At 42.7% G+C, this 57,671-nt stretch carries 51 protein-coding genes (2 of these 51 cut by a window edge); 19 read left to right on the top strand and 32 right to left on the bottom strand.

The annotated features are described in order from the left end of the window. A protein-coding gene (locus N7974_RS05160; protein ID WP_262964576.1) for a circularly permuted type 2 ATP-grasp protein crosses the window boundary here: on the top strand, positions 1 to 309 show its 3' portion. 1,143 nt of this gene lie to the left of the window's left edge; the window shows 309 of its 1,452 coding nt (coding positions 1,144-1,452); the start codon falls outside the window, past its left edge; it ends in the stop codon at positions 307 to 309. Then, positions 309 to 1,247 carry an alpha-E domain-containing protein gene (locus N7974_RS05155; RefSeq protein WP_262964575.1) on the top strand — a complete coding sequence of 313 codons (939 nt, stop codon included), beginning with the start codon at positions 309 to 311 and terminating at the stop codon, positions 1,245 to 1,247. The genes N7974_RS05160 and N7974_RS05155 overlap by 1 nt, the downstream gene beginning before the upstream one ends. A gap of 348 nt (positions 1,248 to 1,595) precedes the next feature. Here N7974_RS05155 and N7974_RS05150 read toward each other — a convergent pair whose 3' ends face one another. The 9 genes from N7974_RS05150 to N7974_RS05110 all read right to left on the bottom strand — a co-directional run bounded on the left by N7974_RS05150 (position 1,596) and on the right by N7974_RS05110 (position 14,656). Further along, a complete protein-coding gene (locus N7974_RS05150) occupies positions 1,596 to 2,054 on the bottom strand; it encodes a hypothetical protein (protein WP_262964574.1) in 459 nt (152 codons plus the stop codon). Positions 2,055 to 2,144: 90 nt separating this feature from the next. Further along, a complete protein-coding gene (locus N7974_RS05145; RefSeq protein ID WP_262964573.1) occupies positions 2,145 to 2,900 on the bottom strand; it encodes a peptidase in 756 nt (251 codons plus the stop codon). Positions 2,901 to 2,916: 16 nt separating this feature from the next. Next, on the bottom strand, positions 2,917 to 3,723 hold the full coding sequence (locus N7974_RS05140; RefSeq protein ID WP_262964572.1) for a transglutaminase family protein: 807 nt from the start codon (positions 3,721 to 3,723) through the stop codon (positions 2,917 to 2,919). A gap of 126 nt (positions 3,724 to 3,849) precedes the next feature. Next, a complete protein-coding gene (locus N7974_RS05135; RefSeq protein ID WP_262964571.1) occupies positions 3,850 to 4,545 on the bottom strand; it encodes a P-loop NTPase family protein in 696 nt (231 codons plus the stop codon). A gap of 150 nt (positions 4,546 to 4,695) precedes the next feature. Next, entirely contained in the window at positions 4,696 to 5,631 is a 936-nt protein-coding gene (locus tag N7974_RS05130; RefSeq protein ID WP_262964570.1) for a transglutaminase family protein, read from the bottom strand. Then, positions 5,628 to 8,198: a circularly permuted type 2 ATP-grasp protein gene (locus N7974_RS05125; protein WP_262964569.1), complete on the bottom strand. Its 2,571-nt coding sequence runs from the start codon at positions 8,196 to 8,198 to the stop codon at positions 5,628 to 5,630. Before N7974_RS05125 ends, N7974_RS05130 begins: the two co-directional genes overlap by 4 nt. 250 nt (positions 8,199 to 8,448) lie before the next feature. Next, entirely contained in the window at positions 8,449 to 9,753 is a 1,305-nt protein-coding gene (locus N7974_RS05120) for a citrate synthase (RefSeq protein ID WP_262964568.1), read from the bottom strand. Positions 9,754 to 9,935: 182 nt separating this feature from the next. Next, positions 9,936 to 13,334: a transglutaminase family protein gene (locus tag N7974_RS05115; RefSeq protein WP_262964567.1), complete on the bottom strand. Its 3,399-nt coding sequence runs from the start codon at positions 13,332 to 13,334 to the stop codon at positions 9,936 to 9,938. 275 nt (positions 13,335 to 13,609) lie between these two features. Next, on the bottom strand, positions 13,610 to 14,656 hold the full coding sequence (locus tag N7974_RS05110) for a hypothetical protein (RefSeq protein ID WP_262964566.1): 1,047 nt from the start codon (positions 14,654 to 14,656) through the stop codon (positions 13,610 to 13,612). 110 nt (positions 14,657 to 14,766) lie between these two features. On the opposite strand from N7974_RS05110, the gene N7974_RS05105 reads away from it, so the two are divergent. The 8 genes from N7974_RS05105 (at position 14,767) to N7974_RS05070 (ending at position 23,036) form a co-directional block, all read left to right on the top strand. Then, complete coding sequence (locus tag N7974_RS05105) at positions 14,767 to 15,180, top strand: HIT domain-containing protein (protein ID WP_262964565.1); 414 nt, start codon at positions 14,767 to 14,769, stop codon at positions 15,178 to 15,180. Positions 15,181 to 15,352: 172 nt separating this feature from the next. Further along, positions 15,353 to 16,345, top strand: coding sequence for a tRNA dihydrouridine(20/20a) synthase DusA (gene dusA, locus N7974_RS05100; protein ID WP_262964564.1), 993 nt, complete (start codon positions 15,353 to 15,355; stop codon positions 16,343 to 16,345). 125 nt (positions 16,346 to 16,470) lie between these two features. After that, the gene (folE, locus tag N7974_RS05095) at positions 16,471 to 17,013 is read left to right on the top strand and encodes a GTP cyclohydrolase I FolE (RefSeq protein ID WP_243218387.1); all 543 of its coding nucleotides are present in this window, start codon (positions 16,471 to 16,473) and stop codon (positions 17,011 to 17,013) included. A 1-nt stretch (position 17,014) separates the two neighbouring features. Then, positions 17,015 to 17,989: a ferrochelatase gene (hemH, locus tag N7974_RS05090; protein WP_394813051.1), complete on the top strand. Its 975-nt coding sequence runs from the start codon at positions 17,015 to 17,017 to the stop codon at positions 17,987 to 17,989. A gap of 63 nt (positions 17,990 to 18,052) precedes the next feature. Next, complete coding sequence (locus N7974_RS05085) at positions 18,053 to 19,648, top strand: MutS-related protein (RefSeq protein WP_262964562.1); 1,596 nt, start codon at positions 18,053 to 18,055, stop codon at positions 19,646 to 19,648. After that, entirely contained in the window at positions 19,645 to 20,847 is a 1,203-nt protein-coding gene (purT, locus tag N7974_RS05080; RefSeq protein WP_262964561.1) for a formate-dependent phosphoribosylglycinamide formyltransferase, read from the top strand. Before N7974_RS05085 ends, purT begins: the two co-directional genes overlap by 4 nt. 8 nt (positions 20,848 to 20,855) lie before the next feature. Continuing rightward, the gene (locus N7974_RS05075) at positions 20,856 to 21,443 is read left to right on the top strand and encodes a lytic transglycosylase domain-containing protein (protein WP_262964560.1); all 588 of its coding nucleotides are present in this window, start codon (positions 20,856 to 20,858) and stop codon (positions 21,441 to 21,443) included. 24 nt (positions 21,444 to 21,467) lie between these two features. Continuing rightward, entirely contained in the window at positions 21,468 to 23,036 is a 1,569-nt protein-coding gene (locus N7974_RS05070; protein WP_262964559.1) for a SpoIIE family protein phosphatase, read from the top strand. Positions 23,037 to 23,079: 43 nt separating this feature from the next. Here N7974_RS05070 and N7974_RS05065 read toward each other — a convergent pair whose 3' ends face one another. The 3 genes from N7974_RS05065 to N7974_RS05055 all read right to left on the bottom strand — a co-directional run bounded on the left by N7974_RS05065 (position 23,080) and on the right by N7974_RS05055 (position 25,797). After that, positions 23,080 to 24,129, bottom strand: a complete 1,050-nt coding sequence (locus tag N7974_RS05065) for an acyltransferase family protein (RefSeq protein WP_262964558.1) — start codon at positions 24,127 to 24,129, stop codon at positions 23,080 to 23,082. A gap of 41 nt (positions 24,130 to 24,170) precedes the next feature. Next, positions 24,171 to 24,311, bottom strand: a complete 141-nt coding sequence (locus N7974_RS05060) for a hypothetical protein (RefSeq protein ID WP_262964557.1) — start codon at positions 24,309 to 24,311, stop codon at positions 24,171 to 24,173. A gap of 532 nt (positions 24,312 to 24,843) precedes the next feature. After that, a complete protein-coding gene (locus N7974_RS05055; protein ID WP_262964556.1) occupies positions 24,844 to 25,797 on the bottom strand; it encodes a hypothetical protein in 954 nt (317 codons plus the stop codon). A gap of 223 nt (positions 25,798 to 26,020) precedes the next feature. Here N7974_RS05055 and N7974_RS05050 point away from each other — a divergent pair, with 223 nt between their 5' ends. Next, positions 26,021 to 27,511 carry a sensor histidine kinase gene (locus tag N7974_RS05050; RefSeq protein ID WP_262964555.1) on the top strand — a complete coding sequence of 497 codons (1,491 nt, stop codon included), beginning with the start codon at positions 26,021 to 26,023 and terminating at the stop codon, positions 27,509 to 27,511. Further along, complete coding sequence (locus N7974_RS05045) at positions 27,498 to 28,868, top strand: sigma-54-dependent transcriptional regulator (protein ID WP_262964554.1); 1,371 nt, start codon at positions 27,498 to 27,500, stop codon at positions 28,866 to 28,868. The genes N7974_RS05050 and N7974_RS05045 overlap by 14 nt, the downstream gene beginning before the upstream one ends. A gap of 121 nt (positions 28,869 to 28,989) precedes the next feature. Here N7974_RS05045 and N7974_RS05040 read toward each other — a convergent pair whose 3' ends face one another. Next, a complete protein-coding gene (locus N7974_RS05040; RefSeq protein ID WP_262964553.1) occupies positions 28,990 to 29,607 on the bottom strand; it encodes a nuclear transport factor 2 family protein in 618 nt (205 codons plus the stop codon). A 257-nt stretch (positions 29,608 to 29,864) separates the two neighbouring features. Beyond that, on the bottom strand, positions 29,865 to 31,238 hold the full coding sequence (locus N7974_RS05035) for a L,D-transpeptidase (protein ID WP_262964552.1): 1,374 nt from the start codon (positions 31,236 to 31,238) through the stop codon (positions 29,865 to 29,867). Positions 31,239 to 31,962: 724 nt separating this feature from the next. Here N7974_RS05035 and N7974_RS05030 point away from each other — a divergent pair. Next, positions 31,963 to 32,754 (top strand): L,D-transpeptidase family protein, encoded by a 792-nt coding sequence (locus N7974_RS05030; RefSeq protein WP_262964551.1) that lies wholly within the window; start codon positions 31,963 to 31,965, stop codon positions 32,752 to 32,754. Between the two features lie 200 nt (positions 32,755 to 32,954). Here N7974_RS05030 and N7974_RS05025 read toward each other — a convergent pair whose 3' ends face one another. The 5 genes from N7974_RS05025 to N7974_RS05005 form a co-directional block, all read right to left on the bottom strand. Next, a complete protein-coding gene (locus N7974_RS05025; protein WP_262964550.1) occupies positions 32,955 to 33,584 on the bottom strand; it encodes a hypothetical protein in 630 nt (209 codons plus the stop codon). Positions 33,585 to 33,704: 120 nt separating this feature from the next. After that, positions 33,705 to 37,064: an NAD-glutamate dehydrogenase gene (locus tag N7974_RS05020; protein WP_262964549.1), complete on the bottom strand. Its 3,360-nt coding sequence runs from the start codon at positions 37,062 to 37,064 to the stop codon at positions 33,705 to 33,707. A 56-nt stretch (positions 37,065 to 37,120) separates the two neighbouring features. Further along, positions 37,121 to 37,543 (bottom strand): ATP-binding protein, encoded by a 423-nt coding sequence (locus tag N7974_RS05015; protein ID WP_262964548.1) that lies wholly within the window; start codon positions 37,541 to 37,543, stop codon positions 37,121 to 37,123. Positions 37,544 to 37,552: 9 nt separating this feature from the next. After that, a complete protein-coding gene (locus N7974_RS05010; protein WP_262964547.1) occupies positions 37,553 to 37,891 on the bottom strand; it encodes an STAS domain-containing protein in 339 nt (112 codons plus the stop codon). A 59-nt stretch (positions 37,892 to 37,950) separates the two neighbouring features. Next, positions 37,951 to 38,217 carry a DUF2024 family protein gene (locus tag N7974_RS05005; protein WP_262964546.1) on the bottom strand — a complete coding sequence of 89 codons (267 nt, stop codon included), beginning with the start codon at positions 38,215 to 38,217 and terminating at the stop codon, positions 37,951 to 37,953. A gap of 214 nt (positions 38,218 to 38,431) precedes the next feature. On the opposite strand from N7974_RS05005, the gene N7974_RS05000 reads away from it, so the two are divergent. Continuing rightward, the gene (locus N7974_RS05000) at positions 38,432 to 38,992 is read left to right on the top strand and encodes a MarR family winged helix-turn-helix transcriptional regulator (RefSeq protein ID WP_262964602.1); all 561 of its coding nucleotides are present in this window, start codon (positions 38,432 to 38,434) and stop codon (positions 38,990 to 38,992) included. A 131-nt stretch (positions 38,993 to 39,123) separates the two neighbouring features. Next, the gene (locus N7974_RS04995) at positions 39,124 to 40,368 is read left to right on the top strand and encodes an MgtC/SapB family protein (protein WP_262964545.1); all 1,245 of its coding nucleotides are present in this window, start codon (positions 39,124 to 39,126) and stop codon (positions 40,366 to 40,368) included. A gap of 114 nt (positions 40,369 to 40,482) precedes the next feature. Here N7974_RS04995 and N7974_RS04990 read toward each other — a convergent pair whose 3' ends face one another. The 10 genes from N7974_RS04990 to mmoX form a co-directional block, all read right to left on the bottom strand. Then, positions 40,483 to 42,261 (bottom strand): sigma-54-dependent Fis family transcriptional regulator, encoded by a 1,779-nt coding sequence (locus tag N7974_RS04990; RefSeq protein ID WP_262964544.1) that lies wholly within the window; start codon positions 42,259 to 42,261, stop codon positions 40,483 to 40,485. A gap of 443 nt (positions 42,262 to 42,704) precedes the next feature. Further along, positions 42,705 to 44,390: a chaperonin GroEL gene (gene groEL, locus N7974_RS04985; RefSeq protein WP_262964543.1), complete on the bottom strand. Its 1,686-nt coding sequence runs from the start codon at positions 44,388 to 44,390 to the stop codon at positions 42,705 to 42,707. 20 nt (positions 44,391 to 44,410) lie between these two features. Continuing rightward, a complete protein-coding gene (locus tag N7974_RS04980) occupies positions 44,411 to 44,704 on the bottom strand; it encodes a hypothetical protein (RefSeq protein WP_262964542.1) in 294 nt (97 codons plus the stop codon). 42 nt (positions 44,705 to 44,746) lie between these two features. Then, positions 44,747 to 45,172: a BLUF domain-containing protein gene (locus N7974_RS04975; RefSeq protein ID WP_262964541.1), complete on the bottom strand. Its 426-nt coding sequence runs from the start codon at positions 45,170 to 45,172 to the stop codon at positions 44,747 to 44,749. Positions 45,173 to 45,288: 116 nt separating this feature from the next. Next, entirely contained in the window at positions 45,289 to 46,326 is a 1,038-nt protein-coding gene (mmoC, locus tag N7974_RS04970) for an aromatic/alkene monooxygenase hydroxylase FAD-binding subunit MmoC (RefSeq protein ID WP_262964540.1), read from the bottom strand. Positions 46,327 to 46,329: 3 nt separating this feature from the next. Then, a complete protein-coding gene (gene mmoD / locus N7974_RS04965) occupies positions 46,330 to 46,599 on the bottom strand; it encodes a soluble methane monooxygenase-binding protein MmoD (RefSeq protein WP_262964539.1) in 270 nt (89 codons plus the stop codon). 106 nt (positions 46,600 to 46,705) lie between these two features. Further along, positions 46,706 to 47,206 (bottom strand): aromatic/alkene monooxygenase hydroxylase subunit gamma, encoded by a 501-nt coding sequence (gene mmoZ / locus N7974_RS04960; protein ID WP_262964538.1) that lies wholly within the window; start codon positions 47,204 to 47,206, stop codon positions 46,706 to 46,708. A gap of 9 nt (positions 47,207 to 47,215) precedes the next feature. Then, a complete protein-coding gene (gene mmoB, locus N7974_RS04955; RefSeq protein WP_243217032.1) occupies positions 47,216 to 47,641 on the bottom strand; it encodes a methane monooxygenase regulator MmoB in 426 nt (141 codons plus the stop codon). A 9-nt stretch (positions 47,642 to 47,650) separates the two neighbouring features. Further along, on the bottom strand, positions 47,651 to 48,829 hold the full coding sequence (mmoY, locus tag N7974_RS04950; RefSeq protein WP_262964537.1) for an aromatic/alkene monooxygenase hydroxylase subunit beta: 1,179 nt from the start codon (positions 48,827 to 48,829) through the stop codon (positions 47,651 to 47,653). Positions 48,830 to 48,954: 125 nt separating this feature from the next. Then, positions 48,955 to 50,538, bottom strand: a complete 1,584-nt coding sequence (mmoX, locus tag N7974_RS04945; RefSeq protein ID WP_262964536.1) for an aromatic/alkene monooxygenase hydroxylase subunit alpha — start codon at positions 50,536 to 50,538, stop codon at positions 48,955 to 48,957. Between the two features lie 461 nt (positions 50,539 to 50,999). On the opposite strand from mmoX, the gene N7974_RS04940 reads away from it, so the two are divergent. Continuing rightward, positions 51,000 to 51,860, top strand: coding sequence for a pirin family protein (locus N7974_RS04940; protein WP_262964535.1), 861 nt, complete (start codon positions 51,000 to 51,002; stop codon positions 51,858 to 51,860). A 31-nt stretch (positions 51,861 to 51,891) separates the two neighbouring features. Continuing rightward, the gene (locus N7974_RS04935; protein WP_262964534.1) at positions 51,892 to 52,494 is read left to right on the top strand and encodes a nitroreductase family protein; all 603 of its coding nucleotides are present in this window, start codon (positions 51,892 to 51,894) and stop codon (positions 52,492 to 52,494) included. A 135-nt stretch (positions 52,495 to 52,629) separates the two neighbouring features. Here N7974_RS04935 and N7974_RS04930 read toward each other — a convergent pair whose 3' ends face one another. From N7974_RS04930 to N7974_RS04920, 3 genes are all read right to left on the bottom strand, one after another. Next, the gene (locus N7974_RS04930) at positions 52,630 to 52,908 is read right to left on the bottom strand and encodes a hypothetical protein (protein ID WP_262964533.1); all 279 of its coding nucleotides are present in this window, start codon (positions 52,906 to 52,908) and stop codon (positions 52,630 to 52,632) included. Between the two features lie 66 nt (positions 52,909 to 52,974). Beyond that, positions 52,975 to 54,279, bottom strand: a complete 1,305-nt coding sequence (locus N7974_RS04925; RefSeq protein ID WP_262964532.1) for a c-type cytochrome — start codon at positions 54,277 to 54,279, stop codon at positions 52,975 to 52,977. Next, entirely contained in the window at positions 54,279 to 55,730 is a 1,452-nt protein-coding gene (locus tag N7974_RS04920) for a c-type cytochrome (RefSeq protein WP_262964531.1), read from the bottom strand. The genes N7974_RS04925 and N7974_RS04920 overlap by 1 nt, the downstream gene beginning before the upstream one ends. 696 nt (positions 55,731 to 56,426) lie before the next feature. Between N7974_RS04920 and N7974_RS04915 the strand changes: the two genes are divergently transcribed. Then, positions 56,427 to 57,104, top strand: a complete 678-nt coding sequence (locus N7974_RS04915) for a hypothetical protein (protein ID WP_262964530.1) — start codon at positions 56,427 to 56,429, stop codon at positions 57,102 to 57,104. 123 nt (positions 57,105 to 57,227) lie between these two features. Beyond that, a protein-coding gene (locus tag N7974_RS04910) for a YecA family protein (RefSeq protein WP_262964529.1) crosses the window boundary here: on the top strand, positions 57,228 to 57,671 show its 5' portion. Its footprint extends 213 nt past the window's final position; only the first 444 of its 657 coding nucleotides appear in the window; its start codon is at positions 57,228 to 57,230; its stop codon lies beyond the right edge, outside the window.

Below are 57,671 nucleotides of genomic sequence, written 5' to 3'. Positions count from 1 at the left end.
TATGGTATGTTGGTCGGTCCTCATGCCACAGCAAAAGAAGTCGCACATTTTCGGGAAATTATCCAAAAAGATCCACGCAACTATATTGCACAGCCCACTTTAGCCATTTCAACCGCACCAACATTGTGCAAAGGTAAATTGGAGCCGCGTCATATTGATTTGCGTCCCTTTATTTTACAAGGCGAAAACACTTATGTAACAGCCGGCGGATTAACCCGGGTTGCCTTGAAAAAAGGTTCTTTGATAGTTAACTCCTCGCAAGGTGGTGGCAGTAAAGATACTTGGGTTATTAATATGGAGGAAGATTAATGTTATCTCGCTCGGCAGAACGCCTGTATTGGCTAGCACGTTATCTGGAACGTACCGAAAATATTGCCAGACTGGTTAGTGTCCATATGAATTTATTAATGGACTTACCCAAGGGTGTTGAAATGGGGTGGCGGCAACTGATCCTTATCAGTGCCTCGGAACAAGAATTCTATGAAAAAAACAATGTCGCCAATGAGCGTAATATCACCCGATTTCTGTTAGCCGATGCCAGTCATTCAGGCTCTTTATTCTCGTCATTAAGCGCGGCCAGGGAAAATATTCGTACCTCCCGGGAGCTGTTGCCGGATGAGGCATGGGAGCAAGTCAACGAAATGTATTTGTTTGCAAAAAACAATCTGGAAACGGTTGTTAACAGGCGTCAACGCGTATTATTTCTTAATGAAATACTGAAAGGTTGTCAGCGATTTACAGGCTTGTTGTCCGGCTATATGAGCCATAATCACCCTTATCGGTTTATTCTTTTAGGTAGAAACATTGAGCGTGCCGATATGACCAGTCGTATTCTCGATTTAGCTTCCTTGCTACTATCGGAATCGCGTAGTGATGAAATGCGCCAATACGAAACTATTTTATGGATGAATGTTTTAAAGGCCCTGAATGCTTTGTTAATGTACCGTCAACAAATACGTAGCAGGGTTAAAGGTGATGATGTGCTTAACTTTTTATTGTTGGATGCTAATTTGCCGCGATCCGTGGGTTGCTGCATAGCAGAAATGTCACTTTGTATCAGTAAGTTACCTAATAATGATGGGTTGCCTTTGAAGCTTGCTGAGCTGGACGCCTATGTGCAAGATATTGATACCAGGCAAACCACACAAGATCAATTGCGTAGTATTCTTGATGGTTTACAAAACAAGTTGGGAGAATTACATTCTCAAATTGCCGATAACTGGTTTTTGACGGCTACCGAGGAGTAAAGTCGCTGGAAGCATAGGGCTCTGAATTAATGGCTACCAACTTAAGACGGGACAGATAACTTTCCGGGAGCGCCGAGCCCCAGCTCGGCACGGGATAATCAAACCAATTACTGACTACGCCGAGCTGGGACTCAGCGCTCCCGGAATCAATAGGCCAGTTTTATTTATCTGTCCCGCTTTAAATCGGTAGCCTGTTTTGGTTTTCAAGATACGCACGGTACGGCAAATGTCTCTTAAGAATATATATATTCTAAGATAAATAATTTCGATACTAACGGATATCATCCCTTTAAGGGATGGTATCCGTACGAGTTTGCAGCAACGTGAATTGGAAATTTTACTATAGTGCTATTTTTTAGTCTTTATAGGGGCTGATGACACGGTAAGATGCGGGCCTGTTAGGCTATCTTTGACGTTGAAATTGACGATAAGCCGCTTGTCGTCTGGAAATAATTCGTCTTTGCGCTGAATCAACGAGCCCAGAAAATGCAGTGTCGTCTTTGCCGGTGAAAGCTGAGTCTCTTTTGAGTCATCACTGACTACAGTGCTCAATTCATTTTCCAATTCTTGCCGCATGGCGGGCATTTCATCTATAAATGCAGTAAGCTTATCGATACGTTCTTCTTTGGGTAACACCCCAATATTCCATGCGACTGCTGCCAGAGCAATAAGGTTCTCAAATTCCTTGGTTGACAGATTTTCGGGCTCAAATTCTGCACATAATTCTATCAGCGCTGCCGATAATTTAACGCTTTCAAACGGTTTTTGTTGTCTTTGTAACTGTTTTTTTCGGCTGGCTTTGCCCATCGTTAATTCTCTAAAGTGCTTGTGGTTTTTTAAAACAGATCATGGCTGGTTTTAAGCCACCAGCCACTTATTGGTATCAAGCCAATGATGTTATAGAGCGACATGCATGGTTTTATTCAATTTTTTATCCAGGCAGGGTAATGAGGCAATCGCTTCACGTAGCTTGGTTTCCCAGCTACGTCTGAGCTGCAACATATAGTCATCATCATCGTCGAAACAATAATACTCCTCCAGACTAAAGCTGTTTTTACGGTAAATCAGCATTTCTACAGGTGCCCCTACGCTGGCATTACTACGTATGGTAGAGTCCATAGACACCAGGCAGCAACGTGCCGCTTCGTCTATTGAGGTGCCCAGTTTAAGAAATCGATCCAGTATGGGTTTACCATATTTACTTTCGCCAATTTGTAGAAAAGGTGTGTTGGCTGAGCTGGTTATACTATTACCCTCTGCATAAACCATGTAAGCCCCATGGGGATCTGTGCCAATTTGACCCGCTAAAATAAAGCTGGCAGAGGGGTTAAATGCAGATTTTCCCTGCGCGCTGACATATTGTTTCTGTTTTTCAACGCTGACCTGGCCTAAATATTCGGCGGCCTCAAACAGGCTTTCTACATTATTAAAATTTATGTTGGCATTTTTTATTTTGTCGCGATGTAATTGTTCTAAAACGGCCTGAGTTGTTGCCAGGTTGCCAGCGCAGAGTAAAATAATTTTACGGTCGCTTAGCGTATCAAATGCGTGCATTTTGCCGTGCGTGCTGACATTATCAATACCGGCATTGGTTCTTGAGTCGGAAACCAGAATAAGTCCTTCGTCTATAGAAGCTGCAATACAATAAGTCATGAAGGTTTAGCCGTTGTTATAAAGTTATAATCGGTGAATTATCCAGTAAATCGACCCGAACGTCCATGTTGTTCAATAAACAGCCTGCACCAAATTGATGAAATATCGAAACATCTGCGGCATCGCGCCCAAAAGCAATGACCACCCTGCCACCCCGAGAGTCAAATTGTGTAGGGTCGAAGGTGTACCATTGATTGCCAATATAGGCCTCAAACCAGGCATGTAAATCCATGGGTTGTAAATCATACAGATAACCCACAACCAGTCGCGCCGGTATGCTTATGCTACGACAGAGCGCTATGGCAAGTTGCGCAAGATCCCTGCACACGCCATAACCACGATAATGTACTTCAACAGCGGAGAGTGGAAATTCACTGGAACCGGGTAAATACTGGATAGATTCCCGAACCCAGGCATTAATTTTACTGACTTGATCGTAACCGGGCAGGGCGTCACAGATGATGTCTCTGGCAAGATCGCCAAACCGGTCGGATTCACAATAGCGACTGGGTAACAGAAAGGTAAGTACTTCGTTGGGAAGATGCTGTATTTCAACAAAATAAGCGCCGGGTGCAATATCACTATTATCATTTACCATGACCTCAGACGAGGTATGGATCAAAAAATCTCCAACAGGTGCTGACAGATGCTGACATGAGTTGCCAAAGTTGTCAGTGCATTCTATTATTGGTATGGCAGGTTCTATGGTGTAAGCTTCATGGTTTATCCATTGCTGTAAGCCTCTAAAAGGACGCAGCATTAAAATCAAAACACTCGCTTCAACTATCTGGAAGTCAAGATTACAACTAACCCTTAATTTCATATCGGTAAACCCTGCGAAAATGGCTCATGATTACCCTAAATTACACAGTTTTTCGGTATAACCATATCAACTGTAGATACGGGTAGAGTACCCGAGCCTGTTTCCTGATTATGGCAATAAAAGATCTTAAATACCCAACGATTCAATTTCTTTATAAGCATGATTTAGCCAGATTTTAACTCGTTGTCTTTCAAGTAAACCCAAGGCATTGAGGCTTTCGGGATCTTTGTTTTTTGCGGCCCAAAAGCTGTAGCTGTTACTGTCAATCTTGGTCATTACCGGTGCATGCAGGCGCTTTAAGGTAATAACTTTGGCATCAAAAGCCAGGGCCCGTTCTTTAACGCCCGAAAATTCCAGGATGTTAAAATGCTCATCACGCAGTTGATTTTGCACCAGAATATAGTTAAGACGCGTGCCATATTGAGTGAGTAACTTGTTCAGCAAATCGACACAGTCTTTACCTGAGTCCATTACATTCCAATAATAAATTGAAATTCCTAAATCCTCGGCCAATTCCAATACGCCGGATTCTTCTATCCATTTACCCAATGGATGATGGGTTTGTGCAGCAAGATCAACTAAAATATGTTGCTCCGGTTCTGCTGAAGCGGTTTCTATAATGGCATCCAGGCTTTGGTAATCATCGATAACAGTCGGTGATGCATAGTCTGTGTAAAAGCGTAGTAACGAGCCATGTGATCTATCGGTATCAAAACCGATAAAGGGAATATCTTTATCAATCATGTATTGTGCCAGTAGACGGGCAACAACGGATTTTCCGACGCCGCCTTTTTCGCCGCCAATAAGATGAATGGTACTCATATAAACTCCTCTAAGTTAAAAATTATTTAGGTTCAAGGTTCAAGGTTCAAGGTAAAAGGTGCAAGGTAAAAGGCTAAAAAAACAGTGGGGGAGTAACCTAACTCACCTTTTAGTCTTATGCCTTTCGCCTTGCACCTTTCACCTGAATTATTATTCCAGCCTTAATACATCGACTGACACCGACAATGTATGTTGGCCGCCACCAAAGGCAATGCCTTTAAGCGGTGTTACATCAGCATAATCACGGCCCCAGGCCAGCGTGATATGTTGATCCAGCGGTACGGTATTATTGGTAGGATCAAAATCCAGCCAACCAGTACCGGGAATATAGACTGAAAACCACGCATGGGAGGCATCAGCACCTGTTAAACGCTGCTTTCCGGGTTCAGGCAAAGTTTCAACATAACCGCTAATGTAACGCGCAGCTATGCCATAGGCACGCAAACAACCAATCGCCAGATGTGCAAAATCCTGACAGACGCCTCGACGAAAACTTAGCACCTCAGATAAGGGCGTCGCGATAGTGGTAAAGGTTGGATCATAGGTAAAGTCTTTATGAATGCGCCCCATTAAATCATGCACAACATCGACCAATGCCCGATTGGGCAGGAACGAGCTACGCGCATAGTCAGCAAGCTCAGGAATAATGGTCACCATTGGCGAGTCAATTACGTATTGACGTGCGTCCAGTATTTCAAGATTATTATCCTGGATTTGTACCTGGTTTTGACTTTGCTCACTTTGTGACTGTATTTGCAGCGGCGTTCCCTGTAACAGGCTGCGCACTTGCTCCCACGTTAACTGATTAAATAAATCCAGATTGTTTTCTCTCGGAAATATCGTTACTTCACTGATTGCGGTAACGATCAGTTGCGTATGAGGCTGCTGGATAGCGAAATAAGTCACGCGATTGCCGAAAAAATCAGTTCGCTCGCGAAAATCCATCGGGGTCGGTTTAATGTCAAAACGGCTGTTGTGACAATGCTGACGCCAGAAATTACGAGGCTGTAATTTGACTTCATTTTGGCATAATCCGACCGACTGACTATAGTGATAGAAGGTGCTGTGGGTAATTCGGTATTTCACAGTTCATCCTCAGGGGTATTAAGTATCATCAGCTCCGAAGTCTGTGAGTGGCTGAAATAAGCATCAGCAATAACTTCTGCAAACTGCCATAACAAAGCAGTCGTATTTGCCAGTAACTTGTCAAAATCAATATAAATAGCTTTATTTTCGGTAGCTTGGGTTAATTCAAGTACATTGCACAGACGCAGGTCTGTATAAGCTTTTAAAATTAATCGCTCTTCTTTACTGAGATGACTATTGCCTTTGCAGCGCGGCAATGCTTCCACGTGGATACATAACTGATGGAGTTGGTAGGCGACTGAGCGTGGATGGGTTTCATCCAGTAATAATAATTCCAGTACCATCGGTAGCTGGATAAAAGAGCGGTAGCGACGCTGATAAATGGTTAAACTGTCAGTTGAAACCAGAACCGCTTCAAGCACCTGATTTTGTAAGGCATCCTCGTGTTGCAATGCCAATGTTGAGCGGAGTAAGGCAATCAGCGCCAAGGCACGTTCCAGTCTGCGTCCGCTGTCAAGCATCAGCCAGGCGGCTTCACGGGTCATACTCTCATTGGTTAAGCCGGTAAAGGCGACGATGCCGGTAATTAAATCATCCAGATTATTTTGTAACTGTTCGATATTGAGTTCATTATTGATGACCCGCTGCTGCCATCGACGTTGAATATTGTCAACACTACGCCAGGTATCTTGTGACCAAAAGTCACGGATACTGAAGGCTGCTTGAAAAAAGGCTTGAATATTTGCCGTCAATGAACCTTTGCGATGACCATCTTTAGCCAGAGACAATAACTCGGCTTCAGGTGTTTTCAATAGCTGTGCATCACCTTTTACAAAGCCGGGATAAGTACCGGTGACCTGAGTCAAGGTTCGCAACAATACGTTAAGGCATTCAGTGTCAATGGAGTCCTTAAACTCCAAAGATTCCCTTAATTTTAGTAATATGGTTCGTAACAGTCGTGTTACTGCTTCAGTGCGCTCAAGATGTCGGCCTACCCAAAACAGATTGTCTGCCGCGCGACTGGTCAGCGGTTCGGTGGCTGCATCAATCAGTTGATTGCGCTTGGGTTGCGTCCATAAACTTATCGGCTTGTCAGGCTCAGATGCCAATACCCATGTGTCTTTACTAATGCCGCCGGCCTGACTTGAAACGATAAAATTATCTTTTTGGCGAGCGATACGGGTAAGTCCACCGGGCATCACCACATAATCATCGCCGCTGGCGACCACAAAACTGCGTATGACGGCGTTGCGTGGTTCGATACTATGGTCGATAAATGCCGGTAGTGTAGAGAAACTGACTCGTTCCTGACCTATAAATAAATGCGGTTTAGCCAAAATTTGGCTACGCAGTTGTTCTTTTTCTTTACTACTTAATTCACCGCCAAAAACGGCATGATTACCCATGCTACGATTGATAGGCTTAATGACCAGATTATCAAGATTTTGCAGGACAAAGTCCCGTTCGCGGCGCTGCCCGCACCACCAGGTTGCAACCGAAGACAGCTTGAGTTCTTCATTTAAAAAATGCCGGGATAATCTCGGTAAAAATGCCAGTAAACCAGGATTTTCAAGAATACTGCTGCCCAAAGGATTGGCAATGGCGACATTGCCACGACGCACAACTTCCAGTAGTCCTGCCACGCCCAGTTGTGAACTGCTGCGCAATTCCAGTGGATCACAGAAGGAGTCATCAACCCGGCGTAAAATAACGTCGACAGCTTGTAGACCGGTCAATGATTTAAGCCATACACGACCATCACGTACCGTTAGGTCGCCGCCCTGAACCAGAGTATAGCCAAGATAAGAGGCCAGATAGGCATGCTCAAAATAGGTTTCATTAAGTGGACCAGGGGTTAATATGACGATACGCGGGTCTTCTTTATTGTGCGGCGCAATATCAGCAAGTCCTTTACGTAGGGCTTTAAAAAAAACGGATAAGCGGTGGACTTGCGTCTCTCGAAAAATATCCGGCAGAACGCGTGTCATTACGGTGCGGTTTTCCAGCGCATAGCCTGAGCCGGAAGGTGCCTGAGTACGGTCATCCAATACCCACATGCGACCGTTGGGACCACGGGCAAGATTGGCTGAATAAATAGTCAGATGTCGCAGCTGATTTTGCAAGGCGCCGACACAAGGATGTAAAAAGCCTTCATGACCCAAAACCAGTTCAGCGGGCAGCAAGCCTTTTTTTAGCAGGTTTTGTTTGCCGTAAATATCTTTTAGAATCAGGTCAAGCAGGGCTGCACGTTGCTTGAGGCCTGTTTCAATAACCGACCATTCTTCGCTGCTGATCAGTAAGGGAACAGGATCAAGCCGCCAAGGTCTGGTTAAATTTTGTGAGTCGCCATAAACATTGTAGGTAACCCCATTTTCACGCAACAACCGTTGAGCTTCCCTACGGCGTAACTCAAGTTTTTCGCTGCCCATAGCTTCAAGTGCGCCCATAAAGCGCTCCCAATAAGGTAGTGCTTTATTTTCAGTGGCATACATTTCATCGTAAATGCCCAGTTGCGTCGCGTAATATTGCGTGCCAATATCATTGGCAGGGTTGTTGTCGTTACGCACTGATTATTCCTTATGTTTATTCATGGTCGGCCTGACAATTTTATAGAGAGCTGGTAGGTAAAAAGTCGTATGGGTACAGAGTCCTCGTTGATTAAAGTACATTAATTTTCTGTAATGCCTGCCGTGTTCGCCCTGAAAGCCAAAGCTTACGCGGCCCGTTTTGTGGGTTTAATTAATTCAGGGTTCCATACAAAAATACGGTTAAGGTGATATCCAGAAATTAATAGTCCCAAGTGGCGCAGGGCATCGCTTAAGATCTTTGCTTAATATCCTGATAGTGGCGTAATGTCTCGCCGGTATATATTTGACGGGGACGATAAATAGTCACTTTTTCACCATGGATCATTTCACGCCAATGTGCCAACCATCCGGGCATACGGCCAATAGCAAATAAAACAGTAAACATATTGGTAGGTATTCCTGCCGCGCGTAGTATTAAACCCGAGTAAAAATCTACATTGGGATACAAATTTCGGGAAATAAAATAGTCATCTTTCAGGGCAATTTCTTCAATTCGTCGGGCAATATCCAGTAGTGGATCATTGATACCCGGTTTGTTAAGTAACTTGTCACAATGCTGTTTTAATACTTGGGCACGAGGATCAAAATTCTTATAAACACGATGGCCAAAGCCCATTAGCCGACTGGATGAATTTTTGTCTTTTGCCTGATTAATAAATTCGGTTCCGTCACCCCCTTCTGCGTGTATTTGTTCCAGCATTTTAATCACTTCCTGATTGGCTCCGCCATGACGTGGCCCCCATAGTGCAGCAATACCCGCAGTAATGACGGCATACACATTAGCCATGCTGGAGCCTGCGGTGCGTACCGACGAAGTACTGCAATTTTGCTCATGATCTGCATGCAGTATCAGCAGCATATCAATGGCACGAACAATGTCAGGATCCAGTTGATAATCACGTACTGGTGACGAGAACATCATGTTCATAAAATTACTGGCGTATTTGTACTTGATGGAAGGATAAACCAGCGGTTCACCGATTGATTTTTTATAAGAAAATGCAGCGATGGTACGTACCTGAGAAACCAGGTTGGCAACAATTTGTATTTCTGTCGCTTCATCCAGCTCATCGGGCACCGGATAAAAAGTGGATAAGGAGGCGACCATCGTGGTAAGAATTCCCATGGGATGAGATCCACGCGGGAAGCCGTTGAAAAAATGATGCATATCTTCATGAATAATAGACGACTCATTAAGACGGGTTGAAAAGGTCAGTAATTGATCACTGCTTGGCAATTCACCATAGAGCAACAAATAAGCAACTTCGACAAATCGCGAATGTTCAGCCAATTCTTCTATTGGGTAGCCACGATAACGAAGTATACCTTTTTCACCATCAATATAAGTGATAGCACTTTCACAGGCACCGGTGTTACCGTAGCCGTCATCCAGTGTCACATAGCCGGTTTGGCCACGTAACTTGGTAATATCAATGGCTTTTTCACCTTCAACACCGATGTACGTTGGTAATGAATAACTTTTATCTTCCAGTATCAAGGTTGCCGGAGTTAGCAGTTTTAATCTATCGCTCATATAAATATATCTCTATAGTAAGGTGTTGTTATCTGGTTATTTGATACTGGCAAAGCCATTGCGGGTAAAAATACCCGTAATTATTGTCCACTATTTTTCATTTTAGTGGGCAAAATACCTTTCAACAGTCGTATTAATTAAAGTAGTACCCAACTTATAATACTCACTTTGGTGGGTAAAAATTATCGGTTACGATGGCGTAAATCCAGTGTAAAAGGATACTCTGTGCTCAATTCTTCCTCAGGTGGTGCCATGGCTCTTGGTGCTGCATCAGTAATACTGAATTTTGCCAATAACGGTTTATCTGAAGCGGCCACCCGGGTGGTCGCAATCGGTGGTCTGATAATAACTCCCGGGGTATGTCCATAGTCCCAGAAACGTGTCATGCGTCTGGTTTCTGCGGCATAATCGTTAACCGGAAAATCATCATAACTACGACCGCCGGGATGCGCGACATAATATTTACAGCCACCAACTGAGCGGCCATTCCAGGTATCAATGACATCAAATACCAAGGGCACATGTGGCGCTATTGTAGGATGTAAGGCTGAAGGTGGTTGCCAGGCCCGATAACGGACACCGGCAACAAACTCACCTTTACGTCCGGTGTTACGCATGGGTAAACGTCGACTGTTACAAGTAATGACATAGCGCCCTTCAGTATAGCCGGTGACCGATACCTGGATGCGCTCAACCGATGAATCGACATAACGCGCGGTGCCGGTGCTACTGACTTCCTCGCCCAGGACATGCCAGGGCTCAATAGCAAAACGCAATTCCATATCAATGCCGTCAATCAGGGTATTGCCATAGCGAGGAAAGCGGAATTCAAAAAACGGTTCCAGCCATTCCAGATCAAAACCAAAACCTGCCCGTTGCAAGTCTTTAGTGACTTGCTTCATGTCTTCGCGGACATAATGCGGCAACATAAATTGGTCATGCAATTCAGTTCCCCAGCGCACCAAGTCGTGTTTATAAGGTTCGCGCCAAAACCAGGCAATTAATGACCGTAGTAAGACGATCTGTACCAGTGACATTTGGGCATGGGGAGGCATTTCAAAAGAACGCAATTCCAAAATACCCAGTCGGCCGGTTGAGCTGTCCGGCGAATAAAGTTTATCAATACAGAACTCGGAGCGATGTGTGTTACCGGTGATGTCAGTGAGTAAATGGCGCAACAAACGGTCAACCAACCAAGGTTCAGGGACTTCACCTTCAGGTATTTGTTGAAAAGCAATTTCCAGTTCATAGAGCTTTTCGTCCCGACCTTCATCAACGCGCGGAGCTTGGCTGGTGGGGCCGATAAACATACCTGAAAATAAATACGACAAGCCGGGGTGATGTTGCCAGTAAGTAATCAGGCTACGTAATAAATCAGGACGACGCAATAGTGGACTATCAGTCGGCATTTCCGCGCCCATGGTAATGTGATTGCCGCCGCCGGTTCCGGTATGACGACCATCCTGCATAAATTTTTCGGTACCCAGTCTGGTCAGGTGTGCCTGTTCATAAATAATGGTGGTTTTTTCCACTAACTCCGACCAGGTTTTGGACGGATGAATATTCACCTCAATAACGCCAGGGTCAGGAGTCACCATTAATCGTTCGATACGATAATCACGCGGTGGCTCATAACCTTCCAGTACTATAGGAATCTCCAAGCTGTCGGCAGTCGCTTCAATGGCGGCGACCAGTTCCAGATAATGTTCCAGTAATGTTAGCGGTGGCATAAAAATATACAACCGGCCTTCACGAGCCTCGACACATAGCGCGGTATGCGGTACTTCAACTTCTATGGTTACATCATCACCGGGTTCCTGTTCAATAATCTCCGGATGTTCTTTTTTCTTGGCTTCGATACGACTGTAACGGCGCGTCACCTCGCCATAATAATCGCCCAATTCCGGTAAGTCTCCAAACAGACTTTGGGGTTCTTGCGAATCGCGTTTTTCAGGGGCAACCCAAGGCAAACTTTCTAATGGTAAACGCATACCCATGGGGGAATTGCCCGGAACCAGAAACATGGCACCGCGCCTGAAATCCCAAGGCCCGCTTTTCCAGCACTGTTCAGACCAATTCCACTTAATCGGTAAAGTAAAACCTACCGGTTCATCCAGACCGGCATCCAGAATTTTGGTTAAGGTTTTGCGTTCAATAGAATCTTTTAAATTAATTTTTGACGGGTCAAGGTTTTCGGGCAGGGTGCCTTCCTGCCAGAGATAATAAAAGCTGTCTTCAAAAGCAGTGGCGATATAGCGGGATTGAACGCCCAAACGTTGACTAATTTGGTGAATAAATTTTTGCGCATGTTTGACCGTATGGCCATAATCTTGGTTAATATCGGCAAGCAAGGCAGGATTGCGCCAAATGGCTGTCTCATCTTTACGCCAGAAAATGCCATATTGCCAACGCGGTAAAGGCTCGCCCGGATACCACTTGCCTTGACCATAATGTAACATTGCCCCCTTTGCAAAGACATCACGTAGACGAATGGTCAATTGTTGTGCACGTTCACGCTTGTTTGCACCATCTGCGTGCGTATTCCATTCATCGCCTTCCATATCATCGACCGAAACAAAGGTAGGTTCGCCTCCCATGGTCAGGCGGACATCGTCTTCCATTAACTGTTTATCAACAGCTTGTCCCAGCGCATCAATGTGATACCACTGTTCCTCGGTATAAGGTTTGGTCACCCGAGGGTCTTCATGCAGGCGATCTACCGTATTACTAAATTCAAATTCCACTTCACATTTGTCAGTGCCGCCGGTTACCGGTGCAGCGCTGGCAGGATCCGGGGTACACGCCAGTGGAATATGGCCCTCGCCCGTCAATAAACCGGAAGTAGGATCCAGCCCTATCCAGCCTGCGCCGGGTATAAAAACTTCCGTCCATGCATGTAGATCGGTGAAGTCGTGTTCGGGACCTGAAGGGCCGTCCAGTGACTTAATATCAGAGGTTAGTTGCACCAGATAGCCGGATACAAAACGGGCAGCCAGTCCCAGATGACGAAGTATCTGCACCAATAACCACGCGGAATCCCGACACGAACCACTGCGCATTGCCAGCGTTTCTTCGCTGCTTTGGATACCGACTTCCATACGAATGTTATAGCTAAGTGCTTCAAAAACAGTGCGATTAATATCGACTAAAAAATCATTGATAGAGCGCTTGCTGACATCAAAATCTTTTACCCATTGTATTAATAACGGGCCGTTTTCAGTGGTTTCCAGATAGGGTTGCAGTTCTTTAAGTGTTAGTGCGTCGTAAGTAAACGGATAGTTTTCGGCATAATCTTCAACAAAAAAATCAAAGGGATTTATCACGGTCATATCGGCAACAACTTCAACCTCAACAGTAAGTTGTTGGCATTTATCAGGAAATACCACGCGGGCAACAATGTTACCAAAAGGATCTTGTTGCCAATTAATAAAATGATTTTTGGGCTCAATACGCAAGGTATAAGCTTTGATAGGAGTTCGACAATGTACTGCCGGACGTAATCGAAACACATGCGGGGACAAGGATACCGGTCTATCGAAGTTGTATATTGTTTTGTGACGAATGGCGACGCGAATGGTCATAGTTTTTTTCCTATTGCCCGATGGTTGGTTTGGCTTATTTTTAATAATAGCTTTGATTTAGTAAGCTGTATGTAATAGTGTAAGCATGAATTGTTCCATGTTGAGGATTTTTAGAAAAAAAGCGCGGATAATACGCTTGGCATCCTATCCGGCCGGATTTTTCCAGAATCATTAGTTGATGTAATAACCTCGAGATATGGTTACGAATAAGGCTCTTGTTCAAAACCAAATTTCAAACCATTAGTCCGGTGATTTGACTTACGGACTACTTTTATTTACTTTGAAAAGGCAATAAACTGCCGATAAGGTGAATCACCTTTCCATGTTATAGCTTCCGTGTAGTAGTGCATTAAAGCGAGATACCCCAGTAATCCTAAAGTAATGGCTTTGCGAATTTCGACACCAAAAAAGAATTCGGTTAATACGCTAACGATGTTGTCGCCATAAGCCTGCAAAAAAAATGCCAGGACTAATGAGCAGACGGGCAGCACAATAAAAATATGCACATTACAACGTGCGGCGTAGCGATAAAGAAAATTCTGTGGATGCTGGTGATGCTTATTGTAATCATGTGTCACATAAAAAATATAGGCTGTTGCATCATGCACCAATCGGGGCACCAAAATTGCCAGTAAATAATACTGTTGAAGATAAAGATAAAAACTACTTAATACCAGCAAGATATTGGACCATAAAAACCACTTGCCAAATACTGTCGTGACATGGCGTTGACAATAAAGGGCACTTAACACCAGTGCTGTACATAATAAACCGGCAATTTGTTTAAGCCATTCTGTTTGCTGCGCATCCAGGCTGTTTTTAAGAAAAATACCGATGTAAACAAAAAGCCCTGCGCCCACGCTTAGCCATAATAACAGATAAAATGCCCATGCGGGCAAGCGACAAACACCACGCGCTACGCCATGTTGTTGTTTAAGTACATGATATACGGTCCAGGCGGCAACCAGTACATAAAAAACCTGATAAGGAATAAATAAACTACCTACGCCAAAGATAATCGCAATTGCAGTGGTTACTGCGATTAGATTGCGTCGATAAAACCGTAGATAGTCAGTGTTGCTGACTAATACAATAGTGCTGGCCAGAATATGGGGGGTGCCGAACAGAATTTGGAACAATAAAAAATGGCTAGGTTTGCTGGGTAAATTTTCTCTTAAAAATCCGTGCCAAAACCAGCCATCAGCCAGTTGCAGGATCAGGCACAGTGGGATAATTGCATACAGCCCGAGCAATAACCTGAATGAGACGGTTAATTTACGCTCATCAGGTAAATCTTGAGCAGTAATGATATGTGCAGACATACAAATCCCCCTTGGTTATTATTGTTATGGTGCTTATGGTTTAAAGCAGAAGTAAAGTACACTGATTAACAAGAGGCTTTCAAGCTTTGCTTTTACTTTTAGAAAATAACATGACGACACTATTTGAGTTACATCCTCGCTTGAAGCAAGATTGCATCGCTATTGGCCGCTTTGAGTTATGCCAATTATTGATGATGAATGATAGCCAGTATCCCTGGTTCATCCTGGTGCCGGAAAAAATCGGTATAAAGGAAGTTTATCAGCTCAGTAAATTGGAGCGAAACATGCTGATTGAAGAATCCAGCATGCTTGCAGAAAATCTGGCGCTACTTTATAACGCCGATAAAATGAATATTGCCGCAATAGGTAATCTGGTTCCGCAGTTGCATATTCATCATGTCGTTCGCTATCAGACAGATATTGCTTGGCCAGCGCCAATATGGGGAAAGTTTGCCGCCGTTCCTTATTCAAGGCAGCAAATTACCGATAATATGGCTCTGGTTAAAAAGCAGTTAAAAATATAGCTGTTTACAGAAAGGCTTAACCATAGGTAAGCCTGGCGAACAGACATTATCTGAATAGACAGCAGATTTTCTAAATCTTAACCAACTCATACCTTGCTTTTACCGCTGGTTACAGTATCAAATACTTCAAAAAACCTGTATGACCATCGAACCTGTTAAATGAACAAATCAAATGAATAACATTGTAAGTAATAACAAAGTCCCAAGCAGAAAATTCTGTGTTGCCCCCATGCTCGATTGGACAGATAGCCGCTGCCGTTTTTTTCATCGGTTGATTTCACAACACGCCATGCTTTATACCGAGATGGTGACAACAGGCGCATTAATTCATGGCGATCATCATCGATTTTTACAGTTCAATGCTGTTGAAAATCCTCTGGCTTTTCAGTTGGGCGGCAGTAATCCACACGATTTGGCAATTTGTGCCAAGATGGTTGAAGACTATGGTTATACGGAAGTCAATTTGAATGTAGGTTGTCCCAGTGACCGGGTTCAGAATGGCCGTTTTGGTGCCTGTTTAATGGCTGATCCGATACTGGTTGCTGAATGTGTCGCAGCAATGACTGACGCGGTTGCTATTCCGGTGACTATTAAATCAAGAATTGGTATTGATAATCGGGATTCTTACGAGGAGTTGGTGAATTTTGTGGCTACCATTGCCAGTGCCGGTTGCAAAACGTTTATCGTTCATGCCAGAAAAGCCTGGTTAAGCGGTTTGTCGCCCAAACAAAATCGTGATGTACCACCATTACGTTATGATTTAGTCTTCCAATTGAAAAAAGATTTCCCGCAGCTGGAGATTATTATTAATGGCGGTATTACGTCATTGGATCAGGCCGAGGAAATGCTGAAAAATGTTGATGGCGTCATGATGGGGCGAGAGGCTTATCATAATCCTTATATGTTAGCTGATGTTGACAGGCGTTTTTTTGGTGCTGATAGCGAACCGCTTTCACGTCAAGCGATTGTTGCTGCTTTAATTCCTTATATTCAGGAACAGCTTAAAAATGATGTGCGCTTAAATAGTGTCTCCCGGCATATTTTAGGGCTTTTTCACGGCGAACCCGGGGCCAGAGGTTGGCGCAGAGCTATCAGTGAAAATGTCAGTCAGCCAGGTGCGGATGAAAAGGTCATACTGGAAGCCTTAAAGTTTACTGAGCAATGAGTTATACAGCTGGTAAGGGCAAAAAATACTTTTTTGTAAAAATTTCAGACTGTTCAAATTCTGGCGGTAATATAAAAGGTAGTGCTATACTTCGAGCTATTTTTTATTAAGTGAGACTGAAAAGCATGGAAGAACATTTCGCCAGAATTATTGAAGCGGTCGGTGAGGATTTGGGACGTGAGGGTCTGATTGATACACCAAAACGCGCGGCCAAAGCATTCAAATTCCTCAATAACGGTTACGATAAGACCTTGGAAGAAGTGCTTAATGGCGCTATTTTTTCTGCCGATACCGAAGACATGGTTATTGTTAAGGATATCGAATTATACTCGTTATGTGAACATCATTTATTGCCGTTTATTGGTAAATGTCATGTAGGTTATTTACCTCAGGGTAAAGTGCTGGGGTTATCCAAAGTAGCTCGTATCATTGATATGTATGCACGGCGTTTACAAATTCAGGAAAAACTGACCAAACAAATTGCCGATGCGATTGAGCTTTCAACCGGTGCCAGAGGCGTAGCCGTGGTTATTGAGGCCAAGCATTTATGTATGATGATGCGAGGTGTTGAAAAGCAAAATTCGGTAATGACTACGTCAGTGATGACCGGTATTTTTCGTAAAGAAATTAGCACGCGCTCAGAGTTTTTAAATTTGATTAGCAGATAGGTTGTTTATGGCTACTAAAAAAACAGGTGTATTACTGGCTAATCTAGGTTCGCCAACGGCACCGACAACGCGTGCAGTCAGACGTTTTTTGGCGGATTTTTTGTGGGATCCACGTGTCGTTAATTTGCCTCGCCCGCTGTGGTGGATGATACTAAATTTTTTTGTATTGCCATTTCGACCGAGCCGGTCTGCAAAAGCTTATCAAAAAGTATGGCATGAAAAAGGCTCGCCGTTAACTTACATGACCCGGCAGTTAACCGAGAAAGTCGCAGAGCAACTGGAGGCTAAAGGTATTGCTACCAATTATGTAATGCGTTATGGCGAGCCCTCTATGGCAACACAATTAAGAGCGTTTAAAACAGCCGGTATCACTGATGTTATCGTCTTGCCTTTATATCCCCAGTATTCGTCGACTACCACCGCCTCTATTTATGATGATTTAGTCAAAGAACTTAATCAATGGCGGCATTTACCCTCTTTTCAATTTATCAGTGATTACCATCAGGATAAAGATTATATTGCCGCAGTTGCCGATTCCATTGAACAGGCATGGCGTGAACAGCCAAAAAATGAATTGTTGATTATGTCTTTTCACGGGCTGCCAGAAGCTTTGACTAAATGGGGCGATCCCTATTTTCATCAGTGCCATAAAACCGCCGATTTAATTGCTGAAAAATTGAGTCTTAATGAACAAGAATGGATGATTGTTTTTCAGTCCCGTTTTGGCAAGGCAGAATGGTTAAAACCTTATTGTGTCGACACACTGGAAAAGCTTCCAGGGCAAGGTATTAAAACAGTTGATGTGGTGTGCCCCGGCTTTGCTGTTGACTGCCTTGAAACACTGGAAGAAATAGCCATGGAGAATAAATCCATATTTATGGAGTCCGGCGGAACGGCTTATCGGTATATCTCGGCGCTTAATGATTCAGAAGCGCATGTCGATGCCATCATTAATTTACTTGAACTTAAAAATTAAGTGGTTATAGTGACACAAGATCTTTTTTTTAGCCGCCCTGATAAATGAAAAGTTAAAATATCCATGAAAGAAACCATATTGCAAGGTTGGCAAGATGCCTGGCCGACTGTTAAATCCAGCAAGCCTTTAGCTACCGGCGTTGGCGTGATAGATGAAAGCGCCTTCAATACGATTGAAGTTGATAAAGTATTTGATGCGGTTAATCATGCGGCAACGACGATAGGGCAGGCAGTATTGTATCGTTCTTTAACGCAACCCTTGGATACGCTTGATGAAATTAAGGCTAAACAGGATGCGGTTAAAGAATTACGTAATAATTCTGCACTAAAAGAGGCTCTGGAACGTATTCTGGAAAACGCCGCTAACGATGAGAAAAGCTTTTATTTACTGCTGTTTGGCGAGTTTCTTGGCTCTTTTGGAACTGCCAGGGAAGCGCATGAAATTGAAGGTTACGGTTATCGGCAGTATAAAAGAGGTATTCGTTTTATGCTTGAGTTGGTAACCCAGGTTCAAGAAGCCGAGATACCACAAAGTATTTATTTAAAAACCTTGTTTGACAAAATAAAAGCGTTTGCAGGCAGTCGAGCCTATTCTTTAATGGAAGGGCCGGCTTATATCTCTGAAAATGGCATTCAATCGAAGCAAGAGAGAAAGAGCTCGTTTTCCCCCGCTATTATTTTTAAACCACGGCTATTTAAACCGTTACTCATTAGTTTGTTTTTTGCTTCTGTATGGGCTTTGGCGTATTTTTTTCCAACGGATATGTTTAAGCTTTCCGTTCAGGCAATTCCTACGGCGATCGTTTTCTTTGTACCTTTATTGTTGGTCTATTTTCCTGTTATTGGCGGCTTTGATCGCGACAGTTGTATTATTCCCTTAAGAAATGACTTTAAAAATTCACCAGATGTTGCCGAAATATTAGATGCGTTGGGTCAGTTGGATGAATTGCTGGCATTTATTAAATTTGCTGACGCCTTTGGTAGTCCTGTTGTGTTACCGACGCTGATTGATGGCGAGCATCATCGTATCAATCTTGCTGATGCAAAAAATCCCGTTTTGGGCAAAGGAAATCCCGAATATGTCGGCAACGATTTTGTTTTGGAAGAGGATAAATTGGTACTGATAACCGGCCCTAATAGTGGCGGTAAAACGGCTTTTTGTAAAACCATTACGCAAATTCAACTCTTGGCGCAAATTGGCTGTTATGTACCTGCAAAAGCGGTAACGCTGACGGTAGCTGACAGGATTTTTTATCAAGTATCTGAAGTTAGTCATTTAAATGATGGGGAAGGGCGTTTTGGGACAGAATTAAAACGTACCAAAGATATATTTTTGGCAACAAGTCCTAAAAGTTTAGTGGTGTTGGATGAATTGTCAGAAGGTACAACGTTTGAAGAAAAAATGGAATCTTCATCGAATGTGCTGAACGGTTTTTATCGCAAAGGTAACAGTACTATCTTGATTACCCATAACCATCAATTGGTTGATGAGTTTGTGCGTCAGCGAATCGGCTTGCCAAGACAAGTTGAGTTTGCCAATGATATGCCCAGCTATAAATTAATTTCAGGAATTTCCCGGGTTAGCCATGCTGATCGCGTCGCTAAAAAAATCGGTTTTTCAAAAGAAGATATAGACAACTATCTGGCGGATGCAAAATGACAATAGGTACTGCATTAACGGGTAAAGCAACACGCGCTTTGTTGCTGGGCAGTGGTGAATTAGGCAAAGAACTTGCTATTTCATTGCAACGTTACGGTGTCGAAGTAATTGCTGTCGATCGCTATCAGAATGCGCCGGCACATCAGGTTGCCCATCGCAGTTACGTGATTGATATGACCGATTCCGAGGCAGTAAAAAAATTGATTGCACTGGAGCAACCGCATTTTATTATTCCTGAAATTGAAGCGATTGCAACCCAGGCACTTGCTGATATTGAGGCCGAAGGACAATGCACTGTCGTACCCAACGCCAGAGCTATTCAGTTGACCATGAATAGAGAAGGGATTAGAACGCTGGTTGCTGAACAGTTAAAAATCCCCACCTCAAGGTATGCATTTGCACAAAGTTTTGATGAATTACAAGCCGCTGTTAACAATGGCATCGATTACCCTTGCTTTATTAAGCCAACCATGTCGTCGTCCGGCAAAGGTCAGTCCATGGTTAAAAGCCCTGATCAGCTTAAACAGGCATGGGAATACGCAAAGTCCAGCGGACGTGTTGATACGGGTAAAGTGATTGTTGAAGCCAAAATTGATTTTGATTTTGAAATCACTTTACTGACTGTCCGTTCCTTGAATGAGAATGGCGTAGTACAAACCGGTTTTTGCGCACCTATTGGGCATATTCAGGAAAATGGCGATTATCGGGAAAGCTGGCAACCACAAATCATGAGTGCAGCCTCGTTAAAACTATCTCAGGACATTGCTTTTAAAGTAACCCATGAAATTGGCGGACTTGGCTTATTTGGTGTTGAGTTATTTATCAAGGGCGATGAGGTATGGTTTAGCGAGGTCAGTCCCAGGCCTCACGATACCGGTATGGTGACTATGGTGACGCAAAATCAAAATGAATTCGAGTTACACGCAAGAGCCATTTTAGGCTTACCGGTTAATACCAGTTTGAAAGGCGTAGGCGCCAGTGCTGTTATTTTAGGCGGTATTAATGCCAAAGGCGTTGTTTATGATGGCTTGGCTCAAGCGCTTGCTGTGCCTGACAGCGAAGTTAGATTATTTGGCAAACCTGAAGCATTTGTTAACAGACGTATGGGGGTGGCTTTGGCAACTGCTGGAAGCGTCGATGAGGCCAGGCGTAAAGCACTTCAAGCCGCAAACTTAGTGATTGTTAAAGCAGCGCTTTAGGTAACAAAATGATAAAAATTGCTGTTATTTTATTGACTCTATTGCTTTCAAAAGGGGTAATAGCCGATATATACAAGTATACGGATAATGATGGCCATGTTTACTATACGGATGAACCTCGCAATAGTCTGTATAAGCTTATTATAAAATCAAAAGCCGTCAGTTATTCGCCAAAAAATAACATCATAAAAGCACAGAATTTTACCGGTACCAATAAAAAAAGATTTACCGATCTTATTGAACAAACGGCTTATCGACATCAGGTTGATGCTAAATTGTTACATGCCGTTATTCAAACAGAATCGGCTTACAATTCAAGTGCTCAATCCCCAAAGGGTGCGGTCGGTCTTATGCAATTGATGCCTGAGACAGCAAGACGCTTTGGCGTTATCGACCGTAATAATCCCGATCAGAATGTTGACGGTGGTGCCCGCTATTTAAAACATTTAATTACCCTGTTTAATCCAAATCTGGATCTTGCTGTTGCCGCCTATAATGCCGGTGAAAATGCCGTTATACGCCATAAAAACTCAATTCCACCGTACCCTGAAACACAAAATTATGTGAAGCAGGTTTTGGCTTTATATCATCGATGACCATTTTATAATCATCCGCTAATTATGGCTGTGGAGGTTGACGAAAATAATTTCCATTGTCAGGAAGTCGAATTCGCACTAAGAGAAAGTGAAGAGCGTTTTCGGCAAATGGCGGAAATGACTGGTGAATGGTTATGGGAGCAAGACCCCCAAGGCTATTATATCTACAGTAGTACTGCTGTTAACCAAATTCTCGGATTTAGCGAGACGGAAGTTATTGGCAAACATTACACTAAATTTTTAACCTCTCAGGATCAAGCTGAGCAGCAATCTTATTCGACTAGCCGTCAGCCTTTTTATGCCTTAACCAATCACTATCGTCATAAAGATGGACATCCCGTTTTTACCGAATCGACCGGATTGCCTATCATTAACGCAGAAGGAAAGTTGCTTAAGTGGCGTGGTGTTGATCGGGATATTACCGCAAGAAAGCATTTTCAGGATGCGCTGGTAGAAAGCGAAAAACGCACACGACTGATTATTGAAAGCTCTTTAAGCGCGATTGTGATTATGGATTCCTACGGACTGATTACCGATTGGAATTACCAGGCTGATAAAATGTTCGGCTGGTCGCGTGATGAGGCTATCGGTAAGCGTCTTGACGAGTTAATTATCCCGTTGCGATTTCGTGATGCTCATCGGCTGGGCTTAAAACTCTTTCTAAATACAGGAATTGGCCCCCAGTTAAATCAACTGCTTGAGTATGTCGCAATACGTAGGGATGGTTCCGAGTTTCCGGTTGAGTTTAGTGTTGCTCCTTTAAAGTTGGGTAACGCCTATATATTTAGTGGTTTTATCCACGAAATCACTGCCCGAAAAGCCGCTGAACAAAAAATTCTTGAGGCCCAAGTCAAGCTGGCAATTGCCCAGAGTGAAATCAATATTGCCCAACGAATCCAGGCTTCCTTGTCACCCTCAGCACCAATTAAATCCGGGCATTTTGAAATTATCGGTTATTGCTTGCCTGCCGATCAGGTTGGCGGTGATTATTTTGATTATTTTTTTCGAAATGAAGACTGTCTGGATATTGTCATTGCCGATGTGTCTGGTCATTCTATTGGCCCGGCACTTTTTATGGTTGAAACACGAAGCGCCATTCGCTCACAGGTAAACAGGTTGGGTACGCCCTCTGAAACACTGGGAGTGCTTAATGATTTTTTATTTGATGATTTGGATAATGCTGATTATTTTATTACCCTGTTTTATTTGCAATATAACATCACCAACCAGCAATTAAGCTTTGCCAATGCCGGACATCCACCGCCGCTATTACTCAGCCCTTTTCAAACTGTCTGTAGACAGCTTGATGCCGAGGGTATGATATTAGGGGTACGTAAAAATGTCTTTTATGAGCAAAAAAACACCACGCTTTCCGAAGGCGATTTAATTTTGCTTTATACCGACGGTTTAACGGAAGCCGAAAATCCCGACGGTGAATTTTTTGGCATAGAACGTGTGTGTGAGCTTTTTGCTCACTATGCCCAACATTCACCAGAAAAAATTATTGAAGCACTGCTAACGCATCTAAAACAGTTTTGCCAAAGCGAATCGTTTAATGATGATATTACTTTAATGGTTTTTAAGCGGGGTTAATTCCCTGGCTTAAATAAAAGATAAATCTTTATTGGTTATTGGGTTACCAACCAATAACCAAGCGACTTTTATTAGCAAGTATCCATTTAAACATGACAGCGATAGCCAAGCTTATAGCTATAACCAGCGGTACAGTAACCATAAATCCAAGTGTTCCGGGAAGAAAATTGAAACGTTTAAAAACGGATAAATAATCAAAGAAATAAAGAATCCATGGATGTATGAAATAAATAGCAAAACTCGTCGAGGCTATATATTTTAAAAAAGGTATCTGTTTATCCTTAAATTTCTGAATTACCGATAACAGGAAAAAACACATCAGTATTTTTTGGAAAATGATCAAATCAATGCCTTCATAAGAAAGCAGATTTTCTTTATGAAAAGTACCATACTGCTTGTAGATTAAAACTTGTGCGGCTGACAGAAAAATAATAGAGAGACCTAAAATAAAACTCTTGTCTTTTAAAAAATGAAATACTTGGTCTTTTTTTATAGAGCACATAATGCCCAACATATAAATAGGAATAAAATAAATAACAGAATGAAAAGACGATAAATTATGCGCTGGACGGTGAATCAAGCTCGAAATGCATAATAGAAAAATAAATAGCCATAATTGAACCTTTATGGGTAGCTGTATTTGTTTAATAAAGAGCGGTGACAGAGCAAAAATAATCATTATAAAAGGGACATACCAATAAGCATCCAATATGTTTCCTACCAACCAGTATTGAAGACATAGCCAGATATATTGATGCCAATTGTTTATTTGGTTAGTGATAAAAATTTCAGCATAAGGTGGTCGATCCAAATAAAAAACAAAACAGGTAATACCGGCGATGGTTAGCAAGGTGTATGGCAGTAAAACATATTTCGCTTTTTTAAAAATAAATTGTTGGTACTGAAATGTAGGATAAAAAACATGATGAAAAAAGAAACCGGAAATAAACACAAATAAAATAGTGCCTCCAGTGATCAGGTTGGCAAACACTTTTTCATAAAATGAGTCTATAGCCCAGTACGTATAACAATGACCGGCAACTATGAATAATATGGCTAAACTTCTAAAATATTCAAATGAATTTAAGTGCATGTTTTTGTTATTAAAGTGCATAGGTATTTATATAAGTGTTACTACTTGTTCGCCAAAAAGAGAACGCCAATGGGATAATGTGAGCGTAACTGTTTGATTTTCTTGTTCTCGGCAACGGTTCCTGCATCCAGGCAAGTCGTCAATTCAGCCCTCTCCAGCAGCAGGAGGATGGGTTCGTGCATCGTGTAATTCATTGTTTCATTGAGCATAAAAGTTGTGTAAATATCTCTGGCTAAAGTGACTAATGTTATATTAATGAGCAAGCTGTTCAAATGAGTTTAACAACACCCGTAAACCCAAAAATAAGTTGCGCATAGATAAAGATATTAATATAAAAATTATATGGTTATTGTTTTTTTAAAATTATCGCCGTGATTTTTAAAGGTGGCTTACTAATTTAAACTTTATTAAAATCTGAAGTTATTGATTATATAGACTTTCAGAAATTAAATTTCCATTCGCATCGCTGTAAACTCCTACGGATACCATCCCTTCAACGGATGTTATCCGTTAGCATCGAAATTATTTATCTGGAAATCTATAGATAGCTTTTATTTATATACGCTTATCCTGGATAGTATCCCTGTTTTTTAATGATCTTGTGTCTTGCAGTGCCCTTTTTCGTTTACTTCAAATTTTTATTTGTCGGGATCGTAGATAATCTACGAATTATAAAATCAAGGTAACAAAACTTGAAGATTGAGTTAGATACACCTAAAAGGCGTAAATCATTCGCCAAGTACCCAACCAGTCGGTATGACGGCCATCGGTCTGACTGAAACCCGCGCCAAATTGTATTGTGACATGATTATTAAAATTCCAGTGTACTTGGGGCATCAGCAGATAATGCCATTTCGATTCCCTGCTGAATTCGTTATTCATTTCAATTCCCAAAGTTAATTTTTCCGAATGATCGTAAAACCAGCTGCTATTAAACAGGCCTACAAAATGGCCATCACGTTCGACGTTCTTGCGGCGTAAGCCTATCATACTAAGGCTACTTATTGCTGAATTCCAACGAAATCCGGCTATATAAATGCTGTCGATTGAGTATTTTTGTTCTTTTCTATCATGATAACCAATCATTTGCCAGCCATGTATGAAACGGTTGTTAAATCCGGTGCCTAATGTTCCTTGGGCGGCTACTTTGTAATCGCTCAATGACAACTGATCGAACGGCATCTCAAGTTCCACAGCAAAGTTATCGAACAAGCCAAATTCAATTTCGGGAGCCCATCCGGCTTGACCGCTTTTAAGCGAGTGTGCGGATAGCACATTCATTTCCAGATCGCCCTGGCGAACGCCTAGCGGTCTTACTAAATCGAAAACCATGGGTTCAGGAATATGCGGTGTATTGTTACTTGGCACGGCAGTACCCATTTTGGAATGGCTGTCATCAGCCTCTACAGAGAATGACATAATTAGTATCAGGCAGCTTAAGTAACCTAAAAATAGGCTTTGTTTAAGAAGATGTTGCTTATGTTGAAGCTTTTTTTTCATAAATACAGCGGGGATTGATAATTTTCTGCGGTAACAACCGATGATGGTTGGCGCGCAGGTTTGTCTGTGCTGTATTTTTTGTAGTCGTTCAGTGAAAAAGCCGGGATAAAAAGAACTAATAAATAATCGCGCAAGATTTTGTATGCCCATATTTAGAAAGATGATCATATAAATCAATCAATAATCACGCCAACTACACTGAAATCAGGGAATTATCTTGTTGTACTCGAATTAGCTTATCTTATCTCACTGTTTTTTTTGAAAAATACTTTTACTGGAGATAAGTAAAATTATTTCGATAGACATGGTTTAAGAGTTTTTAAAATACTTGGAGTAATTATATGTGTTGCGATAAACTACAGCTATGTAGAAAATTAAAACATATTGTTCCATGCGCATTTCCACTAAACTCACCTTATCGTTAACCTCTATTGGTTTGCTTATATTTATCGGCTATGGTTTCTATAATCTTTCGCTTGAGCAAAAAGATTTAACCCGGGTTATTAGTCAGCAAACAAAACTACTTGGAAAAGGTTTGCAAATTGCTGTTGTAAATGCCATGCGGGATAAGCAATTGGGTGATATTTCAGAGCTCCTAAAAGGACTTGAGCAAATTGAACCTGAACTAAAAGTTCGGATTTACGATGATCAGGGTCAGAGCTTTCCCGATATTATTGGTAATTCTTACGCAAGCGATTTCCAGAAAAGGCTTAATGTCGCTTTGCAAGATGATGACAGCGATCAGTTTTTTTATCCCGATACGAATCCTGAATACATTGCTTTACGCCTGCCTTTACAAAATATACAGGGCAAAAAACTTGGTATTTTGGTATTGGTGCGTGACCTGCATGAAATGCGCCGAGATCTTGATATTACGCAACGTAACCTTGCTATTTCTACACTTGTTTTTATTTTAATTGCAGCGCCTTTTTGTACATTTATTGGTTTGATTTATATCGGCTGGCCCTTACAACGACTGGCTAATGGTATGAAACAAATACGGGATGGCGATTTTTCGCCGTTACCACTCATTACTCAAAAAGATGAAATTGGTATTCTGTTAAAGACATTCAATGTCATGGCGGCAGAATTAGCCATAGTCCGACAAAAACTTAAACAAGAAGCGCAATCTCGTCGCCAAATCCAGACCGGGCTTCAAGAAGCCGATAAACTGATTACCATCGGGCAATTATCGGCAGGACTGGCACATGAAATCGGCTCACCGTTACAGATATTAAAAGGCCGGGGAGAGCATCTGTTGTTGTGTGCAGACCAACCTGGGGAGGTTATTCGTCACGCTGGTATATTGGTGTCGCAAACTGAACGAATCACGCGTATTGTTCAACAACTACTGGAATTTGCCAGACGCAGGCCGGCTAACATAACCTGTATTGATTTACGTGAACCTGTTAATGCTGTGCTCAATTTATTGGCATACGAAGCTCACAAAAAACAAGTTAAACTGAGCTTTACCGCCTCAAAAGATCTTCCCTTGATTCTGGCCGATAGCGACGGTATTCAGCAAATTATTTTAAACCTGATTACCAATGCCTTATCTGCAAGCGGTGCTGGCGGGCACATTGTTGTGACTGTTGAACAACATCCACTCACGCCTAATCCGGTTAACAACCAGGTTACCGAAACCGTACATCTGATTATCAGGGACAACGGCTGTGGAATGCCGCCGGAAACACTAAAATGCCTGTTTGAGCCATTTTTTACTACCCGGCATGAACAAGGCGGTGTCGGACTTGGGCTTGCCGTCGCCCACAGTATTGTCACGGCACATCACGGCAGTATTAAAGCCGAAAGCATACTGGGTGCAGGTAGTGCTTTTACCATCATATTACCTGTGGAGAAACCCCATCATGGTGTTAATTAATCAAGCAACACAAAAAAACAGGCAATTGCTGGTCATTGATGACGAAAGCGATGTTACTGATTATTTGACTGAAATGCTCAATGACAATGGTTATAAAGCGAGCGGTGAAACTGATCCACAACGAGCCTTGCAGCGTTTGGAAACAGAGCATTTTGATTTGGTGATCAGCGATATAGAAATGCCCGGTATGCGTGGTCTGGATTTGATGTCGGCTATTCATGCCCGAAAGCCCGAGCAATTAATTTTATTGATGACTGCTTTTGGCAGTATTGATTTAGGGGTACGCAGTCTACAGGCAGGGGCTTGTGGTTTTGTAACCAAACCGTTTTCCTTAAATGACTTGTTGGCTTCCATTGAACGCGCGTTTAACGACCGACAAATGCACAGGGAAATTGTTCGTGTTGGCACGTCAGATCAAAATCCCACGCCACGTGGCTTGATTGCCGAAAGTCCCAACATGAAAAAAATACTGCAACTTGCCGGTCGGGCCGCCAAGATCAACTCCCCGGTACTGCTAACGGGTGAAAGTGGTGTCGGTAAAGGAGCTTTAGCGCGCTTTATTCATGAACATAGTCCACAGGCTAACGGCCCTTTTCTACAAATCAACTGTGCAGCATTACCGTTTACTTTAGTGGAAAGCGAATTGTTTGGTGTCCGTAAAGGCGCTTACACGGATGCCCGTGAACATCGCGCAGGATTATTTGTTGAAGCCGAGGGTGGCACGTTGTTTCTGGATGAAATTGCCGAAATGCCTTTGGCAATTCAACCCAAGTTATTACAAGCACTGGAAACAGGCAAAGTAAGACCCGTAGGAGCGGCTAGCGAAGTTGCCACTCATGTGCGTATTATTGCTGCGACTAACCAACCTATTGAAAAAGCCTTACAAAACGGCTTGATACGCCCGGATCTTTACTATCGCCTTAATGTCATTCGTTTGGACATTCCACCATTAAGAGAACGCCGGCCAGATCTGGAGTATCTGGTTGATCATTTGTTACAAAATGCCCAGACAAAATTACAAAGACAAATAAAGGGTATATCTGCCGAAGCCATGAGGTGGATTCGGGCTTATCCATGGCCCGGGAATGTACGTGAATTGGCTAATACGTTGGAGAGGGCAGTTGCTTTGACCGAGCATGATACGATCCTGCTTGAAGACTTGGCTCAGGCCACGCAACTACCTATTGAGGGTAATTTTTCAGGTAATGCGGCAACTCAATCAATGACTCTGGCAGAATTGGAAATTAACTATATCCACCGCATTTTGGAAATAACCCAAGGCAACAAAGCGCAAGCGGCTAAAATATTAGGGATTGATCGAGGCACACTTTATCGAAAGTTGGGTGATGAAATTTAATTGACGGCTTGATTATGACAATCTAATTACCGGCCGAGTAAATGTTTTATGCCGCGGATCAGCATTAATTTCTGGCGGTTGGCAGTCAGCCAAAGCATTAGAAATACTTGGAAAAAAACGCTTATATGCTGCCAGAATGAGATTCCTGTTTTTCAGGAGGAAAGGATTTTTCCAATCGATGACGAAACTCATCCATTTGTCTTGTTAATTCTTCACTGAAGGATTTGATTTGTTCCTCAAATAAAGGAATCTGTTGTTTCAGTCCATTGTTAATGGTTTCACCTATACCCCGCAAGCTTTTAAAAATATCTCCAAAAGGCAGGTTTAAAAGATTATTGAGTGTTCGCTGATAATCAACTTTCCATAGATCATTTTCTTTTAATAAAACGGTGTTAAAAGATAAAACTTTATTAATTTCAGGGTCTTTTAGCGTTATGATCGTAGACACCGTTGCATTGGATCCGTCGATTAAAATAGCGCCGGTTTTTAGCGTCGCATCATCCATATTTTGCTGTTTAGCCACCAGTTGTTGGGTTTCCTGAGTCACATATTTTCTGGCAGAGTCAATATTACCTTCTACCATCGCTTGCCAAAATTCCGTAGTAACCTGTTCGGGAGTTAATGCCCCCTGACAACCGCTTAGCAAGCACAATAGACTTAATAATCCTGCTAATCCAGTCATGCTTTTATTGGTATGATGACGGGAGTGACTCTTTATTAACAGGTTAAATATGATCACTGAAAACTCCAGAAATTTGCAGTATAGGGTAGCCAGAACAAGGACTTCCCGATGGTAAAAGTTTTATAGGTTTCATTTTTTGTATAAGATTGAGAAATGTATAAAATATCGGCGATTTTAAAGGCTCTTTAACGAATCAATCCGGAAATTTAATTTTTAAAAGTCATTCGTCACCGGATATAGTCTTGACGTTTTTCTATCACTATTTTTACGAAACAATTGGGCAATAGCCATACTAGAGGGCCAGTGTTCTGCAATTAAATATGACTGCCTGCCTTAACAGCTACTTTACCGGAAAGCTCTTGCCTGGTAACCGTCTCGGGTGGTTCGGCACGGGCCTCTTGATTCGCACTTTTACTTACTTTTGCTGGTACATGATCAGGTTGTATTGGTTCGAGCGCTTTATTTGTCACTATCACCGGTAGGCCCAGCGCAGCCCAATCATAAAGCCATCCGGCATCCTCTGATACATTGCTCCAGCGTTTGTTTTGGTCTTTGGTGGCCATGTTGATGCAACCATGGCTGGCGGGATGGCCAAAATTATTGTGCCAAAACGCGCCATGGAAGGCAAAGTCTTTATGGAAGAATTGCGTATAGGGAACATCTTCCACTTCATAGAAATCACGCTGCCCCCGACCGACGTCGCTACGCATGGTCTTGTGGCGATAGCGGTCATAGATATAAAAAGAACCCGTTACCGTAGGTGTTTTGCTTTTGCCCGTGCTGACCTTGAAGGTGCGGATCACTTCGCCATTTTCTACAGCCTCAACACGTTGACTTTCCAGGTAAACAAAAAGCTTCCGGTCTTTACCGGTGCTGAATTGCTCGATCAGGGCTTGCTTTAGCGTGCCGCCCCTTACGCTTCTTAAATTTTGCTCATGGGTGCTGACTTCGATAGCGCTTGAGGCTGGCCATGCAGGATTAGGGGTAAACTTAAGAAGGCGCGGTCCAATCCAGCGCCATTTTCCAGTGATGGTTTTGCCATCGCGAGTCTGCACCTGGAGCTTGCTCGCTACATTGGCCCGGTCGATCAACGGTTCACTAAAAGTTACTTGCAGTGGCAACATCAAGCCTAAATTGGTCAAGCCCTTAACATTGGTTTCGGCGGTAAGGGGGGGCGGGGTCATTAACTCGAGATTTAGCGCAGGCAAGGGGACGCCCGTCGCAGTTTTATAATTCAACTGGATATTATAACGATGGTCTTGCACATAAGCGCTGGCCAGCAACCGAATGTTTTGACCTGTGGCATCGGCTTCCGTGCGCAAAGTCAGGTCGCCTGTAGCCTGTACTTCACCTACTGGCCGGTCAAAATGCAGGGTCACCGATGCGTCCGGCTCCAGTATTCTAAGCGCGGGCCCTTCCAACTTCGGCACGGCGACCGTTGTAAAGTTAACTTCGCGGGTCTGGGACTGTCCTGACCAAGACCGTTCCGCCGTCACCTTGAGTGTATAGTGAGTCTCGAAAGCCAGTGGCGCGGGCAAGCTAAGGCTGGTTTGATTTTTCGCTTCAAACAGGACTTTTCCGGTGCCATCGAATAATTCGACCTTGGACAAGCGGGCACCCAAACCCAAAGCTTCCAAAGTAATGGTCTTGCGCGGATCGACGTCGTTATCGCCTTGGAAGGCTGTCATGGAGAAGCCATAGGACAGCATGTCTTTGCTGACGAAGGTTTCGGCCTGGACGACTGTTGACAAAGTCATAATCATGGTCGCCAGCCAGAAGAAATGCGGTTTGACCGCACTGGAATAAGTGGCTATTTTCATCGAGTCACCTCGCGCCCAAACAGGCGTATTAGTTAAAAGCTGGGCATACCTGCCTTCAAACCTTAAGACATTCTGTTAGGGATATCTTAAGGTTTGAAGGTAGATCCTTGGTCGGCAGTCACAATCAGTTTTATGCCCATTCCATCCCTTATATTTTACTACAACTATCGCCGCGAGAAGAAAATCTTGCCAAATCAGCCCTCAACGGAACCAATTAAAATAGTTGTAGGCTGATATGGTCGAACGGGCAGGCTGTGGGTTGATCCCAATGCGAACAAGGCTATATAGACTTTCAGAAATTAAACTTCCAATTCATATCGCTGTAAGCTCATACAGATAACATCCCTTGAAGGGATAGTATCTGTAAACATGGAAATTATTTATCTGAAAATCTATAGATGAAAAATTTTACCCATATTCTACTCTATAAACTAGACCAACCGGCAATTCACACTGGACGATTTTGATATTTACTGGTGGGATATTCTTGGCAAAAAGCTATTGCACCGCCAAGACAATCGACCATAATTTGCAAACTGGTGATGGTTTTACTTAAACTATATCCATTCCCACTTTATTTCCAACGCACATTATGAAATCAACCGCTAAAATCATTGTCGGTTTAACATTGACAGGATTGCTGGGCGCGTGCTCGGTGCACAAGCCCGCCAGTATAAACGTTGCCGTCAAACCCCATGCTCAGGTTGCCCGGAAAGCTTATTATAGCGCACCTCTCAGATTGCCCGGTCAATGGACCGTGGCGGATATTTTGCAAGATTATGGTGCCTATACGTCGCGCAAACTTAACCCCTATTTCGTTAAAGCCAAGGTATCTTATCCCCCCCGCGAAGTGACCTTCATCGCTTTGAAAGCGGAAAAGAAACTTGAACTATGGGCCAAGGACAACGGTGAGTTCCGTTTCATCCGTGATTATCATATTCAGGCTGCCAGCGGTATGGCGGGGCCCAAATTACGCCAAGGCGACAAACAGGTGCCGGAAGGTGTTTATGGCATTGCGGGGCTCAATCCCAACAGCCATTACCACTTGTCAATGAAAATAAATTACCCCAACGAGTTCGACCTTTTCCATGCCGGGCAGGAAGGGCGCGTCAATCCGGGGTCTGATATTTTCATCCATGGTAAAGCCGTCTCCATCGGTTGTTTGGCCATAGGCGATGAAGCGATAGAGGAGCTTTTTGTACTTACAGCGCAAGTGGGTGCCGAGAATGTAAAAGTAGTGATTGCCCCACACGATCCGAGGGTCTACCCTCTGCAAGCTGATTCCGGAAAATTTCCTAAATGGACCCCGGAGCTTTATTCGATTATTTCCCGTGAAATCAAAGCCCTGTCACCTGTAGTGAAGTCGGCAAAAACCAGGTTTTGACAATTATAGCTTGTCTTCGTTGATGGTACCGGCAAAGCGTTCGCGGGTTGTGCGTAGCCAGCGTGACGCATTAACTTTCTTCCCTGGGAGCCTTGCTGGCATCCGGCAACCTAAAAATCTGTAAGGATGAATTTATTCGCCTTGGGCGAATAAATTCATCCTTATACTACGCTTCCTGTTCTCGGATAGCCTGCTGGCCCTTATTGTATTTCCGTCATTATTTTTTTTATTTTAGTCAATACTTGCTGTTGTTGATCTGCATCCAGCTTGCCAAATTCGTGTTCAAATTCAGTTAAACCGTAGATTGGTTGGCTGGCAACGTTGTTTGATGCGTTGAGGCCACAATCGGCAAATACTTGTTGAATGGGTTTTACGGTATTGTCCAAAGGTATTGAGCTTGATAGTGCAGTTCGTATCATGGTGGTGATGCGAATAAAAACAGCTTGGCCAGTCAACAGATCATCCGCCATGCGTTTGGCAAATTCTTCTGTATAGCCTCTGCGTTTGGAGTCAGAGAATGTTTTCATTTGAATGACAACCGGTGTCTTTTTGTCAATTTGATATTCCAGATTAAAACTACTGCCTTGTGAGGCAATCAAGTCATCCGTATTAATAACTACTTGTAGCTTGTTTTCCTTGCAAACAATTTCCAGCATCATGTCGTCATAACGACCCGGTTGGGGCAGCGGTGATTGGGCAAAGCTATAAGTCTGATTGGTTGAGCTGTTCCTGCCTTGCTGATAGGTCCAGGGATTATCGGCCAAGGCATTTAACGGACAGGCAATTAAAAGCCCCAACATAATTGCTAATGTATTGCGGTTGTATTTCATTATAGAGTCCTGGAAGGTTTTATAGCCGTATTATATGGGCAGAATGGCGGTGGCCCGTCTCATCTTGAAAATAAGTAAATTAACGCTAAACAGTCTATCGCAGATTATAAAAAACGCTACTTACGCAAGCAATCTCTCCAACTCTTTGGTTAAGGCGATATAAGGCATCAGATTGACCGGGAAAACCGATTTGATTTCCTGATAAACTCGCCGGTATCGATTGATTTTTTGTTTTTCAGCGGGCAAATCAAAATAGTCGGCACAGGTTAACGTATTGCTTAACAAGATGTTATTAAGCAATAAACCGGTAATGCGTTTTATATCGGCCTGTAAATCAGACGATACTTTTTGTTCCCAATAATCATGAGGAGGCATTTTTGTGAACTGTTCGTCAATTTCATACAAACCCAGATAACGGCTAATATCATTGAACAGTTTAAAGACCGTTATAAAATCGGTAGCAGTTTCAGCAGATAAAGAAACGATAAACGGAAAATCATTAAGAGTGGCTATAAACATCAGTCTTTGTGCCAACTTTTCCGGAAGCCCATCCTGTGTGTATCGCTCCAGTTGTTCTTTACTTTGAAGGCTGTCTTGCCGGTTAACATGTTGTTCAAAGTCTTGTAAATAAATACTATAGTCGTTGATGGTCTGAGTATCGGGACGAATTTTTTTGTTGTGTAGTAACGTCCAGCGACAAAAACCAGTCAGCATACGTTCAAGTTCCAGCAAATAGTGATACTGTTTATCTGCGGCAATTTTATTGTCCAGCGCATAAATCGCCAGACGCAGTGCATCACCATCCAAAACCCGGTCAAAAGTTAAATAACAAGCGACATGATCGAGTATTGTGGTATTTTCGCTGTCGTTATCGAGGCTTAAAAAACTACATCCGGCCTGATTAATTATTTTATTACTGACGACAGTGGCTTTGATTTCGTTGGCCAGAGGATGGGCAGATAAGTCATTTTTATAATGCGCATTAACCTGAACAGGAAAGTAGGCCTGTAAATAACATTCACAGCATTCATCATGCAGTAATGCCGTTTGGTCTTGTATCTGCCGGGTTAAGTACATTTTGCTGGCGGCCATTAATACGGCCAGTTCGGGACGGGTTATTCGTTGTCCAGGCCTGGCTAAAATAATTTTTGCGGGAGGAAAAGATTCAACAACCCGATCTAAAAAGCCTGCACCTTCAAGGCGTTCAGCAAGTTGCAAAAAAACTGTCGGATTATCGGCGCTACGTAATTGGTCCAATGATAAACAAAGACTCTGGGCATAATTATTGGCCAGGACCTGTTTGCAAACAGCGTCGGTCATACTGATAAATAACGGTTGATAGTCAGTAATAATGTGTTTCTTTTGTAAACCCGTCAGCAAGATTTTTAAATTAACTTCATGATCAGAGGTATCGACGCCCGCCGAATTATCGACCGCATCGGTATTGATGTGACCTCCGCGCAAACTGTATTCGATGCGTGCTTTTTGGGTAAAGCCCAGGTTTGCACCTTCGCCAACAACACGAGCGCCCAGATTGGCGGCATTAACTCGTACATTGTCATTGCTTCGGTCGCCGACCTCTTCGTGTTTTTCAGTACCGGCTTTTACGTAAGTACCGATACCACCGAGCCATAACAGGTCTACCTGCGCTGCCAACAGGTAGCGTATCAGTGATTCTCCGTCCAGTGTTTTATAGCGTATGCCCAGCCATTTTTTTAGTTCGGCAGAAATGGGGATATCTTTGTCTGAGCGAAAATAAACACCGCCTCCTTCAGAGATCAAGGTTCGATCGTAATCATTCCAACTGGACCCTGATAATTCGAACAAGCGTTTACGTTCGTTAAATAGTGCGTTGCTGGCCGATGGGGTAGGGTCAATAAAAATATGTTGCCCGCTAAAAGCAGCCAATAAGCGGATACAGGGCGACAATAACATACCATTACCAAAAACATCGCCATCCATGCTGCCAATACCGACGACAGTAAAGGCTTCGCTTTGTGTATCAATACCTAATTCCTGAAAATGTCGTTGGACGCACTTCCAGGCACCTTGAGCAGTAATGCCCAGTGCTTTGTGGTCATAGCCGTTAGAGCCTCCGCTGGCAAAGGCATCACCCAACCAAAACCGGTAGTCTGCTGATACGGCGTTGGCAATATCTGAAAAGCTGGCTGTGCCCTTATCTGCAGCTACTACCAGATAAGGATCAGGATCATCATAGCTGACAATATTTTGCGGCCTAATAACGGTGTCGTCACTATAGTTGTCGGTTAAATCCAACAGACTGCGAATCAGGGTAATGTAAGCCTTTTTTCCGGCCTCTTTTAGGTCCATGCCGGTGCTTTGCGGGGAAAATTTCAGGTTGCTTTTCTTTAATACAAACCCGCCTTTTGCACCGGTCGGAATAATTAAGGCATTTTTGCTGATTTGGGTTTGCATGAGTCCCAATATTTCCGTTCTAAAGTCATCGGGACGATCAGACCAACGTATCCCGCCCCGGGATACTTTGCCACCCCGCAGATGAATACCTTCCATACCCACTGCATGGACATAAATCTCGTTTTGTGGTTTAGGAGAGGGCATCTCAATAATCCCTAAGCTGTTTATTTTAAAGGCAATAAAATAATCATCCAGCTTACGCCGTAAATGGAAATTACAGCGCATCGTTGCATCTATCAGATTAAACAGGGTACGTAAAATGCGGTCATCATTAATCTCAACAACCGATGCCATGCTGTCCAGTAATTGCAGGCGTAAGGGAAATAATGCTTGTTCTTCCCGAAGTACCGGATCATCCCATGCAGGATTAGGTCTGAAGCGGGCCTCAAAATAATCAAACAGACACAAGGCAAGCTGTGGATTATTGATTAAAGCATGATGAACAGTAGCTTTACTGGTTTGATGGCCTAGTTGTAAATAATAATTTCGGTAAGCCCTGAGTACATCAATTTCTTGCCAGTCCATTCCGGTTAAAACCAGCAGTTTATTGAGTGCGTCATTTTCACTTTTTCCAGCCAATATAACTTGAATGGTTGCCAGCAGTTGTTGATTGACAACGCTTAAAGATAAACATTGGTTTGTTGCTGTTTTAATGGTGAAGCTTCTGATAAATTGCGTCGTACTGCCCGTGGTAATCGTAAACTGCACCTGATCCATAACTCTTAAGTGCAGGTTTTCCAGAACAGGAATGTACTCATCCAAAAAATGTTCCTGTTGACTGTAAAAATGCAGCCGATAATTGGTTATTTCTTTATAAGGTTTAAGCAGGCTTATATCATGACTTTTTAAGGGAGATAGTTGTTCAAGATGAAGCAGGTCTTTTAATGCGTAACGCGGAGACACCAAGGTTTGATAGTCAACAGAAAAAGCGGACTGATATTTTTGCCACAAGAGTTTACCGGTTTCCTTGCCCAAAGCCCGCTCAGTGAGTTGTTGAAATGAAGCGATCCAGGATTGGGTAAGGCTGTTTACTTGTACGTCCATTTATTCACCGCCTGTAGAATTATTTTAAAAATATGCTTTTGACCTGCCTGATGGTGCTATAGATATTTTGTAATTTCCAACACATTACAATCATCTTGTTTGGTATAAGTGACAGAATCCATAAAGGTTCTAATGAAATAAAGCCCCATACCACTTTCTTTAGGCTGCTCAAAATTGGGTAACGGCACGGTTTCCAGGTCAAAGCCCTGGCCATGATCATAAACCTTGATATTCAGCTCATTATCCTGAATATGGATGGTTATCCTGACAGTATCTTTCGGGGTCGTTAGCGTGGCATGCTTAATGGCATTAGTCGTGGCTTCAGTTAATACCAAGTTTAAATGATAAGCCAATGCCTCCCTGTCACCAGAAAAGTCATCGATATCTTTCGCTATATGTTCACCAATACTACCGATTAAATCCAGATATTTGGTCTGCGTCGGAATGATTACATCTACCTGTAGAACCGAATTACACATACAGAACCCCTAGGCTTCGTTTTCAAAAGCTTCATTTAGATCAGTATAAATTTCAAAAACCCGATTTAACCGGGTTAACTCAAACATTGATAATACTTGTTGCTTACAACAGGCTAAACCAAGTTTGCCGGATTTAGCGGCCGCATTTTTATGTCCTGATAGTAAGGCACCCAAGCCGGAACTGTCTATAAAGCGAACATTTTCGAGTTGAACGATAATATTAACGTCGCCATTTTCTATCAACTGCAGGATGTAGGCTTTTAATTCCCCCGAATTGTGAGCATCTATTCTTTCTTCCTCAATAAATATAACACTACAATCATTTATTTTTTCGAGTTTTAGTTTCATTGGTTTTTTAGTGCTGAAAATTCAAGTTGCTTGAGTATAGTCTTTTTAACGACAGGATGTTATTTTGGACAGCCTTCCAACTTGTAAATAGCATATCCTTGTGCATTTATTTGTTGTCTTAATTCTGTTGGTGCTTCAACACTATGACAAAAATAGCAGTTCTCCGAGGTCACTGTGGCATCCGTCTCGCCTATGGTTTGTAACCATTCTTTGGCGTAGTTTATCGCTTTTTGTTGATCTTGATCATCAAGTACAACATCAAAATGTAACGTTTTACCTTTGCTTGTTTTTGCATAGGTATCAAATACATGTGAAATTGGCATCATAGTTTCCTGTAAAGTGGTTTAGTTGAAAATTGAAATTAAACAAGTTTGAAGTCAGAGCTGTATTCATAAGCGATATGCCTAATAATCAACCCCGAAGCTTGTCAATAAGTAAAGTTTTATGGGTCAGTATAACAATATCGATTCGATACATAAAGTTATTGTGTTACTATAAAGCTTGTTATCAACTGACTAAATCATTGTTTATATGCATAATATGGAAAAAGTTGATGTTTTTGACTTGATTGAACGCATGGCCACATTAATTCGTTCAGAAGAGCGTAAAAAATGTACCGAATTAGGCTTGCAGCCGGTACATTTTCAAGCGCTGGACTATTTGTCACGTTGTAATCGTTACAGTGATACACCGGCAGCATTAACCAATTTTCTTGGGATGACGCGTGGAACGGTTTCACAAACGCTATTATTGCTGGTAAAAAAGGGCTTTATAGAAAAAACCAGTGATACCAATGATCGGCGTATAGTGCATCTGAGTCTTCTGGCCGAAGGTCACGCTATTTTAAAACAGGCGAGAACATCGGATTTATTTAAGAGTGCGGCATTATTATTTAAAGAACATAATTTTATTAATAATGAAGAAATGTTCATGAAAGCACTCACATCATTACAAAAAGCTAATAAGTCACAATCATTTGGCCTTTGTAAAACCTGCCAATATTTTACCTCAACGTCCGTAGGTTTTAGTTGTGGGTTAACCAAGGAGCCTCTCAGCCAAAACGATAGTGAAAAAATATGCCAAGAGCACACACCTTTATAAACCTTAAAAAAATTTTGCAGGAGCGTCTCATGCCCGCGAGCGTTACCGATCTGATTTCGGTAATCATAAGCCCGATGCCGCAGGCATGAGACGATACATTTTATAGTTCATAGACAGCCGGATTGACAAAAATGACTGAACTGGAAAACTTCAAACTTCTGGGAATTGCTTTGGCAATAGGTTTGTTAATTGGCCTGGAACGTGGTTGGCGCACTCGTGATCGGGAGGAGGGTATGCGGGTTGCAGGCTTACGTACCTATGGAATGATTGGTTTGTTGGGTGGTTTATCAGGTATTCTGGCGCAGCAGGTCGATGCGTTCTTTATAGGCTTTGTTTTTCTGGGTCTTACAGCGGTGTTGCTACTGGCTTATAGTAAAAGCCTCGATAAATTTGCAGATTTTAGTATCACCAGTATTATGGCCTCGCTAATCACTTTTACGTTGGGCGCGTTAACGGTTTTTGGCTATATTATGCTGGCTTCTGCAAGTGCGGTAGTTATTACCTCATTGCTGGGTTTTAAGCCGTTATTACATGGCTGGCTTAAAAAACTGGAACAACACGAATTATATGCAACGCTAAAATTGTTACTGATCTCGGTTGTTATGCTTCCGATACTACCCAATCAGGGTTATGGCCCTTGGGCTGCCTTTAATCCTTATCATATTTGGCTGATGGTGGTGTTGATTGCCGGTATTTCTTATCTGGGCTATTTTGCCATCAGGATTCTTGGTAACCAGCATGGACCGGTTTTAACCGGTGCCTTGGGTGGATTGGTTTCTTCGACTGCCGTTACGCTTAATTTGTCAAAGTTATCAGCGCAAAATCCAACGATGAGCAACGTGCTCGCGGCTGGTATTTTAACGGCCTGTGCCACTATGTTTGCACGTACTCTACTGTTAACCTCCGTTATGAATCCTGCTTTGTTCCAAATGCTGTTCCCTGCGCTGCTGGTAATGACTATTTTTACTTATCTTGCGGCTTTTCTGTTGTGGTGGAACAGGCGAGAGTTTCAAGCCATTGACGAGATAACACTGGAAAACCCTTTTCAATTAATAATAGCGATGAAGTTTGGTGCATTTCTGGTTATCATTATGCTGCTGTCCAATGTGTTAAAAATTTATTTTGGCGATATGGGGACTTATTTTTTGGCGGCGACTGCAGGTCTGGCTGATGTTGATCCTATTACCCTTTCTATGGCACAAATGAGCAAGCAAGGCTTGGAGGTCAGTGTCGCAGCTAAGGCAATTCTTATTGCCGTATCAGTCAATTCAGGCATCAAAAGTATTTTTTCATGGTTTATTGGTGGCAGGGCTTTGGCGCTTAGAGTTTGCAGTACCTTGGCGGGAGCTGTTATCGCGGGCTTATTGATTACCTAAGCCGATAGACTAATCGTCCTTAAAATTCGGTCATATCTTGGCAAGTTATGGATTTCGGTTATTTGGGTAGATGGCTTGAGAAAGAAAAATTTTATAGGTTCCAACTGTCTCTATTTATGCGAGTAATCCGTCGCCCATTTTATCCAGCCTAAAATAATCGATTTTTTTATACAGCGTCGAGCGGGTAATACCTAATCTTTTTGCAGCCAAAGAAATATTACCGTCACATTCTTTTAATGCGGTTTTTATGCCATGTAATTCCCAGTTCGATAAACTCTTAATCGGCGCATCATAAGTTAACGGCATTGAGGTAAATGTTTGGAGATTATCGAATGATTGGCAATCGTCGCCATTTAATTTGAGTTCAGCCATAAAATCCAGCGGCAGATCCTGTTTGCTGATAAATGGATTGCTGGCGGTATAAAGCGTGGCTCTAATCACGTTAATCAGTTGACGAATATTACCGGGCCAAGGATGGCGTTCAATCAGGCTAATGACTTCGGGGCAAATTTCAAAAGGCTCTGTTACGGAAATGGTATTTAATTCACGTTGCAAGATATGATGAATGATGGTTTTTTTATCGGGCCGTTCTCGTAAAGGCAGAAGATGAATTTGCGCACCATTGAGTCGATAATAAAGATCACGCCGAAAACGCCCGGCCTCTACCGCCTCAATTAATTGTACATTGGTTGCCGCAACGACTTGCACATCAACATGAATAGGCGAACAGCCACCTACCGGCGTAAATTCCGAAGTTTCCAACACCCGCAATAACGTTGATTGTAAATCAAAACTCATATCACCTATTTCATCCAGAAATAGAATACCTTTGTCAGCCAGCTTAAATTTCCCCGGTTTGCCATTACTTCGCGCTCCGGTAAAGCTACCCGCTTCATAACCAAACAATTCACTTTCTATTAAATCATGCGGTATTGACGCGCAATTAATGGCAATAAAGGGCGCATCTTTTCTGGGGCCTGCCTGTTTAAGCAAATTAACAAAATGATCTTTACCAACGCCTGATTCACCGGTAATCAGGATAGGGATTTTATGCGTTTGTAGTTTTACGGCTTTTTGAATGAGTAAATCCAATGCTTCTGAAATGCTGGATTCAGTGTCTTGGTTTGACGGCTTGAGGGCAGGTTTAAAGTGAAATTTTTCTAACACCCGTTCTTGAGCGATTTTATTTTGAGCCAAAGGTAAGTTGGTATTTACCAAGACACAAATTAAATGCAGGAAAGCAAACAGTGAGTTCATACATTCGTGATTATTACTGACCAGTCCTATAACCGCCAGTAAGTTCCCGGCATCATCCAGTAACGGATAACCAACCGTCGTAAACGGGTGTAATACACTTAAAAAATGCTCCATACCCTGAAAGGCAATGGGTTTTTTTAGGGTGATTGCCGTGCCGATACCGTTATTACCCAAAACAGGTTCATGCCAGTTTGCTCCTTGCTGATACAGTTGGTTTATAAATGAACTCAGTAAATGATTTTCACCGGAGACATACAATAGTCGTCCTTCTGCCGTAGTAAGCACCATCATGACGCCCGCTTCTTTAAGAAATACCGTAAAGTTGTGGCTTAATTGTTTGATCAGTCCTTCTATGTTTTTTAACTGATGCGTGCTGTTGACTGTGTTATTAATGGCGGGATATTTTTCCCAATTGACATAATTACCTAAGGGTAATTGGTAATCTTCCAGGCAACGTCGCCAGGCATCGGTCACTTCCGGACGTACCCACTCGCCCTGATCCGGAATCGTACGGGTTTGATTCATCCATTGCCATGCCTGGGCAGGGCGGTCAATTTCAAACTCAATGGTGTGTCGGACTAATAATGCTTCTTGAATGATTCTTACTTTATTAGGAATTGTATAATCAATAGTCATTGTTGTCTCTTGATGGATATCACCTTAAAGTTAGTATAAGCAAAAAACATTAATTTTACATTTTAATGAATTTGTCATAACTACAATAATAAGCAGCCAAGATAACAAAATAAAAAAAATAGGCAATGCGTCATAGTGACGCATTGCCTACACGCTATTAAAAAATAACGGGGGCATCTATTTCAGATGCAGGTAGGGAAGACAAAACAAGTAAAACAAAAAAATAAAACCGGATTAATAAAAAATGATATAAATTAACAAGGTACAGGGACTGTGTCGGTTGACGGCAAGCCCTGGTTTTGCTGGGTATCACGTTTTCAAGTACTTAATTGCCAGCGATAAAACGTGGCAATTATCGGGGTTATTTTTAAAAATAACCCCGATAATTGTTGGTATATTACTATTTAGGCCGTCAAAACTGGCAGTCAGTGCCTATGGCTTTTTTAGGCTCTAGGATCCTCGCGGGTCGCCGCTGCCCATTCCGGTGAGTAACCATCCATAATTGAATTATCGGGGATATCCATAACAATGGTTTCTGTCGTCATCATCGTACTTACCACACTGACAGCATTGCGTAATGCCAGACGCATAACTTTAACGGGATCAATAATACCAATCTCCAGAAAGTTGCCGTACAGGTTACGCCGGGTATCCAGCGTAAAACTGTCATCATCTTGCGCATTTAACTGAGCAATGACAGCTTCACTATTAAAACCGGCATTTTGGGTTATTTTTTGCAAGGGAGCGCTTAATGCGGCCTGCAAAATTCTGATACCCTGCTGCTGCTCTGCATTTTCGGCAATGACGCTATCAAGCGCTTTGATACAACGAAACAAGGCAACGCCGCCACCGGGTAAAACACCTTCTTCAAGCGCCGCTATAGCCGACATATAAGCATTTTCAATACGCACCAGACGTTCTTTTATTTCAAAATCAGCCATTCCGCCGACACTAAATACACCGGTTCTACCTTTCAGGAAGGTAATGCGATCTGCCAATTCTTCATAGTCGTGTTTATTACCGGTAGCAGAGCCTTGTCCGGGTTTTTTGGCTAAAATAATTGCCGCTTCCTGGCGTAATGTTTCCGTGCGTACATCGATGGCGGCTTGGTCACCTGCCGCACCGATAATGGTTGTTGAACTCGCGGTAACTATGACTCGTATTGCTTGCCCCAGTTGGTCCAAGGTGACGTGCTCAAGTTTGGGAGAGCTGTAGTCATCAAGAATCGCCTGACCACCGGTTAACAGGGCTAAATCTTTAAAACGATTAAGGCGTTTATCACCAAAACCGGGGGGCTTAACCGCTACAACCTTGAAAATTCCACGCACATGATTCAGTAATAAGCCGGTTAATGCTTTATCGATGACATTTTCAGCGATGATTAACAGTGAACGTCCTTGTGCTTTGATTTCTTCCAACAGCGGCACCAAGTCCATCATGTCATCAATGTCACGGTCGTAAAGCAGAATATAAGGATTTTCCAACACGGCTTCTTCACGGGTTTTATCGGTCATAAAATAAGGCGATATAAAGCCTTGCGGATATTGTGCGCCGTCAACAATCTCCAGTTCGTCTTGTCGGCTATTACCCATTTGAAAGGTTAATGTACCTTGTACACCTAATTTATCCAAGGCTTCAGCCAGCAGTTTGCCGACCCCCGGTTCATCTTTAGTAGCCACCGCAGAAATTTTTTCTATCCAGTCCGCACTAACCTCGGTAAAGGCCTTTTCTGCCAGATTTTTTTCGACTAAAGCCAGACCAATATCCAGGCCTTTTTTTAACTGTAAAGGATGAAAGCCTGCTGCCACGCTTTTTAAACAGTCTTGCGCCAGTTTTTGTGCCAGTACAATCGAGGTGGTGGTACCGTCACCGACTTGTCGTGAAACAGCACCGGCAACATCACGCAGCATCCGCCCGCCCAAATCGGTAATTCTGTCATTGAAATTGATTGATCTGGCTACCGTCACACCGTCCCGGGTAAAAATGGGCATAATTCCGTCGGTGCGATGCTGAATCATGACGGCAGGGCCATTACTGCCCATCGTTACAATCACTGCGCGGGCCACTCTATCTATACCGGCCATCATTTTTAAGCGTGCTTCAGGGTTGTAAATAATCTGTTTACTCATGGCTATGCTGTCTCAATCAGTTAAAGTTTTGAATTCAATTTCATGAATGTCTGTCCTACTTGCGCACGGGATTTATGGGCTCGACTTAAGTGTGCCCAGGTACGAATAAGGATTTTTTCCCAATAATCCAGGGTTCTTTTAAATTCAGCATCTTCTTCGTTGGTTAATTCCTGATTCCAGAATTCTTTTAATTCCTGAACCCTAAAAGAGCCTAATTTAAGAGCCAGTTCATGCTCTTCTCTCACTAATCTTCTAATGGTTACATCCAGCTGAACAACCATCTCGCCAAGAAAATCAACATCATCAGGTTTCATGCCCACCTCAAATAACGATGCAGTTAACGGTCTTGCCGACGTTCAAAAGAACAGTTGGTGTTTAAATTGATCAAGTAGTGCCTCTGCTTCACTGGCACGATGCATAAAAAACTCGGGTGTTGGATTTTTTAGAAAATCCGTAAAGCCGTCAATGGCTGCCACGCTTTTATCGTCAATTTTATTAAAGCCCATCTTCCAATCCGGAAAGCTTCTTTGCGAAATTGGCTTTTTATAAATCTGCAACACATCGCGATGTCGACGATCATTTGCAATGGTAGTAAACAGCTCTTCGATATCTTTTTTTTCACCTTCAAGTGCTTGCATAAAAAAACCATCACGAAAGAGCAACATTCCGGTGATACTTAACGCTTCATTTTTTTCTCTGGCTTTCTTGAGCAGATCCTGTAGATGTTTATCAGACATCTCTTGGTTGGCCAAACTTACGTATACTAAACAATTAAGTGACATTATGTGCTCCTCTTTTATGATGATTTATTGTTTTTTTAATTCTGTAACAGGCGCTGTTTTGGCTGCGCAGTAAGAGACCATATAAACTTCCTGGTCTCTTTTAATGAGGTGTTTTTTTACGATCCACTGGGCAAGAATTTTTCCAGATAAATACGTTCTTTGGGAATACCTTGATCTTCGCAGACCGCGAAGGTGGCATCCACCATACCTGGAGGACCGCATAAATAAATATCCGGCTTGACACCTGTTAATTGCAAATCGCGACGTAAAATATCGACGACACTGCCTTTTTCACAATGCCAATCATCTGAACATTTCCATACGCAATTTCTCAGTTCCAGCGTTGGCATTTCAGCCGCTAACTGATCAAGCTCATCCAGATGAAAAATTTCTGCTTCAGTATTAACGCCGAAATAGATAACACATTTTTGTGGTTCCTGCCATTCATGCATCCGTCTGACCATCGATAAGATGGGAGCTAAACCGGTGCCACCCGCTATAAAATAGCGCGGTGTAAAGCCGTTTTCTTTTAGGCCAAAAATACCTGACGGGCCTTTAACCTGTATTTTTTGGCCAATTTTGGCATCATCTTTCATATAGGTTGAAAACTTGCCGCCATCGACTATCCGAATCAAAAACTCCAGATCGCCTTGCTTGTTGGTTATGTTGGCGGGTGAATAAGAGCGGGTAGTCGTTGTACCTGGAATTTCCAGATCAAAAAATTGTCCGGAATCAAATTTAACTTGTTTATCATCACCGGTTCGACGCACGAGTAAACGCATAACGTTACTGGATATTTGCGACAAATCAGTCACTTCCGCCTCAAAAGACAAGCCTTCCGGGGAAAATGAGATACGGTCGTAAGTGTAAGGTACTTCAACTTCAATGTCGGTAGTCGGATAACAGCGACATAGCAGCACTTCTCCGGCATCTTCTTCTTCTGAAGGCAGCGCCTGGGAGCTAAATTTACCCAAGACGTAATCGCCTTCCGAGCAAAAGCCTTTGCAAGTGGCACAGCCGCCTTCCCGACATGAAGCCATTAAATAAATATCTTGCCGTAAGCCGGCGCTGATGACGTCTTCATCTGAACGACATTCAAATGTGACGGTTTCATCGTCCTGGGTAACAATCGTTACCTGATGGGTACTTGCCATAAGCTACAGTGCCTCTTCTGTCTTGGGGTTCGGACTTTTCATGTTTAAAAAAGTCATGACATGTTTTATTGAATGTTTTGATGCATCCAATGTTAACGAACACCCTTCCTGAACCAGTGCGTGGTCACGATAGATAGTCCACCGCCACATAAATTCCAGGTCTTCTGCATAGGCAGTGTAGGGATGGCAGTCATAAAGTACAGTGAGACCAGCGTGAGGATTATCCGTTTCTTGATCTTGTAAAGTAGATGAAATGTCTGGTGCTTCTAACATGGCTTACCGTATTGTTTATAGATTTTAAAAATGCCGATGCAGCGCAATCAGGCGCTACATCGACACCCTAATTGGAACTCGGGCCGAGTTCCAATTATCAGTCAAGTTACGATTGTAAAGCGATGACTTTCACGCCACGGACTTTACGCAAGTCTTCTAAAGACAAGGCATAGTAATCAACGTTTCTAAGTTCCATCAACTTGGTACCTAACAGACGATCAGTGTCCATGAAGACATTAACCGGCATGACAGGTGGCTTGTTAGCCTGTCTAAAATTGATATGGATTTTTTCAGCTTCGTACATATCGGTACAAGCATTCATTGTAGCGACTACACCGTCAGCCACTTTCTGGGCATTTTCACCAATGATGGTATTATTAAAAAACTCTACATCATTGAGTTCTGCATGCTTTAATAAAGCGACTTTTTCTTCAATTTTGCTTTCAATCCACAGGCCATCCAATTCCAGTGAAAAATCAGTTTTAAAAGGATGAATGTGTTTGGCACGAAAAGCGATTAAAAACGCATGGCCTTTTGACAGGGTGTTCAATCCAGCGATTTGTTTTACCCAGGCATCACGCGTTGGGTTGTCATGAATGTTAGCCATTATTATCTCCTATACGGTTTCAAGATCTTTCAGTTTGACATCAAGACCCATCAGTTCTGATGTGATGGTAAAGGTCTCATCCAACGTATAAGCGCGACCAATAGTTGAAGAAACATCCACCAAGAAGTCATAAACGCTAAAGTGTTTTCCCAACAATTCAGAGACTTCACGACAATCGACTTCAATTTTACCGGTCGCTTTCAGCCACCAGTAACCGGCACGATCTTCTACGACCAGTGTGGGGTTGTCATCTTTATGATCACCCAACAAAATTTCTTGCACGACGGTGTTCATTTCATCTGATTTTTTCAGAACCAAAACGACATCGTTGGTTTCTTTACAAACTTGATTTTCTTCAGCGAAGTATTCATCAGCAAAGGCTTTGCCTGTTTTTGCCATGATACCTGCGCCGTACGAATTGGCATTGGTAGACATAATAATTCCTTATTTAAGACCGGTTAATATGGTTTTAATGTGTGCGGCTGTATCGACTTTGTAGCCAATTGGCGCAGCATAGTCCCTTTCCCAATCTTCAAAAACCCGCTCTAATGCCGCTTGAATTGCATCTTTGCTGGTGACACCTTTAATTTCAGGGATTTTCGCAAAAATACCCATAAAATCTTTCAGCGCGTTGACCGTTCTAGGCAACCATTTATCGCTCCAGGCGCGCATCAAACGATCGTTGTATTCGCCAAACTCAGTATCAGCACTGAGACACGTATGAAACATGTCAGTAGTAATGCCTTTGGTTTGTGAATGATATAACTGCATTTGATTGATAAAAAACGGTGTCAAGTTATCGCCATAATAAGCCGATAATCTTAAAAAGAATTCTCTACGTACAAACTGACCGAACAACGGATCGTAAATCATGTGACCCGAGAACAAAATCTCGTTCCAGTCATAAGTTGCTTGCCAAATATCTTCAACAGTTTCTCTGGCACCCTTGTAGATTTGGCCTTTAGTCCATTCTGCTTTGGGGATATCAGTAGACTCGTTAAATCCGGGTACAATTTTGGCCAGAAAAGTTCTTTCTGCCTGAATCATTTGTGCATTATCAACTTTATCCAGGCCGATCATGGCGGTACTCATGCGGATGGTATCACCCAGGCAATCACGGGTTACCGATGAATGCGAATTGAATAAACCATACTCACTAAAGCCAAAAGCGCCCAAATAATCACCCAGCACTTCATCGCGCCATACCGGATCAATTGAACGAACATGACCATCGGCAGAATAAGCTTTTAGAAAGCGGTCGGTATAGCGCCATTCTTCAGCTTTATCTTTTACATACAGGTAATGCCAGCGAAAAGCCGGGTCACGATGCTTGTGCCAGTCAGTCGTACGCATTTCAGTAGATTCGTTACTCCATGAAGGGCGGCCACCGTGGAATTTTTGCGTCCAGTCACCCCAATCCAAACCACCGGCAATCCAGTCGGGTGTCGGTTGTGTGTAACAACATAAAACTTCATACTCGTTTAGCCTACGACCGCGCGGCGTAACAAAGTAATTCATTTTACGTTGTGTTTCTAACGGCTTGTCAGGGATTGCGGCTAAAATTTGTGCGGCAATAACAGGATCTGTCAGGCCGCGTTTGCCGCCGGATACTTCAATTGACATAATTTAATTCCTTTACAATAATGATAGGTAGTGTTGTTGACCCGCCATGGCGTGTTGTTTTCGGATAGTAAGTCCACAACCTTAAAAGCCCATGTCAACGTTAACAACACCCAATAAAATAATGCTTACAATGCTTTCAAAGGATCAGTAAATACGCAGCCGATCTTTTTGATATCATCTAACGTCCATAGCTTGCCGTCTTTATTGGTGTGTGGCTGACTAATTAAAGTAAAGCCGTCACTACGTACGCCATGGCCTTCGGCAACCACTTCTGATAACTCACGACCTTCATATTGTTCATAGATATTTTGGCACTCATAACGTTCCGGCTCAGACAGCCACATACGTTCGCCCCATGGATCACTGAACGAGTGTTTTTTACCATTTGATTCAAGAACGCGAAGGGTACTGGCACCTTTGCAATAGCTTGGGCAAAAAGGGACTTGTGAGACGCGGTCGATATAGATTGGATGATTGTTTTCAGCAAACCATTGCAGTGGCAGAAAGCCGCTGTTTGGATCTTCACAACCACGTGCACGCCATTCTTCATAAACCTTGCCGTACATTTCATACCAGCCAGGGTAGTTGGCTTCGTACCATTCCGCTTCTTCGGCAGTCGGCAGAGACACACGGAAAAAGCCGGTTGGCCACATCGCGTAAGCAAGTAAAAATAAATCATGATGTGCCCAGTAAGCATCTTTTTTTGCATCGCGTAAGCTGGCGGGTGATTCAACGCCGTATTTGCCTAAACGACCAATCCAGATACCGCCCCAATCTTCATATACCCAACGATTCCAGGTTTTTACCCAAGGCTCGACTTTAAAATGACTACCGTACTCAAACATCATACCCAGCACCGGTGTGAAGTATTTTTGTTGAGTCCAGAAGGCATTGTTCAAATCGGTGTTCAAATATTTTGAAGCCGCTTCGTCATTAGCAATTGATACAATCGTTTGATAACCGTTTGCCATATGACGTAATTCATCGGTTTCAATTGACAGGAAAACCGTTGGAGTCATTTCATCGCCGTTTGCTGATGCCCATTCGGTCACCGCAACGATTAATGGATTGGTAAAGCAAGCTTCACCGACCAACTGCAAGTTAATCGAACACTCAACCGCATCACCGGAAATAAAGCCATCTGCGAATACGCGTTTCATACCTTTCCACAAGGGACCGATAGCACGCGTACGACGGGCATCATTATGACCGGCAGCATCTTGACCTTGCTTGGCAAAGTAGTAGTTAATATAGGCACATTGGTTGGTATGACGGATTTCATCCATCACCTGGCCCAAATAACCATTTTTTTGTTCAGGTGCAGAGGCAGAATCCCACAGCATACCGGTTGCGGCAATCGCGTTGTACTCACCTACTTCCAGAAAGTTGGAAATAACTTTCATGGACTCATTCCATTTGGGATGTACACGGTTGGCAGCATCAACACGTGTCAAAACGTCTTGTAAACTACCAAATTGACGTTCGTCTTTAACCGATTCCATACGTGCATATTCTTTGGCGATTAGCTTGAATTGCTCTTTGGTATCATTGGCCATTTTGTATTTGGTCGAATATTTAGTCCGATTTTTATCAAAATCCCAAGTAAAGCTTTGCATCCATTTATGTACTTCTTGTGCTCCTACGCTGACTGGCGCGCGATTAACGGCCAAGGCATCGGTTGCTGCTTTTGTTGCTGTACTTATAGCCATGTGACTACTCCTGTTTATAATTAAATTAAATAAGGTCATCGTTGCTGTGCGTTTTAAGGAAACATGACACGTCTTAATGCGGGTTGCCAAGGCTGAACGAATGACCTGAAATACTATAAGCAAGTGCTGTGCCAAATATTAATTACATAAATATAACAATATAAATCAGCTGGTTGGGAATAAATTGCGAGATTATTAACAGTCTAAAAACTGTTCAGTAATTGAACACTGTCCAGTTACCGGACGTTTAATTTATAAGCATTTTGTCGATATTGAACAGTATCGGGTTTAAACAGCTGGTATTAAAGAGCTGTATTTTAACGAAGGCAAGGTACTATTTTTTTTTTGGTAAGCCAATTTTTAATGGTATAGATAACGCCATTGATTTATACATCATGGCATAATGAAAACAACGGCAATTTACGTGACACTGATTGACACAATTAGTTTGGAGACTACAGATGACCAAGCAAGCACGACAACTCGCGGTAGTTATTACCGGACAAAACACTACTGACGGTGCCAGTGTCAAACTGAAACGTATAGTCAGTCAGCAGCAAAAAAATGCTTTTGATCCCTTTATCTTGTTGGATGAGTTTGGTTCCGATGAGGCGATGGACTATGTGGGCGGTTTTCCTGATCATCCGCATCGCGGTTTTGAAACGGTCACTTATATGTTGGAAGGGGCCATGTTGCATCGCGATCATTTGGGTAATGAAGGTCATTTGCGTGCTGGCGATGTGCAATGGATGACAGCTGCACATGGCATTATTCATTCTGAAATGCCGGAACAGGAAAATGGTCGGTTACACGGCTTTCAGTTATGGATTAACCTGCCTGCCAAAGAGAAAATGCAGCCTCCCCATTATCAGGAGTTTGCCGCTGTAAAAATCCCTCGGGTTAATCTGGGAGACGGTGGTTATCTTAAAATTATTGCCGGTGAATATGTTGCCGAAAATCAAAGAATAGCGGGTCCGGTAACCGGCGTGACAACCCAGCCGTTGTATTTTGATATTTATTTAAGTCCATCGCAACAGCTTGATATACCGGTTTTTTCGCAACATACGGTTTTAGTCTATGTTTATAAAGGCGAGGTGGCTGTCGACCAATCGAGCCGGATTTTAAATGCCGGGCAACTGGGACAGTTAATTAATGGTGATACCATACAACTGATAACTCGTGATCAATCAGCGCGATTTTTGGTACTGGCTGCGCTGCCGTTAAAAGAGCCGGTGGTGCAATCAGGTCCGTTTGTAATGAATACTATTGAAGAAATTGAACAGGCGTTTTGTGATTACCATGACGGCGTGTTGACGTTATAAATATTTATCTAATCAAACCAAGGAGACCACTATGCAAAATAAACCGGCAACAACCTCTGTAGAAATCCACAATCTTATTGAAAAACGTTGGAGTCCGAGAGCTTTTGACCCAGGCAAGCTGGTAGGCCATGATGATTTACTGGCATTGTTGGAAGCGGCACGTTGGGCACCATCGTCTTCTAATGATCAGCCCTGGCGTTTTGTGGTGTGTGATAAAGCCACTGATGAAAGTGGTTGGAAAAATGCGCTGGCAGTGGTGGTTGAAAAAAACCGGCTATGGGCTAAAAATGCCCCGGTTTTGATACTGGCTGTTGCCATGGAAAACTTTAATCATAACGGCCAGCCGAATCGTTGGGCCATGTATGACACTGGTGCCGCCAGTGTTAGTTTATGCTTGCAGGCCACGGCTTTAGGATTGGTTGTGCATCAAATGGGTGGTTTTGATGCGGAAAAATCCCGTGAGGTTTTTAATCTTCCCGGTGATTGCAAGCCCATGGCGATGCTGGCTGTTGGTTATCAAGCTGATGTTGATGTCCTTGACGATACTTTTAAGGAAGCCGAGTTGGCTGCCCGTTCGCGTATTGCACTAAATGAACGATTTTATGCCGGACAATGGGGCAAGGGCATTGAATAATTGATTGATGGCTTTGGCTGGGAGGCTTCCGAGAATACAAATCGTAACGAGACACTGCCATTAAGTAAATTAAGCACAATACCAGAGTAGGAGCGGGCCATGCCCGCGATATTTGAAAATAGGGGGGTAGTCGTTTTAATGTCCTGCCTGGTTGCTATTTTGTTGCGGAGCCAGATAAGCGAGTAATGCAGAAAGCTTATCCAGTTTTATGTTCAGGTCGACAACCTGTTGTTGAAGTTGTTTTACTTCATTTTGTGAGTCACGGATGTTTTCATGAATATGTTGAAAATGAATCTGAAAATATTGAGTGAGATGAACGTCAGCTACTTGATTATCCGATTGTGAATAGTGAAGGCCGGCAAATTTTATTGCCGGATGATTATGTTGCTTTTGTAAAAGTTTTAGTGTGCTCATAGTGTTTCTCAATGGGGTAATGCGGCGAAGAGAACTATAACTTATGCTCTTCGCCTTAATGATTTCTTAATGACTGAGCAGGTATTGACTTATTGCCGTTAACTCATCATCACTTAACTGAGAAAATCCAGGCATTTTCATAGTGTCTGGACGCTTTTTACCGGGCGCTTTAGTCCAGGCGGTAATGCCGGCAGGATTATTGGCGTAGATTTCTTTAATTTCCTGTAATGCCGGGCCAACCGTGGTCAATGTTGGATGGTGACAAGCTGCGCAATTTAGGTTAAATGCACTTTCACCGGGAACCAATGTTTGGCTTTCCTGAGTTTTTGCAGTCAATTGTGCTTGCTCCCTGGCGTCTTTAACGGCTGCCTGATAGTTTGCTGTTTTTTCGGCAATTGCCGATTTATGATCAGCCAAGGCATTTTCCCGATAATCATGGCGTGCTATACCCATGATGATGGCTGCACAGACAAAGCAGGCAGTGATTTCTTTTAAGCGATCATCCAGGAGATGGCCGGGATGAGTCAAATTTTGCCACATCCACCACATGGCCGGTAAAACCAACAAGCCACCCAGCATGAGTAATAAAGTAAAGCCCCAGCTCATACCTTGCGGAGGCAATGACGCGAATACTACCAATCCGGTTAATATCTGAAAAACGGTGGCCCCAAATGCAAACGCATAAAAAAATCTGCGTACGCTAATAACCCGTAGCCTGCTAAACCCGACTTCGTTTTGAAATGATTTACGGCCACTCCACCAGACAAAAAATAAAGAGCTAAATAGTATGGTGGCTGAAATAAAATGCAGATAACGCTGTAAAACATTGGGTAGCAACATGGCAGAAAAGAAGCCTTTGACTTGCGGCCAATATTCCGGAAACAGCATTAAATTAACATTAGTCATGAAAATTAGCGGAATAAATAAAAATAATCCGGTCTCTAAGGCGGCAATGCCTATATGCAATTCCGGAATATTAATAAAGTGATTCCACCAGAATTTGTGCGCATAAGCCAATAAAAAAGCCACCGTTACCAAGGGAATAACAGCCATCCACATGTCACCAATTAATGCACTGGACGCATAAAATTGTGGAGCATAGAGTGTGTTGATAACCAACAGTGGCGCTACGCCCATGACAACAGCCAGGCTTTTATTGACAGTGACCGTTTGCATGATGCGGTAAGCAAGCTTTTCATAATCGGGCGATTTCAGCCCTCTTATTTGACAGACGAGGCTGAACAAGGAGCCTCCAACCATTAAATGGACAAACAGGATATGTATCAGAAATGACACAATGAGCAATATTTCCAGAAATCCTTCCGGAGCTGGTAGAGGTAATGGAATATCGCGAGGGATAGGGGGTGTCATTATTGAAGGTCTCCGTGGGTATTAGCCAGATTGGGTAAAGTGCCGTAAAAGGTTGAGGCTGAAATTTTGTCAGGTTTGGGGATGCCGTTAGTTTGCGCACCATTAAAGGCGGCTGCCCGTTTTTGTAGTGAGGAAAGGTAAACGGAAAGAGCGTCAAGTTCAGCTTTATTGCCTGGAAACGGAGGCATAAAATATCGTGCACCGTGCATATTTTCAACGTAGGCCGCAATAGCCTCTGATTGCCATGGTTTTTCGCCATACATGTTTTTTAGTTGACCGCGTATGCTGTTAACGCCATTGACGGTATGGCAGCGTGTGCAGGCTTGTTCAAACACTTCGCGACCAGCACTGACCTGATTGTCAGCAGTGATTTCGCGGATACTTGCATAGGTGGCGTGTTGTAGAATGCCGTCACGTTGCAACAAGGGATAATCTTCTACACGGATACCGTTGGCATACATGTACTGACCGATAATAAAGGGTTTGCGGATAAACTCCCGTACCCGTTCAAATTGTCCCAGCATGGCAAACAATAGCAGTACCGAGACCAGATATTTTGCACCATGTACTTGACCGGGGTGCTTTACTGATAACCATAAAACCCGGCTCACATAAAGTAAACCGACGATTAATATCAGCTTTAATCGGCCATTCCAGCTGGCATATTCCTGCGTGGCGAAGGCGACGGGTATATTTGCCAACATGTGCTGAGGTATTACTTGATAGTACCAGATTGAGGCGATTATCAGTCCCGCTAACCAGGCACTTGACCAGGTTGATATGGTACGTAATACCATGGCGCGAAAAGCAAGATCATGCCGGGTAAATAAATACGTCAAACAGATCATGGTCATACTACCCATCACCATAGCCAGTGTGGTTCTGAGTCCTAACTGCGGAAAATACATGGGGTTGAATAAGCCGGAAAGCAGTGTGCGTTTAGTCATCCAGTTACCGGGATCCATCATAAAACCAAGAATGGCGACGATAATAGCCATGGTAATCCATGAGAAAGCGGCCAGAAAAATGCCTAAACGTAAGTGCTTTAGTTTAGCTTCAGGTGACTTACTGGCTGATTGCCAGCTTAAAAAATAGGCCATGATTAGGCTGACTTCAGTCACAAACACGATCCATTCGGTAAACCAACCCCAGAAAAACACCCGAATTAAGCTGCCAATGGCTGCCGGATTTATTAAGGATGCAGAAAACCAGATACCTACACCCGTTAACGCACCGACTGTTGTGGTAATAATAAATATTATTTTTAACAGTCGATAGGCCAGATTGTCCCAGCGTAGGTCTTTACTGCGAATGCCAATAAGCTCCAGCAAGACAATTATCGGTAAAGCCCCAACAGCAAGCGCATGATTGATGATGACATGTAAGATCGCATCGACTGCGATCAGCATGCGATTACCGATAAAATCGATATGAAAAATGGGAAAATCCATAAATCCTCTTTGGTTAAGTAAGCTATCGGTTTATTGTCTTCGATCAATATTTCGTTATTTAACGAAATATTGACGACTCTCGCTAACATTGCAACAAATATGCCATCACCTAAAAAATCAATAATATTTTTACATGTCTTGATTTTATTGATGTGGTGGTCTGGCGAGGCTGTTTTTTTAGCGATTAAATCGAGTAATTAGTCATTAATAGACGTTCAATAAATAGACACTAGTCATAATTCAGACAGTTTCCCAAGCTTTTTTCCCGGGTTTTGTCGTAGATGGCAAGATAAAGCAATGCTTTGGCAGGTTGTTTGTCGTTCTTGATCAGTACAGGTAAGACATGATCAATTAAGATAATAGGCCTATGGTTTTTTTAGCGCCTATTGAGCTAAAGACTGACTGCGACAGGTTGACGCGCGACAATATGCCTAGTTTTTTAAATAAAACTAATCGACTAGAATCATTGCAACTCTTGATATGTGCAACCTCCTAAAGGGTTTCGGGGTTTTTGTGCGACCAATGTAAATTGGTCGCATTTTTTTTGCATACTGATTTATGCCCGTTTTTATTTTATTGCGACACTTTGTCGCGCGGCAACTGGTCGCATGTCAATTTTTTGTCAGTCAAGCTAGAATCAAAACTTATTACTTAGCGTTTTGTATACAGAATTTCTTAACTTTAGGAACATGCCTTATGTTTAACCAACCTGATTTTTTTACTATTCGCCAGCTTGACCTGGAAAACAAGCTGATTTCTCCGACAATAAAATTGTATGGTCAGGTTGGTTTTAAACTTAATGCCTTATATCAGGATATTCATAACGTATTGATTGATTTTCACGGCAAGGTAGCCATTGCTGGAAAGCAGCTTTACGACCATCCTGTTGAAACCCTGACTGTCTGGTATCAACAAACCGCTTATGCCGGCAATGCTTTATATGCTCAGGTTCAGACATCGGTGTTGCCTGTTTATCAGGACTGGCAGGTCAAGGTGAATGCCGGAAAGGATGCAACCAGCCAGTATTTACAGGCTTTTTGGGATAATCCTGATCAAGTGGCCTTGGCGACTATTGAGCCAGTGACTCGTTATTTGGCAGCGATTAGTGTGCAGTCTGAGCATTATTGGCAGCTACTTTTGGATAATCCCGAACAATTGATGGCATCGGCACTCGCTCCGGTAACCGGTTATTTGACTACGCTTACTCAAGACGCGGAAGCGATTTTAATTAGCAGTTATTATGTCCTGGCAGAGTTATTTCGTTTATTAATGACACAACCTTCAGTTACCTTGCAGGCTTTATATAACAATACGTTATCTGCTTTGCTGGAAGCCTATTTTGATATTATTTCGTCATTATTGGTAATGGCATAACGTTGATTATCAACGACTCCAACTTGTACAGGTGTGGAGTATAAGTACGGCTTATATTTAAGCAGCCTGACATTATTGATTCGACAATTATTGTCCCAATCTGACTACTAAACAATTAACACTATGATAGATAAAAAATTACTTCATAAACTGGCTATCGAACTGGATAAGTGCGTCCCAGAAAATGAACATCTAACACCTGACGGACTTAGTGGTTTTTTTTATGCCTTGGCAATCACGCCAGCCATTATTGATCCTGCTGACTGGATGGCCGAGTTGTTTTTTGGCGAACGCCCTCAGCTTAACGGTAAGCAATCAAAAGACTTAAAAAAAGCCGTTACCGCAGTGGTTAAAGCCAGCAATAAAGCGTTATTAAAAAATGAGTTAACCTTCCCTTATGATTTTAGTGCGCTTGATGATAACGGATTTGATCAATTGTGGCATTGGAGTTCGGGATTCTTGCAAGGCTTGTATTTACGACTGGCTTTTTGGAAAAGCGGGATTATCGCCAACGAAACACAACAAGCTTCTGATGTCGTTGCAAATAGTGTCGATATTATTTTTGCT

The sequence above is a fragment of the Methylobacter psychrophilus genome (assembly GCF_025583945.1).
Lineage (GTDB): Bacteria > Pseudomonadota > Gammaproteobacteria > Methylococcales > Methylomonadaceae > Methylobacter_C > Methylobacter_C psychrophilus.
Note: the sequence above shows the minus strand (reverse complement) of the source record. Positions and strands in the feature narration are given on the sequence as shown.

Coding starts and splice junctions, on each gene's coding strand:
- N7974_RS05115 (WP_262964567.1), bottom strand. CDS start 13,334: ATGACCATTCGCGTCGCCATTCGTCACAAAACAATATACAACTTCGAT.
- N7974_RS05070 (WP_262964559.1), top strand. CDS start 21,468: ATGGCTGTGGAGGTTGACGAAAATAATTTCCATTGTCAGGAAGTCGAA.
- mmoD (WP_262964539.1), bottom strand. CDS start 46,599: ATGTTAGAAGCACCAGACATTTCATCTACTTTACAAGATCAAGAAACG.
- N7974_RS04995 (WP_262964545.1), top strand. CDS start 39,124: ATGACTGAACTGGAAAACTTCAAACTTCTGGGAATTGCTTTGGCAATA.
- N7974_RS05030 (WP_262964551.1), top strand. CDS start 31,963: ATGAAATCAACCGCTAAAATCATTGTCGGTTTAACATTGACAGGATTG.
- N7974_RS04990 (WP_262964544.1), bottom strand. CDS start 42,261: ATGACTATTGATTATACAATTCCTAATAAAGTAAGAATCATTCAAGAA.
- N7974_RS05110 (WP_262964566.1), bottom strand. CDS start 14,656: ATGTCTGCACATATCATTACTGCTCAAGATTTACCTGATGAGCGTAAA.
- folE (WP_243218387.1), top strand. CDS start 16,471: ATGGAAGAACATTTCGCCAGAATTATTGAAGCGGTCGGTGAGGATTTG.
- N7974_RS04935 (WP_262964534.1), top strand. CDS start 51,892: ATGCAAAATAAACCGGCAACAACCTCTGTAGAAATCCACAATCTTATT.
- N7974_RS05120 (WP_262964568.1), bottom strand. CDS start 9,753: ATGAGCGATAGATTAAAACTGCTAACTCCGGCAACCTTGATACTGGAA.
- dusA (WP_262964564.1), top strand. CDS start 15,353: ATGAATAACATTGTAAGTAATAACAAAGTCCCAAGCAGAAAATTCTGT.
- N7974_RS04920 (WP_262964531.1), bottom strand. CDS start 55,730: ATGGATTTTCCCATTTTTCATATCGATTTTATCGGTAATCGCATGCTG.
- N7974_RS05005 (WP_262964546.1), bottom strand. CDS start 38,217: ATGATGCCAATTTCACATGTATTTGATACCTATGCAAAAACAAGCAAA.
- N7974_RS05015 (WP_262964548.1), bottom strand. CDS start 37,543: ATGTGTAATTCGGTTCTACAGGTAGATGTAATCATTCCGACGCAGACC.
- N7974_RS05155 (WP_262964575.1), top strand. CDS start 309: ATGTTATCTCGCTCGGCAGAACGCCTGTATTGGCTAGCACGTTATCTG.
- mmoX (WP_262964536.1), bottom strand. CDS start 50,538: ATGGCTATAAGTACAGCAACAAAAGCAGCAACCGATGCCTTGGCCGTT.
- N7974_RS05065 (WP_262964558.1), bottom strand. CDS start 24,129: ATGCACTTAAATTCATTTGAATATTTTAGAAGTTTAGCCATATTATTC.
- N7974_RS05135 (WP_262964571.1), bottom strand. CDS start 4,545: ATGAGTACCATTCATCTTATTGGCGGCGAAAAAGGCGGCGTCGGAAAA.
- N7974_RS05045 (WP_262964554.1), top strand. CDS start 27,498: ATGGTGTTAATTAATCAAGCAACACAAAAAAACAGGCAATTGCTGGTC.
- N7974_RS05020 (WP_262964549.1), bottom strand. CDS start 37,064: ATGGACGTACAAGTAAACAGCCTTACCCAATCCTGGATCGCTTCATTT.
- N7974_RS04915 (WP_262964530.1), top strand. CDS start 56,427: ATGTTTAACCAACCTGATTTTTTTACTATTCGCCAGCTTGACCTGGAA.
- N7974_RS05085 (WP_262964562.1), top strand. CDS start 18,053: ATGAAAGAAACCATATTGCAAGGTTGGCAAGATGCCTGGCCGACTGTT.
- groEL (WP_262964543.1), bottom strand. CDS start 44,390: ATGAGTAAACAGATTATTTACAACCCTGAAGCACGCTTAAAAATGATG.
- N7974_RS04925 (WP_262964532.1), bottom strand. CDS start 54,279: ATGACACCCCCTATCCCTCGCGATATTCCATTACCTCTACCAGCTCCG.
- N7974_RS05140 (WP_262964572.1), bottom strand. CDS start 3,723: ATGAAATTAAGGGTTAGTTGTAATCTTGACTTCCAGATAGTTGAAGCG.
- mmoZ (WP_262964538.1), bottom strand. CDS start 47,206: ATGGCTAACATTCATGACAACCCAACGCGTGATGCCTGGGTAAAACAA.
- purT (WP_262964561.1), top strand. CDS start 19,645: ATGACAATAGGTACTGCATTAACGGGTAAAGCAACACGCGCTTTGTTG.
- N7974_RS05075 (WP_262964560.1), top strand. CDS start 20,856: ATGATAAAAATTGCTGTTATTTTATTGACTCTATTGCTTTCAAAAGGG.
- N7974_RS05035 (WP_262964552.1), bottom strand. CDS start 31,238: ATGACAGCCTTCCAAGGCGATAACGACGTCGATCCGCGCAAGACCATT.
- N7974_RS05000 (WP_262964602.1), top strand. CDS start 38,432: ATGGAAAAAGTTGATGTTTTTGACTTGATTGAACGCATGGCCACATTA.
- N7974_RS05150 (WP_262964574.1), bottom strand. CDS start 2,054: ATGGGCAAAGCCAGCCGAAAAAAACAGTTACAAAGACAACAAAAACCG.
- N7974_RS05010 (WP_262964547.1), bottom strand. CDS start 37,891: ATGAAACTAAAACTCGAAAAAATAAATGATTGTAGTGTTATATTTATT.
- N7974_RS04930 (WP_262964533.1), bottom strand. CDS start 52,908: ATGAGCACACTAAAACTTTTACAAAAGCAACATAATCATCCGGCAATA.
- N7974_RS05050 (WP_262964555.1), top strand. CDS start 26,021: ATGCGCATTTCCACTAAACTCACCTTATCGTTAACCTCTATTGGTTTG.
- N7974_RS05025 (WP_262964550.1), bottom strand. CDS start 33,584: ATGAAATACAACCGCAATACATTAGCAATTATGTTGGGGCTTTTAATT.
- N7974_RS04940 (WP_262964535.1), top strand. CDS start 51,000: ATGACCAAGCAAGCACGACAACTCGCGGTAGTTATTACCGGACAAAAC.
- N7974_RS05060 (WP_262964557.1), bottom strand. CDS start 24,311: ATGCACGAACCCATCCTCCTGCTGCTGGAGAGGGCTGAATTGACGACT.
- N7974_RS05105 (WP_262964565.1), top strand. CDS start 14,767: ATGACGACACTATTTGAGTTACATCCTCGCTTGAAGCAAGATTGCATC.
- mmoY (WP_262964537.1), bottom strand. CDS start 48,829: ATGTCAATTGAAGTATCCGGCGGCAAACGCGGCCTGACAGATCCTGTT.
- mmoC (WP_262964540.1), bottom strand. CDS start 46,326: ATGGCAAGTACCCATCAGGTAACGATTGTTACCCAGGACGATGAAACC.
- N7974_RS05145 (WP_262964573.1), bottom strand. CDS start 2,900: ATGACTTATTGTATTGCAGCTTCTATAGACGAAGGACTTATTCTGGTT.
- N7974_RS05055 (WP_262964556.1), bottom strand. CDS start 25,797: ATGATCATCTTTCTAAATATGGGCATACAAAATCTTGCGCGATTATTT.
- N7974_RS04980 (WP_262964542.1), bottom strand. CDS start 44,704: ATGAAACCTGATGATGTTGATTTTCTTGGCGAGATGGTTGTTCAGCTG.
- mmoB (WP_243217032.1), bottom strand. CDS start 47,641: ATGTCTACCAATGCCAATTCGTACGGCGCAGGTATCATGGCAAAAACA.
- N7974_RS04975 (WP_262964541.1), bottom strand. CDS start 45,172: ATGTCACTTAATTGTTTAGTATACGTAAGTTTGGCCAACCAAGAGATG.